Annotated in this window: 54 protein-coding genes and 1 pseudogene (2 of these 55 only partly in view); 12 read left to right on the forward strand and 43 right to left on the reverse strand. The window is 64.1% G+C overall.

What is annotated here, in order from left to right:
* Together ACW9H9_RS01340 and ACW9H9_RS01345 are read right to left on the reverse strand one after the other, a co-directional pair.
* On the reverse strand, positions 1–709 hold the 5' portion of the coding sequence (locus ACW9H9_RS01340; protein ID WP_457341206.1) for a catalase family peroxidase. 350 nt of this gene lie to the left of the window's left edge; only the first 709 of its 1,059 coding nucleotides appear in the window; the start codon lies at positions 707–709; its stop codon lies beyond the left edge, outside the window.
* A gap of 51 nt (positions 710–760) precedes the next feature.
* Entirely contained in the window at positions 761–1,678 is a 918-nt protein-coding gene (locus ACW9H9_RS01345) for an anti-sigma factor family protein (RefSeq protein WP_457341207.1), read from the reverse strand.
* A gap of 437 nt (positions 1,679–2,115) precedes the next feature.
* Between ACW9H9_RS01345 and ACW9H9_RS01350 the strand changes: the two genes are divergently transcribed.
* Positions 2,116–2,667, forward strand: a complete 552-nt coding sequence (locus ACW9H9_RS01350; RefSeq protein WP_457341208.1) for an RNA polymerase sigma factor — start codon at positions 2,116–2,118, stop codon at positions 2,665–2,667.
* A 40-nt stretch (positions 2,668–2,707) separates the two neighbouring features.
* On the opposite strand, the pseudogene ACW9H9_RS01355 reads toward ACW9H9_RS01350, so the two are convergent.
* Positions 2,708–3,746: pseudogene (locus tag ACW9H9_RS01355) on the reverse strand (AraC family transcriptional regulator).
* 215 nt (positions 3,747–3,961) lie between these two features.
* Between ACW9H9_RS01355 and ACW9H9_RS01360 the strand changes: the two are divergent.
* Entirely contained in the window at positions 3,962–4,903 is a 942-nt protein-coding gene (locus ACW9H9_RS01360) for a SphA family protein (RefSeq protein WP_457341209.1), read from the forward strand.
* 12 nt (positions 4,904–4,915) lie between these two features.
* On the opposite strand, the gene ACW9H9_RS01365 is transcribed toward ACW9H9_RS01360, so the two are convergent.
* From ACW9H9_RS01365 to ACW9H9_RS01380, 4 genes are all read right to left on the reverse strand, one after another.
* Entirely contained in the window at positions 4,916–6,124 is a 1,209-nt protein-coding gene (locus ACW9H9_RS01365; protein WP_457341318.1) for a DSD1 family PLP-dependent enzyme, read from the reverse strand.
* Positions 6,125–6,183: 59 nt separating this feature from the next.
* Positions 6,184–7,533, reverse strand: coding sequence for a D-arabinono-1,4-lactone oxidase (locus ACW9H9_RS01370; RefSeq protein WP_457341319.1), 1,350 nt, complete (start codon positions 7,531–7,533; stop codon positions 6,184–6,186).
* A gap of 56 nt (positions 7,534–7,589) precedes the next feature.
* On the reverse strand, positions 7,590–7,958 hold the full coding sequence (locus tag ACW9H9_RS01375) for a c-type cytochrome (RefSeq protein ID WP_457341210.1): 369 nt from the start codon (positions 7,956–7,958) through the stop codon (positions 7,590–7,592).
* Between the two features lie 133 nt (positions 7,959–8,091).
* Complete coding sequence (locus ACW9H9_RS01380; protein ID WP_457341211.1) at positions 8,092–8,934, reverse strand: arylamine N-acetyltransferase family protein; 843 nt, start codon at positions 8,932–8,934, stop codon at positions 8,092–8,094.
* A 159-nt stretch (positions 8,935–9,093) separates the two neighbouring features.
* Here ACW9H9_RS01380 and ACW9H9_RS01385 point away from each other — a divergent pair, with 159 nt between their 5' ends.
* Positions 9,094–9,336, forward strand: a complete 243-nt coding sequence (locus tag ACW9H9_RS01385; RefSeq protein WP_457341212.1) for a DUF6555 family protein — start codon at positions 9,094–9,096, stop codon at positions 9,334–9,336.
* A gap of 27 nt (positions 9,337–9,363) precedes the next feature.
* Here the strand turns inward: ACW9H9_RS01385 and ACW9H9_RS01390 are convergent, their stop codons facing one another.
* From ACW9H9_RS01390 to ACW9H9_RS01440, 11 genes are all read right to left on the reverse strand, one after another.
* A complete protein-coding gene (locus ACW9H9_RS01390; protein WP_457341213.1) occupies positions 9,364–9,537 on the reverse strand; it encodes a hypothetical protein in 174 nt (57 codons plus the stop codon).
* A gap of 69 nt (positions 9,538–9,606) precedes the next feature.
* On the reverse strand, positions 9,607–10,080 hold the full coding sequence (locus tag ACW9H9_RS01395) for an MEKHLA domain-containing protein (RefSeq protein WP_457341214.1): 474 nt from the start codon (positions 10,078–10,080) through the stop codon (positions 9,607–9,609).
* Positions 10,080–11,204, reverse strand: coding sequence for an MFS transporter (locus tag ACW9H9_RS01400; RefSeq protein ID WP_457341215.1), 1,125 nt, complete (start codon positions 11,202–11,204; stop codon positions 10,080–10,082). Before ACW9H9_RS01400 ends, ACW9H9_RS01395 begins: the two co-directional genes overlap by 1 nt.
* 76 nt (positions 11,205–11,280) lie before the next feature.
* A complete protein-coding gene (locus ACW9H9_RS01405) occupies positions 11,281–12,645 on the reverse strand; it encodes an MFS transporter (protein ID WP_457341216.1) in 1,365 nt (454 codons plus the stop codon).
* Positions 12,646–12,750: 105 nt separating this feature from the next.
* Positions 12,751–13,293 (reverse strand): alpha/beta fold hydrolase, encoded by a 543-nt coding sequence (locus tag ACW9H9_RS01410; protein WP_457341217.1) that lies wholly within the window; start codon positions 13,291–13,293, stop codon positions 12,751–12,753.
* Positions 13,294–13,296: 3 nt separating this feature from the next.
* Positions 13,297–14,046: an HvfC/BufC family peptide modification chaperone gene (locus ACW9H9_RS01415; protein ID WP_457341218.1), complete on the reverse strand. Its 750-nt coding sequence runs from the start codon at positions 14,044–14,046 to the stop codon at positions 13,297–13,299.
* On the reverse strand, positions 14,043–14,894 hold the full coding sequence (gene bufB, locus ACW9H9_RS01420) for an MNIO family bufferin maturase (protein ID WP_457341219.1): 852 nt from the start codon (positions 14,892–14,894) through the stop codon (positions 14,043–14,045). The genes ACW9H9_RS01415 and bufB overlap by 4 nt, the downstream gene beginning before the upstream one ends.
* Before the next feature lie 60 nt (positions 14,895–14,954).
* Positions 14,955–15,227, reverse strand: coding sequence for a BufA2 family periplasmic bufferin-type metallophore (bufA2, locus tag ACW9H9_RS01425; RefSeq protein ID WP_457341220.1), 273 nt, complete (start codon positions 15,225–15,227; stop codon positions 14,955–14,957).
* A gap of 38 nt (positions 15,228–15,265) precedes the next feature.
* Positions 15,266–16,033 carry an alpha/beta fold hydrolase gene (locus ACW9H9_RS01430; RefSeq protein WP_457341221.1) on the reverse strand — a complete coding sequence of 256 codons (768 nt, stop codon included), beginning with the start codon at positions 16,031–16,033 and terminating at the stop codon, positions 15,266–15,268.
* A 49-nt stretch (positions 16,034–16,082) separates the two neighbouring features.
* Positions 16,083–16,511: a DoxX family protein gene (locus ACW9H9_RS01435; RefSeq protein ID WP_457341222.1), complete on the reverse strand. Its 429-nt coding sequence runs from the start codon at positions 16,509–16,511 to the stop codon at positions 16,083–16,085.
* Positions 16,508–16,780, reverse strand: a complete 273-nt coding sequence (locus ACW9H9_RS01440; RefSeq protein ID WP_457341223.1) for a BufA1 family periplasmic bufferin-type metallophore — start codon at positions 16,778–16,780, stop codon at positions 16,508–16,510. The genes ACW9H9_RS01435 and ACW9H9_RS01440 overlap by 4 nt, the downstream gene beginning before the upstream one ends.
* Positions 16,781–17,356: 576 nt before the next feature.
* On the opposite strand from ACW9H9_RS01440, the gene ACW9H9_RS01445 reads away from it, so the two are divergent.
* A complete protein-coding gene (locus ACW9H9_RS01445) occupies positions 17,357–20,149 on the forward strand; it encodes an ATP-binding protein (RefSeq protein WP_457341224.1) in 2,793 nt (930 codons plus the stop codon).
* Positions 20,150–20,319: 170 nt separating this feature from the next.
* Positions 20,320–23,847, forward strand: coding sequence for a hypothetical protein (locus ACW9H9_RS01450; RefSeq protein ID WP_457341225.1), 3,528 nt, complete (start codon positions 20,320–20,322; stop codon positions 23,845–23,847).
* Between the two features lie 98 nt (positions 23,848–23,945).
* Here the strand turns inward: ACW9H9_RS01450 and ACW9H9_RS01455 are convergent, their stop codons facing one another.
* Genes ACW9H9_RS01455 through ACW9H9_RS01515 form a run of 13 tightly spaced genes read right to left on the reverse strand, consistent with a single transcriptional unit; the run spans position 23,946 to position 32,783 of the window.
* Entirely contained in the window at positions 23,946–24,992 is a 1,047-nt protein-coding gene (locus ACW9H9_RS01455) for an EscU/YscU/HrcU family type III secretion system export apparatus switch protein (RefSeq protein WP_457341226.1), read from the reverse strand.
* 3 nt (positions 24,993–24,995) lie between these two features.
* Positions 24,996–25,808 carry a type III secretion system export apparatus subunit SctT gene (sctT, locus tag ACW9H9_RS01460; RefSeq protein WP_457341227.1) on the reverse strand — a complete coding sequence of 271 codons (813 nt, stop codon included), beginning with the start codon at positions 25,806–25,808 and terminating at the stop codon, positions 24,996–24,998.
* A gap of 6 nt (positions 25,809–25,814) precedes the next feature.
* The gene (locus ACW9H9_RS01465; RefSeq protein ID WP_457341228.1) at positions 25,815–26,084 is read right to left on the reverse strand and encodes an EscS/YscS/HrcS family type III secretion system export apparatus protein; all 270 of its coding nucleotides are present in this window, start codon (positions 26,082–26,084) and stop codon (positions 25,815–25,817) included.
* Between the two features lie 10 nt (positions 26,085–26,094).
* A complete protein-coding gene (gene sctR, locus ACW9H9_RS01470; RefSeq protein WP_457341229.1) occupies positions 26,095–26,748 on the reverse strand; it encodes a type III secretion system export apparatus subunit SctR in 654 nt (217 codons plus the stop codon).
* Positions 26,745–27,746, reverse strand: coding sequence for a type III secretion system cytoplasmic ring protein SctQ (sctQ, locus tag ACW9H9_RS01475; protein ID WP_457341230.1), 1,002 nt, complete (start codon positions 27,744–27,746; stop codon positions 26,745–26,747). Before sctQ ends, sctR begins: the two co-directional genes overlap by 4 nt.
* A complete protein-coding gene (locus tag ACW9H9_RS01480; protein WP_457341231.1) occupies positions 27,743–28,192 on the reverse strand; it encodes a hypothetical protein in 450 nt (149 codons plus the stop codon). Before ACW9H9_RS01480 ends, sctQ begins: the two co-directional genes overlap by 4 nt.
* Before the next feature lie 16 nt (positions 28,193–28,208).
* The gene (locus ACW9H9_RS01485) at positions 28,209–29,531 is read right to left on the reverse strand and encodes a FliI/YscN family ATPase (protein WP_457341232.1); all 1,323 of its coding nucleotides are present in this window, start codon (positions 29,529–29,531) and stop codon (positions 28,209–28,211) included.
* A complete protein-coding gene (locus ACW9H9_RS01490) occupies positions 29,528–30,106 on the reverse strand; it encodes a FliH/SctL family protein (RefSeq protein WP_457341233.1) in 579 nt (192 codons plus the stop codon). The genes ACW9H9_RS01485 and ACW9H9_RS01490 overlap by 4 nt, the downstream gene beginning before the upstream one ends.
* Positions 30,099–30,716, reverse strand: a complete 618-nt coding sequence (locus ACW9H9_RS01495; RefSeq protein WP_457341234.1) for a type III secretion protein — start codon at positions 30,714–30,716, stop codon at positions 30,099–30,101. Before ACW9H9_RS01495 ends, ACW9H9_RS01490 begins: the two co-directional genes overlap by 8 nt.
* Complete coding sequence (sctJ, locus tag ACW9H9_RS01500) at positions 30,713–31,495, reverse strand: type III secretion system inner membrane ring lipoprotein SctJ (protein ID WP_457341235.1); 783 nt, start codon at positions 31,493–31,495, stop codon at positions 30,713–30,715. The genes ACW9H9_RS01495 and sctJ overlap by 4 nt, the downstream gene beginning before the upstream one ends.
* 4 nt (positions 31,496–31,499) lie before the next feature.
* Entirely contained in the window at positions 31,500–31,949 is a 450-nt protein-coding gene (locus ACW9H9_RS01505; protein ID WP_457341236.1) for a hypothetical protein, read from the reverse strand.
* 9 nt (positions 31,950–31,958) lie between these two features.
* Positions 31,959–32,189 (reverse strand): hypothetical protein, encoded by a 231-nt coding sequence (locus ACW9H9_RS01510; RefSeq protein ID WP_457341237.1) that lies wholly within the window; start codon positions 32,187–32,189, stop codon positions 31,959–31,961.
* A gap of 30 nt (positions 32,190–32,219) precedes the next feature.
* A complete protein-coding gene (locus ACW9H9_RS01515; RefSeq protein ID WP_457341238.1) occupies positions 32,220–32,783 on the reverse strand; it encodes a type III secretion protein in 564 nt (187 codons plus the stop codon).
* Between the two features lie 48 nt (positions 32,784–32,831).
* Between ACW9H9_RS01515 and ACW9H9_RS01520 the strand changes: the two genes are divergently transcribed.
* Entirely contained in the window at positions 32,832–33,596 is a 765-nt protein-coding gene (locus ACW9H9_RS01520; protein WP_457341239.1) for a tetratricopeptide repeat protein, read from the forward strand.
* An 8-nt stretch (positions 33,597–33,604) separates the two neighbouring features.
* Here ACW9H9_RS01520 and ACW9H9_RS01525 read toward each other — a convergent pair whose 3' ends face one another.
* From ACW9H9_RS01525 to ACW9H9_RS01555, 7 genes are all read right to left on the reverse strand, one after another.
* Positions 33,605–33,985, reverse strand: a complete 381-nt coding sequence (locus tag ACW9H9_RS01525; RefSeq protein WP_457341240.1) for a hypothetical protein — start codon at positions 33,983–33,985, stop codon at positions 33,605–33,607.
* 14 nt (positions 33,986–33,999) lie between these two features.
* Positions 34,000–35,280, reverse strand: coding sequence for a type II and III secretion system protein family protein (locus ACW9H9_RS01530; protein WP_457341241.1), 1,281 nt, complete (start codon positions 35,278–35,280; stop codon positions 34,000–34,002).
* Positions 35,277–37,415, reverse strand: a complete 2,139-nt coding sequence (gene sctV, locus ACW9H9_RS01535; protein ID WP_457341242.1) for a type III secretion system export apparatus subunit SctV — start codon at positions 37,413–37,415, stop codon at positions 35,277–35,279. Before sctV ends, ACW9H9_RS01530 begins: the two co-directional genes overlap by 4 nt.
* A complete protein-coding gene (locus ACW9H9_RS01540; protein ID WP_457341243.1) occupies positions 37,412–37,747 on the reverse strand; it encodes a type III secretion protein in 336 nt (111 codons plus the stop codon). The genes sctV and ACW9H9_RS01540 overlap by 4 nt, the downstream gene beginning before the upstream one ends.
* Complete coding sequence (locus ACW9H9_RS01545) at positions 37,747–38,103, reverse strand: hypothetical protein (protein ID WP_457341244.1); 357 nt, start codon at positions 38,101–38,103, stop codon at positions 37,747–37,749. Before ACW9H9_RS01545 ends, ACW9H9_RS01540 begins: the two co-directional genes overlap by 1 nt.
* 27 nt (positions 38,104–38,130) lie before the next feature.
* Complete coding sequence (locus ACW9H9_RS01550) at positions 38,131–39,027, reverse strand: SctD/MshK family protein (RefSeq protein ID WP_457341245.1); 897 nt, start codon at positions 39,025–39,027, stop codon at positions 38,131–38,133.
* Between the two features lie 124 nt (positions 39,028–39,151).
* Complete coding sequence (locus ACW9H9_RS01555) at positions 39,152–39,313, reverse strand: hypothetical protein (protein WP_457341247.1); 162 nt, start codon at positions 39,311–39,313, stop codon at positions 39,152–39,154.
* Positions 39,314–39,889: 576 nt separating this feature from the next.
* On the opposite strand from ACW9H9_RS01555, the gene ACW9H9_RS01560 reads away from it, so the two are divergent.
* The 4 genes from ACW9H9_RS01560 (at position 39,890) to ACW9H9_RS01575 (ending at position 44,725) form a co-directional block, all read left to right on the forward strand.
* Positions 39,890–43,108: a type III effector HrpK domain-containing protein gene (locus ACW9H9_RS01560; RefSeq protein WP_457341248.1), complete on the forward strand. Its 3,219-nt coding sequence runs from the start codon at positions 39,890–39,892 to the stop codon at positions 43,106–43,108.
* A 68-nt stretch (positions 43,109–43,176) separates the two neighbouring features.
* Positions 43,177–43,641 (forward strand): winged helix-turn-helix domain-containing protein, encoded by a 465-nt coding sequence (locus tag ACW9H9_RS01565; protein ID WP_457341249.1) that lies wholly within the window; start codon positions 43,177–43,179, stop codon positions 43,639–43,641.
* Positions 43,642–43,755: 114 nt separating this feature from the next.
* Positions 43,756–44,277: a superoxide dismutase [Cu-Zn] SodC gene (gene sodC, locus ACW9H9_RS01570; protein ID WP_457341250.1), complete on the forward strand. Its 522-nt coding sequence runs from the start codon at positions 43,756–43,758 to the stop codon at positions 44,275–44,277.
* A 100-nt stretch (positions 44,278–44,377) separates the two neighbouring features.
* Complete coding sequence (locus ACW9H9_RS01575; protein ID WP_457341251.1) at positions 44,378–44,725, forward strand: hypothetical protein; 348 nt, start codon at positions 44,378–44,380, stop codon at positions 44,723–44,725.
* A 12-nt stretch (positions 44,726–44,737) separates the two neighbouring features.
* On the opposite strand, the gene ACW9H9_RS01580 is transcribed toward ACW9H9_RS01575, so the two are convergent.
* A complete protein-coding gene (locus ACW9H9_RS01580; RefSeq protein WP_457341252.1) occupies positions 44,738–45,601 on the reverse strand; it encodes a Dyp-type peroxidase in 864 nt (287 codons plus the stop codon).
* Positions 45,602–45,774: 173 nt separating this feature from the next.
* On the opposite strand from ACW9H9_RS01580, the gene ACW9H9_RS01585 reads away from it, so the two are divergent.
* Together ACW9H9_RS01585 and ACW9H9_RS01590 are read left to right on the forward strand one after the other, a co-directional pair.
* Positions 45,775–47,400 carry an NADP-dependent glyceraldehyde-3-phosphate dehydrogenase gene (locus tag ACW9H9_RS01585; RefSeq protein ID WP_457341253.1) on the forward strand — a complete coding sequence of 542 codons (1,626 nt, stop codon included), beginning with the start codon at positions 45,775–45,777 and terminating at the stop codon, positions 47,398–47,400.
* Positions 47,401–47,462: 62 nt separating this feature from the next.
* Complete coding sequence (locus ACW9H9_RS01590) at positions 47,463–48,500, forward strand: FUSC family protein (RefSeq protein ID WP_457341320.1); 1,038 nt, start codon at positions 47,463–47,465, stop codon at positions 48,498–48,500.
* Between the two features lie 65 nt (positions 48,501–48,565).
* Here ACW9H9_RS01590 and ACW9H9_RS01595 read toward each other — a convergent pair whose 3' ends face one another.
* The 4 genes from ACW9H9_RS01595 to ACW9H9_RS01610 all read right to left on the reverse strand — a co-directional run.
* On the reverse strand, positions 48,566–52,441 hold the full coding sequence (locus tag ACW9H9_RS01595; RefSeq protein ID WP_457341254.1) for a hypothetical protein: 3,876 nt from the start codon (positions 52,439–52,441) through the stop codon (positions 48,566–48,568).
* A 310-nt stretch (positions 52,442–52,751) separates the two neighbouring features.
* On the reverse strand, positions 52,752–54,176 hold the full coding sequence (locus ACW9H9_RS01600) for an FAD/NAD(P)-binding protein (protein WP_457341255.1): 1,425 nt from the start codon (positions 54,174–54,176) through the stop codon (positions 52,752–52,754).
* Between the two features lie 81 nt (positions 54,177–54,257).
* Complete coding sequence (locus ACW9H9_RS01605) at positions 54,258–54,980, reverse strand: hypothetical protein (protein ID WP_457341256.1); 723 nt, start codon at positions 54,978–54,980, stop codon at positions 54,258–54,260.
* A gap of 56 nt (positions 54,981–55,036) precedes the next feature.
* A protein-coding gene (locus ACW9H9_RS01610) for an LLM class flavin-dependent oxidoreductase (protein ID WP_457341257.1) crosses the window boundary here: on the reverse strand, positions 55,037–55,943 show its 3' portion. It continues 473 nt past the right edge of the window; the window shows 907 of its 1,380 coding nt (coding positions 474–1,380); its start codon lies beyond the right edge, outside the window; it ends in the stop codon at positions 55,037–55,039.

Genomic DNA, 55,943 nt, shown 5'->3' on the forward strand with positions numbered 1-55,943 from the left:
GCGCATACGCCGTTTCGGGCACCAGGCTCCAGCGCACAAAACGCACCGTGCCCTGCTCGTCGGTCATGCGAAAGGCGTTCACGCTGTAATACGCGGTGTTGTCAAAGCCCGAAGAGCCCGGGTGCGCGGCCAGCCAGCCCTGGAACCGCTTGGTTTCGGGGTGGGCCTGCCTGAAGGCGTACATTTTCGCCTGGTCGGGCCCCGCGCCGCCATACATCGGCACCGACGCCTGCAACTGTTCGTACAGGCCTTGTGGCGTGTTCACCGCAAACACCGGTACCGAGTTCATCGCCGTGTACCAGGATTGGCCGTCGGGGGTGTACAGACTCAGCGCGAGACTGCGGATCATGCTGTGCATATCCGCCTGGCTTGGATCGGGGCCTGCCGCCGAAAGCCGGCCCATCACCGGCACAGTGCCAGGCTTGAAGATGCTGGCCTTGGAGACGGCCACGCCGTTACCACTGCTTTCAAAGTGGCCGCTGACACACAGGCCCTTGGCGTGATTGCGACGAAACCCCGGGCGCACCCGACCGGCCGCCGCTTCCATTTCGTCGACGATTTGTACGGCAGTGGGCGAGGAATTCGATAACGAAGGGAACAGCCCTCCCTCACGGCCGCCCCACAGGAGCACCGCGCTTGTCACAAGGCCAACACACAGCCCCAGCAGGAGTTTTGGACGGTGTTTTTTCAACAAAACGGTTTTTTTCATCAAACAGCCGGCTGTCGGGGCATTGGGATCCAATACCCGACCCAAAAACTGTCATTTTTGAATGCTGGCGATCCAAAGCGGTGCAGCGTTGAGCGTAAACAGCTGCGCAGCACTGTGGTCGGCGACAAGTCGGGCAACGGCGTTGAGATCGACACCTGTGGGCTCGCCGATCAGGGCGTAGCCCATCTCAGACTCACGCCAGGTCACAACGTTCATTTGCGCCACGCTTTGCTGGGCCACGCCCTGGTCCGGCTTGGGCTCTTTCATGATGCACAGGGCCACCGGCGCGCCATTTTCGGGCAGGTAAACCAGCTGGATCAACGCCTTGTTGTTAAAGCGCAACCGTTGCACGCGCTTGAAGGTCAGGCCTGCTGAGCTGAGGTCCGGAACCCGCACGGGCAAGCCGTCTACCTGGCGGATATCGGCCAGGGTGCGGCTGATCACATCCGGCGGCTGAGCGCCGTAGGCCACGGTTTCACGGGTGTAGAGGTGCTGGTACGCCGCCGCTTGCTGAACCCATGGCAAGGCCTGCGCCACCACGGGAGCGGTGGCATCGACACCGGGCTTGAACAGGCCGTTGAACGCACCGATCTGGAGCACCAGCGCGTAGCACGCGGCACCGGCTGCGAAGCTCAAGGCAGGCCACGCAAATTTAGCGCGCACACCATCGAACAAGCGGGCAAAAACGCTGTCTTTTCTTGCAGTCGCGGCAGCAGAGGCAGGCGCCTTTGCAGAAACCGCCGAATGTTGAGCCGCCAACGCCGCAATATTGAGCTTCAGGCTCTCGGGCACCGGAGGCAGTTTCTGCCGGGCAAACGCCTCTTCATACGGCAGGCACGAAGCCATGAGCCGCGAGACACGTTCGGCCAAATCCGGTGAGGCATCTATAAGGCGCTCAAGCTCCTGGTTCTGTTGCGGTGTCAGCTCACCGTCAACATAGGCCATCAGCAGAACATCATCCGCTACCATGGGATCATTACTCCATCTATGTTCATCATTACCACGTTACGTGAAGTCGGCCTTGTGGGCCAAGAGACTGGTTAGCGGGTAGCGCACAGCCATCATATTGATATCAATTGTCACGTTGCAACATATAGAAATACTAAAAAGCAAATTAGAAACACTCTAAAAGACGAGCAGATACTCTAAGACAACACATGGAATTCGAAAATATTCCCACGCTCGCAGAAATATTATATGTTTCATGCTGTATCTGTATAATTCCGGTGAAACGCACAAGAAACGTTGGCCTACTTTGTGCAAAAGCACCAAACATCGCAACACCGCTGTCGCTTCCCAGGACCCTCTGCAACGCAATGGACGCCCAAGACATTGGCATCCGCTACGGCACCGACCTCGTAGCCTGACCGCTTCATTTTAAGCCTCAAGAAATAATAAGAGGAAATATGTCGATCACCGGTGCAGATTTACCCGCACTGCTTCCAGACCTGCTGCCGCGCCTGTGGGCGTTTGCATTGCGGATCTCGGGCGACAAACACGATGCCGAAGACCTAGTGCAGCTAGCCTGCGTGCGGGCGCTGGAGCGTTCCCATCAGTTGCAGCCGGACACCTCGGTGCTGAGCTGGATGTTTTCCATCGTCCACTCCACCTGGATCAACGAACTGCGCTCACGCAAAGTGCGCAGCCGCTCACGCATGGACTGGAACGACGAGTTCCTGGAAACCGTCAGCGACCCCGAAGCGCCCAACCCCGAGTCTGACCTGATGCACCGCCAGATCCTGGAAGCCGTGCAACGCCTGCCCGACGGCCAGCGCGAAGTCATGCTGCTGGTGGGCGTAGAACGATTCAGTTACAAAGAAGCCGCGGAAATGCTCGAATTGCCGATTGGTACGGTGATGAGCCGACTGTCCCGCGCCCGCCAAGCGATCGGCGCACTTTTTGATTCGCCAAAAAGCAAACCTTTGCGCACGCGTTCCGAAGGGTTTTCAGCGTCCTGAGCCCCCTTCGCTGGCAGCCTGAAGGGGACCACCCCAGGGCTCATGCCAGCCCTCCCCCCTCGCCGCGAAATGCGCTGGGGCTCAGTCCCGTCCAACGCTTGAATGCCCGTCTGAAACTGCGTACATCGCTGTAGCCGACTTCCTCGGTAATACGCTCGATGGACAACCCAGGGTTGCCCAACAACCCCATGGTCCGCGCCCGGCGCATCTGCTCCAACACCCCCTCGAACGTCAGCCCGTGCCCGGTCAGGCGTCGGCGCAGCGTGCGGCCACTCATGTTCAAGTCGCGGGCCACCTTCTCCCAGTTGGCTGCCCTGCAAGTCCCGGGAAATCGCCCGCTCGACGGCCTGGATCAGGTCCATCTTCTGATGCAACTGGGCGCTTTCCAGCTCCAGCAACTCCACGGCCTGGCGCAACGCCAACGCATGATGATTGGGCAGTGGCACCGCCAGCCAATGCTCGGCCAGCACCATGCGGTTATGCAGGCAGCCAAAACGCACGTCGGCGCCAAACAGGCGATGGTACTCGGCCACATAGGGCGGTGCGGCGTGCATGAACTCGACCCGCATCGGCCTGAACTCGGCCCCCACCAGCGCGCGGCCATACACCATCAGGCTGGCAAAGAACTCTTCGGCGGCAAACACCTGCACCTGTGCGCACGGCAGCAGGCATTCGACGTCGACAAACACCTCACCCGCCCCCGCCTGCATGCGCGAAGTGGCGATACCGCCCGAGTTGTGCTGATGCCGCTCGCCGATGGCCAACGCATCGCGCAAGGTCTTGCACAGCGAAATCACATGCCCCAGCAGGCCCAGGGTGCCCAATACATTCTGGTCGCCCACCCACAACCCCAGCCCCTGGTCGGGCAAGACCTTGAGGGCACGCTGGATCATCGCCACGGCCTGGCGATAGGAGATACGTTGGGCAGGGTCGTCCAGGTCGGCCAGGGTAAACCCCAGCCCACGACACAGGTGCTCGGCGCTGGTGCCTTTTTGCGCCACCACCTGCCCCAGGGTTTGCAGCAGGAACGGCGAAACCAGCGCCAGTTCGTAGTGCGGATCGACGGCTTTGCTTGGCATGGTGCTCGCGCCCCGACTGAGTGCTTCAGCTCTTGTTTTGGAAACATCCCGACAAGCATAGGCGCTTGCAAGAGACGCAGCGCTCTGAATGAACAGTGTCCGCCAAAGCCCCCCTCCGTGGCCGCCAATACCCTGCCCCCCAGGGCGCGCAAGGCTTATTGCTATAGGTGGCTGCTGCCATGCCCGACACCTAACAATAAAAAGGGAGCCCCGACATGAACCCGACCCGTGCGCTTCACCCCGTACCACTCGCCCTGTTGACCCTTATCAGCCTGCCTGCCCTGGCCACCGAGGGCGGCGTGGACAACATCGGCCCCGGCACCGACGGTTTCTACGTCCTGCCGCTGGATGTGGATCACCTGCCCGACCACATGTTTGCCTTCAACCTGTATTACAACCACTACGAGGCGCGCACCTTCGACATCAGTTCCCTGGGCGGCAAGGTGCCCCAGGTGAAGATCCAGTCTGACGCCATCATCCCGCGCCTGGACTACTTGAGCCCGCTGCGGATCTTCGGCGGGCGCCTGGGCGGCTACATCGCCCAACCGTACCTGCGCCAGCAGGTGTCACTGTTCGGCCTGTCAGACCGGCGCGAAAGCATGGGCGACACCACCGTCGCACCCATCATTTTGTGGGACATGGGCAAACACCTGACCCTGGCCACCGCCGTGGAAATCACCCTGCCCACCGGCGAATACGACGCCTCGCGCCTGGCCAACACCAGCAATAATTTCTACACCTACAAACCCCTGGTGTCGGCCACCTGGCTGCCAGACGAGCGCACTGAGCTCTCGGTGAAGACCACCTACAGCTTCAACAAGGAAAACCCCGACACCCATTACCGCTCGGGGCAGATTTTCCACTTCGACTATTCGGCCAGCTACAAGGTGACCGACACCCTGAGCCTTGGCCTCAACGGCTATTACCTCAAACAGACCACAAACGACAAACAGTACGGCCGCACGGTGGTGAACATTTATGGGGAAGACGTCGATGACGGCGTCAAGGGCCAGGTGTTCGCGATCGGGCCTGCGGTGTATTTCACCTTCTTCAAGTACGCCAGCGCAGAGATCCGCTGGGCCAAGGAGTTCGACGTGAAGAACCGCCCGGAAGGCGACATGCTGTGGGCCAAGCTGACGATTCCATTCGCCCTGTAAGCGCCGCCGTGTTTAGCGGTACACCGGCCAGGTGTCGACAACCTGGCCGCCCCGCACGGCCAACAGGTCGCCGAACTGCAGCAGCACAGACTCGCTCTGGGTGGGGCGCAGGAACACGTGATCGTCCACGCCCAGCCCCACCGCTGGCGAACCGTTGACCATTTCCTGATTGGAGCTGCGCCCGTACAGCGCGTTACTGCCAAGCCCCGAGGGCGACGCGAACTCGGCCATCCAGTTGCCTCCGTAAATGAAAAACGTGGCGCGCAGGTTGATATCCCACCACCACAGCAGGCGCGAAGCGCCCTCGAGCGCGGGCATCGTCACCGGCCCCGTGCGCTTGAGCACCGGCGTTGCGATATACGCCGCTGGCACGTGCTCGCTCAGCGACGGCAAATCGTAGTACACAGGCTTGAGCATTGCGGTGCCCACCGACACCTCGCTGCTCAAGCGCTCCTGCTCGTGGATGCGATAACTGGGGCTGCCCGCCGTGTTGAGGGTCAGGCCGTCCCGCCACATCGGCGCAAAGTGCTGGCGCGTGTAATCCACACAGCCCTGATAGCGCTGCATGACGCGCTCGAACAGCGTCTGTGGCGAGCCCAAAATGCCCGGCACGCCCATGCCCACGAACGGGTCGTAACCCATGAAACCGCTGAACGCCAGGTGCTGCGGGTGCGCGTCAATCAACCTGAGCATCTGCCCCAACACCGAGTTGTCGCTCACGCCGCCACGGTGCAGGCCCACGTCCAACTCGATATTCACGCGCATTTTGGTGCCCAGCCCCTGGGCCAGCGCCAGGTACTGCTGCACGCGTTCGGGCGTGTCCAGCAACCATTGCAGCTGGCGGGACGGGTCGAACGGGCCCTTGTGGGTCTGGTAAAACACCTCGGCCGAGCGCACCGGCAACGGCTTGCCCAGCAAGATGTCGGCCTCTGGAAACACCCTGGCATCGTGGTTGAGAAACGGCTGATGAAACGACATCAACCGCTGCGTGCCAGCGCGCTTGGCGATGTAGGCCAACAGCCCGGGCGACGGCAGAGACTTCTCTACCAACCGCAGGTGTTTGCCGCCGCGCTGCACCGATTGCCTGACCACGTCGATGTTGTGGTCGAGCCGGTCCAGGTCAATCAACATCACCGGGCGCATCGGCCCCTGGGCCTTGAGCATCTCGTTGAGCGTGCGGAAATACGCACTGTACGGGCTGCCCCGGTCGCCGGGCCGCAACAGCAACGCGCCGCCCAGCAGCGCCACCGCGCCGCCGAGCATGAAATGTCTGCGGTTCATCAGGCCACTCCCAGGATGGATGACAGGTGGGCATTGAGGAATTTACCGCCCGGGTCCAGTTCGCGGCGCACCCGCGCGAAGTCGTCCCAGTGCGGATACAACGGCTGCAAGGCCCGGGCGTTCAGGCTGTGTAACTTGCCCCAGTGCGGGCGCCCGGCGTATTTCCAGAAGATCGGCTCGACGGCGGCAAAAAAATTGTGATGGTCCAGCGTGTAGTGCTGGTGCACCGAGATCGAACAGCTGTCGCGGCCTTCAAACATGCTCAGGGGAATGTCATCGGCCTTGACGTAGCGGTACTCGATGGGAAACCAGGTGCGCAGGTCCTTGTCGGTGATCAGTTTGAGGATCTCGCGCAAGCAGGCCGGGCCGTGTTCGGCGGGCACCGAATACTCCATCTCGTTGAACCGTACATTGCGCACGTTGGCGTACACCTGGTACGACTCGGCCACCCGGTCTTCAAAACGTGCAAAAAATCGCAGGCTGTTGAGCAGGTTGCGCCGGGTGCCCGGGAAATCGCTGACGTATTTGTCGAGTTTCTCGATGATCGAGACAAACCCGTTGCCGCCCGCTTCGGCCGGGTCCAGGGACGGGGTGGGCGGGTCAGTGGTTTCGTTCAGCGCAATCGACAGCGCGTAGTCAGAATGGGTGACCACAAGCATTTCCCAATGCTGGTTTTCTCGGGTGTTTTTTTCCACGTCTTCCAACAGCTCTTCGGTTTTGGCGATCCACTGGCGTTCGCGCAGGCGGTACGCCGCGCGGTTTTGCAGGCGAATGCGCGTGGCCACGCCCAGTGCCCCCAAGGACACGCGCGCCGCGTTAAACACCTCGGGGTGGTGACGGGCGTCGCAGTCCAGCACCTGCCCCCCGGCGGTCACCAGTTGCAGGCCGGTGACCGTGCCCGAGTAGGCGGTGAACCCCTTGCCGGTGCCGTGCGTCGAGGTGGCGATGGCCCCGGCCAGGGTCTGGTAGTCGATGTCCGCCATGTTCGGCAGCGCCTGGCCGATGTTTTTCAGCGCATCGCCCATGCGCGACATCGGCGTGCCCGCGCCGAACGTGGCCTGCAAGGTGCTGGGATCGTGGTCCAGCAGGCCGTTGAAAAAGCTCAGGGACAGCAACGTACCGTCCGTGGGCACCAGCGCGCTGAACGAATGCCCGGCGCCCACCGGGCGGACCTTGCCCGGCGCCTGGACAATCGCCTGCGCCAGTTCCTCCAGCGTCTTGGGCGCCAGGCGCGCCAGGGGCAGGCACGCTTGCGCGCCCGACCAGTTGCGCCAGGGAATCAGCCGGGGTACACGCACCAGTTGCGCCAGCACCGGGTGGCTGGCCAGCGCCGTGAAAGCACCGGCCATGGCCGCGCGCTGCAAGAGTTGTCGCCGTGAAAGCGCCATCGCCTACCCCATCGTGTCTAGTGGAAGTGTTGGCCTGACATAAAACTGATCAGCGCCAAAAACTGCTCTTCGGAACACTGCATGCACAGCCCCATGGGCGGCATGCCGTTGTAGCCATTGAGGGTGTGGTCCAGCAGCGTGTTGGCGCCCTGGGCCAGGCGCGGGCTCCACGCCGCGGCATCGCCCGTCAGCGGCGCACCGGCCGCGGGGTTGGCATGGCAGAGCTTGCAACTGGTGTCGTACACCTGGGCCAGTGCCGCGTCGCCCGGCATGGCGTGGGCGGCCGCGGCACGTTCGGGTGCAGGCCGCGCAGTGTCGTCACAGGCCACCAGCAGGCTGGCGATGACCAGCAACAGGCCGATACAACGCAGGGTGATGGGCCCCATAGCCACCTTCGCTCTTGTTGTGGAAACGCGTGATCCACACTAAGGCAGCCGGGGCGCAGCGCTGAGGGTATTGGGGGACACAAAGGGGGGCTTGCGCGGACAGCATGGGCACAGGCCCGCCGCCGCGCCCGTCTCAAGCCTGCTGGCTGTGCTCGACTAATTGCGACAACGCCTCAGGCAACTGGGGATGCTGCGGCAGGCGGATCCCAAAGTCGTCTTGCAGCAACGCCCGCAACTCATCGGCGGTCCCCAGGGTGCGTTTTTCGCTGGGACGATCCAGGTAATGAACCGTGTAGTGGGCGTCTTGCAGGGTCCTGCGGTAGCCGGGCCCGATCAACGCGACCTTCAACTGGCCCACAAAGGAAGACTGGGGAAAGGTGGAGACGTACCAGTTGCCGATCTCGTAATCGATGGCCCCCTGCACCTGCAAGTCGAACACGTACAACCCGCGCCATTCGCCAGCGACCTCGGCCCACAGGGTGTAACTGCCTTCCTTGAGCGTGAGGCGGTAAGGTTCGTGCGCCGTAGGCTGGGCGGCGCGGGTGTCCAGTTGCAACGGGGTGGTGGGCACCATGCCACCAAAGCCCACATCACAGATGTAACGCACGCCTTGCACCGTCACCAGGCTCAGGCGATGGGTACGCCCGGTGTGGGCATCCGGTGGGCCGCCGATGACCACCCGTCCGGTAATGCCCCGGGCGTCAAAGCCCAGTTCCTGCAACAGCGCCAAAAACAGTTGGTTCAACTCGTAGCAATACCCGCCGCGCCCATCGAACAACACCTTGCGCTCCACGCTGGGCAAGTCGATGGGCACCGGCAGGCGCAACAGGCTCGACACGTTTTCAAACGCAAACGTGCAGACATGGCGCAACTGCAAGTCATGCAGGGTCTGCAAGGTGGGCGGCGGTGGCGTGTCGTAGCCCAGGCGTTGCAGGTACAGACGGCTGTGGGCCAGGCGGGGTGAATCTTCAGACATGACGCGATCCTTGAGCATGCGGCGAAGGCGTCACTAATACCTTGAACGCCGCTGTTTGCCAATCACAGTGAAAGCGCCTACAGCCCCTTCGGATATCGCAAACTTTCTGAACCTTTCTGAAGCGTTTTGTATCAACTCAACACAAGACAGGGAGGCATCATGGCAACCGCAACGATCTACACCATTCACTATCAGCTACATGGCGAAGCCAAGACCTTTTTGGTGCGCGCCGAGATCATGAACAACGCCGAGGCATGGCACTGGGCCAGTTGTGACGCGGGCATTGCCCATGTCGGACGCGTAGGCCGCCAGGGCCACGAGCGGGTAAAAAAGACTACCCGCCCCTGGGCGGAAAAGTTCGGTATTACCGAAGTGACCTGGACCGCGCCCAAACGGCATTAGGCCAGAACCGATACACCCGCCCCCCCCTCACAGGGGGCGCGCCTTATCCCGCAAGCGCTCCAAATTTTCCTCTACTTCATCAGCCTGCCGCTCACGCTCGGCCGGGTCATTGGGCCGCAACGCATCGTTGTCGCGCTCCTCTTCGCCGGGGGTGCGCGTGTCAGGGTTGGGCGTGCCGGGTTGCTGCTGGTAACGGTGCATGGTTCACCTCGCTTGGCATGAGTGCTTACAAGCGTTAGAGAAAATGCAGTGAACCATCGTTCAAAAGGATTACAGCACGCCGATCCGTTGTTCGTCGGGCCAAAACAGCGCCGCCTGCCCTGCCCCGTTTTGCAGGTTCCACACCGCACAGGCATGGATCATGAACGGCTGGTTGTCGGCGTCCACGCGCCAACCGCTGCAGTTGTCGGCGATCCCGTTGGCGGCCACATGCTCCATCAACGCTTGTCGCTCGGGGCGGTCCAGCTCCGAGGCGCTCAAGCGCGACGGCATACCGATGAAGGTTTCACGCGGGTACTTGAAGCAGCGCAAGCCGCACTCGTTGACGTAGGTAAAACGCGGGTCGGCTGCACCGTCGTGGGCCAGCAGGCTGTAGGGAGCCTGTTCGTGCAGCCACGCCAGGCGTTGTGCCGGGTCCAGGTGGTCGGGGGCTGGCAGTCCTTTTCCAGTCAAATGCCGGTAGGCATCGTCAAGCAAACGTACGAACTCAAGGTTGGACACACTAAGCCTCACATCGGGGGTCATTAAACAGTCTTGCGCCAGCAGAACACCGCACTGAGCGCGATGGCAGCACCGGCCAGGCCAAAGACCCAGGCCGCCGACGCCACCGGCAGCAACAGGCCCGCCAGCAACGGCCCGAGCCCGGCGCCAATGTCGCGCCATACCGCATTGGAGGCCAGGGCCGAAACCCGCAGGTTACCGGGGTTGCGCTCGGCCACCAAGGTGGTCACCAGCGGCAATTGCAGGGCCCGCAGCACCAGCACCGCCGCCGCGCCGACGATCACCCAGTAACTGCCGAACGCGCCAAGGGCCAGGGCGCTGAGAAAGGAAAACAGCAACAGCATGTGCGTCGCGCCAAAACGCTGCGCAGCCCGGCCGCCCAAGGGGCTCAGGAGCAATTCCGACGCATACCGCAAGGCCATCAGGCCACCGGCGATCAGTACCGCATTTCCGCCCAGAATCTTTTGCGCCTGCAACGACAGGCCAAAGATAAACAACCCGTCCAGCGCCACGCCTTCGATAAAGGACCAGGTTGCCACGCTGTCCGGCAACCGGAAGCGTCGCCCCGGGGTGCCGTGCAGGTCATGCCCGACGCTGGGCAGGCCGCGCGCCATCCACAGGCCCAGCAAGCAGCACCCGGCCAGAATCAGAAAAATCGGACGGGGCCCCACCCACAGCGTCAGCCAACCGCCCAAGGGCAACGCCAGCATCGGCCCCACCGCAATCACCGCCCGCGAACGCCCGGCCCGGCGTGCCGCGCCCACCGGCTCGGCGGTGGCCAGTACCTGGGTCGACAGGTTCAACGCGGCAAAACACAGGCCCCAGATCAACCGCATTACCAGCAAGGCGGCGAACCCGGACAACATCGAGTTGCCCAACGCACACACCGCCGCCGCGCCCGCCGCAATCGAGCAGGTCAGGCGGTCGCCGTTGCGCGCATAGAAGTTGAGTACATGCTTGTAGCCGAAAATCCGCACCAGCCGGTTGGCCGCCAGCAACACCCCGGCCTGGGCCAGGGTGATGCCGAACGCCTGGGACTCCATGGGCAGGATCAGGTAAAGCAATACGTCGCTGGGCAGGCACAGGCCAAGGGTCAGCGCGGCGCGGCGCGAGTTTGAATCAGCACTGCGAGGGACCGGATCGGGCATAAAGCTGAAACATTCTGAATTATTTAGACGGCCACAGTAGCCGCCTACCTTTACGGTTTACAAGACCAACCGCCCATTAAACCCGCTTGTCATAGGGCAACAGGCGCAAACCGCAGGCCACGGCCCCCGCCAGCGCAAACGCGCACCCCAGCCACAAGGCGTATTGAGGGCCACTGCTCAAAGACGCGTGGAAGCACAACGCTACCAGCGCCGCGCCCAGCGTCTGCCCCATCAGCCGCGAGATGGCGACAATCCCGCTGGCGCCGCCGCTGCGCACCAAGGGCGCGCTGGTCATGATGGCCTTGAGGTTGGGCGACTGGAAAAACCCGAACCCGGCGCCGCACAACGCCATGCGCCAACCGATCTCAAACGCCGTGGCGTCATTGCCCAAGGTGGCCATCGCCGCCATCCCCAGGCTTAACAACAACAAACCAACGCCGCACAACAGCGCCAACGACACGCGGTCCGCCAGACGCCCCGCCACCAGCGCCATCACCGCGACCACCGCCGGCCAGGGCGTCATCAGAAAACCGGTTTCCACCTGGCTGTGGCCCAACACCGTTTGCAACATGAACGGCAGCGAGACAAACGCCAGGCCCTGGGTGCAAAAAGCACAAATCGCCGTCAGGGCCGACAAGCTAAACAGCGGCCGCTTGAACAGGTCCACAGCCAACATCGGCGCCGGATGCCCGGCCTGACGCCGGACCAACACCACCCCGCACACCACGGCCAGCGCGATCAACGAGAGCGTCCACGTAGCCTTGGCACCGTGCACCGCCTCGCCCAGGCCAAACACCAGCAAGGCAAACAGGCCGGCACACAGCAGCGCGGCGATCCGCTCGAAGGCATGGCCGGTCATCGGGATCACCGGCAGCGAACGCAGCCCCAGGTACAGGGCCAGCAAACCCAGGGGCACGTTGATCAGGTACAGCCAGTGCCAACTGGCCACCGACAGGATCGCCGATGCGGCCGTGGGGCCCAACGTGAACGCCAGCCCCACCACCAGCGAGTTGTACCCCAGCCCCCGGCCGAGGATGTTGGCCGGGTAGATATGCCGCAACAGCGCAATGTTCACGCTCATGATCGCCGCCGCTCCCAGCCCTTGCAGCACGCGGGCCGCCGTGAGGGTGGGCAGCGACCAGGCCAGCCCGCAAAACAGCGAGGCGAGGATAAACACCAGCAGGCCGCCCAGGAACACCCGGCGATGCCCCACCGCGTCGCTCAACGACGCAAAGGGCAACACCGCCGCGATGGTCGCCAGCTGATAGGCGTTGACCACCCAGATGACCGACGCCGAGTCGGTGCCGATCCCGTCCGCCAGGGTCGGCAGTGCGGTGTTGATAATGGCGGTGTCCAGGGTCGCCATGCCGATCCCCAGGGAAATGGCGATCACCGCCGGCAAGCGAGTATTGAGCGGCAACCCATCGACAGCTGAAGACATGACCCATCCAGACGCAGGACAAAGAACGCTAGATTACGGCCAGCCAGGCTTTTTTTCAGTGCCTGGCGCCTCAACTGTCAATATTTTCATGTTGGCCAAACGACATCAGGTGCGCCAATGGCTGGTTTGCGCCAATAACGCCACCACCCCGGCAAACGCCGCGGGGGGCGGCGTGTTCACCGACACCAGGGCCACGCAGCGGCCCGGCCGAATCGTCGCCGCGGCCGTGGCCGCGCGTCCGCCCAGGCCAAACCCTGCGATCACCGCTTCCGGGATGTGCAGCGCGTTCATCAGGTCCAGCACGTCCTGGCCCAGCACCGCGTCCTGCAAAGGGCCTGCGGTGCTGCTGTCGAGCAGCCGGGTGGCGCCGTGGCCGCGCAAATACGGCACGATCACGCGCAAGCCTTGGGCGGCCAGCGGCGGCACCACGTCGGCAAAGCTCTGGATGTCGCTGTTTTCGCCGTGCAGCAAAATCACCGGGCGGCCCTCCTCCGGGCCTATCTGGTAGTAGCCGATGTCCAGCGTGTCAGTGCTGACCTGGCTGACCGGCCAACCGGACGTGCCCGCAAAGGCCGGCAGCGACAACGCCGCCGCGGTCACCGCCGTGCACAGTAGAAACCGCCGACGATTCAACAAATGATCCAACATGGGTTATGCCTCCTGGATACCGGTGATTAATTCGCTGCCCAGCCAACCGGCCAGCAGCGTGCCTGCTCGCGTCACGCCCTCTTCTTCCCCCAGCCGCGCCACCAGAAACTCGCACAGGCCGGCAAAGCTGCCGTCACCCAGCAGGTGCACCAGCGCGTCCAGTTCCAGGCGGTCCACCTGGCGCAGGCGCGAGGTCAATTGGCGGCGCCACACAATCAGCCCGCCCGGTTGCGCCAGCATCACCGCCTCGGGCGTGGCGGCTTGCTGCCACAGGGCCGACCAGATCGCCTCGGCGTTGGTGGTCAGCACATGGCAGCGCAGCGATGGCGTCAGGCACAGCGTGGCCGTGTCCCAATCCACCGTCGCCAGCGCGTCCAGCGACAGCGGCACGGCGTCGGCGGCCACAAAGGCCTCGTTCAGGGACGACTCGATCCACGCCAGCTCATGCACATCCGGGTTGGCGGGAAACACCTCGCCCAAGGTCTGGTAAAAGCCCTCGGGATAAGCGTCGAGGGTCCAGGCATGGGGCGGGTGCCGGTCGATATGGGTGATCGCGGCGGCCAAAAAAGCCTCGTCGCCCACCCAGCGCCGCAGGTGGGGAAACGCCTGTTCCAGGCACCCCACCAACTGCGCGCGGTAATTGTTCTGGTACACCGCAAGCCCGGCGGACTTGTTGCCCAGCGATTGCGCGGCCTCATCAGACGCGCTCACCAGCCACGTGCGAAAGCTGTGCTGCCATTGCGCAAGGTTCATGAAGCCACCTGCGCACGCGCGTACTCTGCGCTGGCACCCAGCACCCGGGCCATGGACAGCTCTTGCAGCAGGTCTGCCAACGGCGGGATCGCGTCGTCGCGCTCGATCATGGTGGCCACCGGCCCGACCCTCGCCATGACCTTGGCATACAGGTCCCACACCCCGGCGCACACCGGGCTGTCGTGGCTGTCGATCAACAGCTCGCGGCCCTGGCTGTGCCCGGCCAGGTGGATCTGGCGCACGCGCTCGGCGGGAATCCCGTCCAGAAACGCCAGGGCATCGAAGCCATGGTTGCTGGCGCTGACAAACACATTGTTCACGTCCAGCAGCAGCTCGCAGCCGGTGCGCCGGGACATGGCGGCGATAAACTCCCACTCGCTCATCGACGCGCCGTCAAAGGCCAGGTAGCTGGAGGGGTTTTCAAACAGCATCGTGCGGCCCAGTACCGTCTGGGCCTGGTCGATGTTGGCGCAGACCCGGTCCAGCGCCTCTTCGGTATACGGCACTGGCAACAAGTCATGGGAATTGAACCCGCCACTGCGCGACCAGCTCAGGTGGTCGGACACAAACAGCGGCTCGATCTCGTCCACCAGCGATTTGAGGCGGTCCAGGTAGGCCCGGTCCAGGCCTTCGGCGGTGCCGATCGACATTGACACGCCATGCAACGCCACCGGGTGGCGCTCACGGATCTGGCGCAGGATATGCCGGGGCTGGCCGCCTGCGACCATGAAATTCTCGGAGATCACTTCAACGAAATCCACGGCCACCGACGTCTCCAGGAACAACGGGTAGTGCTCCTTGCGCAGCCCCAGGCCGTAGCCCGAGAAACCAGGATTGGATGTGGGCATGCGTGTGCTCCCTTGAATGAATAAATAAAAGGCGAGCCCGTTCAGGGCTCGCCCGGGGTGTTACTTGGGTTCGGTGGTGGTGCCGCCCAGCTTCAGGCACTCGGACGGGGTCTTGACGATCACGCCTTCGCCCTTGCAGCTGTTGAGGCCCTTGCAGTCGTTCTTGGAGGTGGCGCACAGGCTTTCGCCTTTGCAGGTGTTGACGCCGTAGCAGCGACCCGGTTGCTCCGGCTGGTCGGCGGCGCTGGCGGCAGCAGCGAACGAAGCGGACGCCAACGCGATCATGGCGGCGGCAGTGGCAAGGCTGAAACGGGATTTGATAGAAGCGTTCATGGGTGTATCTCCTGGTGTTTGACGTGTGGGGGTTGGGCTTACTTGATGACAGCGGCTGCGTCTTCGATCACTTTCGCGACCGCTTCAGGCTGGGCGATGTAGACCGAGTGGCTGCCTTTGATTTCGGTGACCTTGGAACCGGCGCGCTTGTACATCCAGCGCTGCAGGTCGGGGCTCAAGGCGCGGTCTTCGGTGGACACCACCGCAAAGCTCGGCTTTTTGTGCCAGGCGGCGGCCCACACGGTGGCGCCAAACAGCGCGGTGGTGGCCGGCACTTGGGAGGCCGCCATGAAGTCGGTGCGGTTGGTGGTCAGGTCGGCAGCGAAGTCGGCGTTGTACTTGGTGCGGTCAAAGAACAAGTGGCCGTCGCGGGTCTGCTTGATGTCATTGCTCGGCGCCGGCATGGACGTGAGCAGTTGCAGCATGTTCTCGCCCACTTCCGGTTGCAGGGCCGACACGTACACCAGTGCCTTGACCTTGTCGCGGTCACCGGCAATCGAGATCACGCCGCCGCCGGAGCTCTGGCCCACCAGCACCACGGGGCCCACTTGCTGTTCGAGCACTTCGCGGGCCTCGGCCACGTCGGCGGCCAGGGTTTCATGGCCCTGATGCACCACGGTGACCTTGTAGCCCTTGTGGATCAGGATGTCGTGCACCACACGCCAGCCGGAGCCGTCGACAAACGAGCCGGGCACGATCACCACATTTTTGCCGGCGCCCGGTTGGGCCCGTGGCACCTCGGCGGCCGAGGCCAGTAACGGGGTGGACAGCGCCATGGCGATGGCAAGGGACGAAAGAATACGCATACGGGAACTCTCCACAGGCCCGCAGGCCTGGTCATTGTTGTTTAAAGGGTCAAGCGCGTTTACCGAACAACAGGCGGTCCAGCGACCAGGCCCCGCCACCGTAAGCCAGCAGCGGCAGCAACAGGCCCGCCCAGGTCAGGTGCGTCGGCCAGGCGTCGGGGTACACAAACACCTCGATCACCAGGGTCATGCCCAACAGGGCGGCCGCCGCCGGGCGGGTCAACAGCCCCAGCACCAGCAACATCGGAAACAGATGCTCGGCGTAGGTCGCCAGGTGCGCCGCCCATTCAGGGGGGATCACCGGCAGCGCGTATTCCGAGCGAAACAGCGTGTAAGTCGACGGCTTGAGCTGTAGAAAACCGGTGACTTTGGTGCGACCCGAGAGGAAAAACACCGACGCGACACCGACCCGGGCAACCAACAGCAACAGTGCTTCGGGCAGCACCCGCTCGAGCACCGCGCGGGCCCGGCCGATCATGGTTGTTCCGTCAGGCTGCCAAAGCCTTTAGGGGTTTTGATCTGGATGCAGGTGCCCTTGTCGACCAGGACCCAGGCGTTGCCCTGGTAGTCGGTCTTGGCAGTGCCTGCGCAGGACGTGCCCGCACCGGCGGCGCAGTCGTTGGCCCCGGCGAGGGACACGCCAAAGCATTTTTCCTGGGGCTTGGCATCGTCGGCATGGGCCACGGCGGCGAAGGCACCGAGGGACAGGGCGAGGGTGGCGGCAAGGGCGGCGTAATGGCGCTTCATGGGGTGATCTCCTGGCGTTATCGAAAGTGGCCAGGGCGCCGTTGCGGGTAAGGGTTGCCGGCGCCATCTGGTAGACAGATTTAACGCCTGGCGTGTATCGCGTCTGTGTCGCGTGAGCGCCCAAACTTCATGCCGGTGTATCAGGCGAGCGCTGGTACACAATGTGATACACAGCCAAAAAAACCACGCCAACTCACCGGCGTGGCATTCGGCTTACCGAACGACACAAAAAGAAATATTCGTGTTTCCGAACGGGCTCGCGAACCTGTCCCGCGTGGCAACAAAAATCCCCATGAATTTCATGGGGTTGTTGCCCGGTCTGATAAATGCCAACTGGCATACATTCTGCTTTATCAGATTTTCCAGTAAGAAAATGTTTCAAAATTGAGACCATTTCACCCCCTGGAATCACACCGTCCCTGGCCCATAACAAACATCCATGCCCCACAAGGAGGGCAACCATCCTCGCTGTTTTGATCGACTTCAACTTTCCAAGCCTGCTGAAGCATGTAAGCAACCGACAGGGCGAATGGTCTTAGCGCCAATGAGAAGCCTGACAATAAAAAGGACTAATTGATGAGCTCGAGCAAATACCCGGCACTGTCCGTCATGGACATCGACCCCCACACCCCGGCCCACCCCGACAGCGCGATCGGTTTTGGCCCCTTCCTCTTGCTGGCCCGCCAGCATGTGTTACTGCGCAACGGCGAACCCGTCACCCTCGGTAGCCGCGCCCTGTGCCTGCTGATCGCCCTGGCGACCCGTGCAGGCGAACTGCTGGAAAAGTCCGAACTGATCTCCTTCGCCTGGCCCAAGGTCGTGGTGGAAGAGTGCAACCTGCGCGCCCAGATCGTTGCGCTGCGCCGGGCCCTGGGCGATGACGGCACCTTCAACTACATCGTGACCGTGCCGGGCCGGGGCTACCGGTTCGTGGCGCCGGTCACCCTGCAATCGCCAGGCGAGGAGGTTGTGCCGGTGCCGTTCAAGGTCCAGGCGAGCGGCGTGCAACCCATGCCCGGCACGGTCATTGGCCGCGAACAGCTGGTCGCCAGCCTGGCCGATCAACTGCTCAGCCAGCGCTTTGTGACCCTCACCGGCCCCGGCGGCATCGGCAAGACCACTGTGGCCCTGGCCGTGGCGCACCAGGTGCAGGGCCGCTTTCACCAGGGCATGTGCTTTGTCGACCTGGCCCCGGCCACCAACGGCCAGTGGGTAGCGGGCATGCTCGCCAGCGCGCTGGGCATTCAGACGGTCAGCGACGACCCGCTGCAATGCGTCGCGGCCGTGCTCGCCAACAGCCCGCTGCTGCTGGTACTCGATAACTGCGAGCACGTGTTGCAAGCCACCGCCGACGCGGTCGAAGTGTTGTTGCAGGCCGCGCCGCACTGCTGCGTGCTGACCACCAGCCGCGAACCGCTGCGCGCCGACGGCGAGCGCGTGCACGACCTCGCCCCGTTGCGGGTCCCCCATAAAGATGTGCACTTGACGGCCGAGCAGGCCATGACCTGGTCGGGCATCGAGCTGTTCATCGAGCGGGTCAAGACGCTGGACCCCGACTTCGTGTTCCGCGACGCCGACGTGTCGGCCGTGAGCGCCATTTGCCGCAAGCTCGACAGCAACGCCCTGGCCATCGAAATCGCCGCCGCCCGGGTGCGCACCTTTGGCATCCAGGACCTGGTAGGCCTGCTCGACGGCAGCTTCCGCCTGCAAATGACCGGCCGGCGCACCGCCCTGCCCCGTCATCGCTCACTCAGTGCGACGCTGGACTGGACCTATTCCATGCTCACCGCCAGCGAACAGGCCATGTTGCGCCAGTTGGCGGTCTTTACCGGGTCGTTCACCCTTGAGGCCGTCAAGGCGATGACCGTCACACGCGACGCCTTGCCGTTGCTCGAAAGCCTGATGGACAAGTCGCTGCTGATCACCGCCCAATCCCAACCGCTCAAGCGTTACCGCCTGCTGGAAACCACCCGCGCCTACGCCCTGGAAAAACTCGCGGAGCAAGGCGAGTCCGACACCACCCGTGAACACCACGCGCGCTACGCACTGGGCGTGGTGCAAGAGGCCGGCCAGACGCTGGACAGCCTCACGCCGGAAGCCTGGGTGGCGCTCTACGGCCCGGAAATCAACACCCTGCGCGCCGCGCTTGAATGGGCGTTTTCGGCGTCTGGCCAGCCGTCCACCGGCATCGAACTGACCCTGGGCGGCGTGCCGCTGTGGTTGCGCCTGTCGTTGGTGAGCGAATGCCGCGCCTGGGTAGACAAGGGCCTGGCCAGCACCACCGAACTGACGCTGCGCCAACGCATGCTGCTGCAAACCGCCCGGGCCAGCGCGCTGATGCTCACCTACGGCACCGGCGGCCCCTTGCGCGAAGCCTGGCGCCAGGTGCGCGAAGACGCCCGTGAGCTGGGCGATGCCGAGCACAAGCTGCGCGCCCTGTGGGGCCTGTGGAGCGACCGGTGCAGCTGCAACCAGTACGTGGAAGCGCTGGAATTGGCCGAGCGCTACATCAGCCTGAGCCACAGCGCCAACCAGCAGTTGCTGGGTAAACGCATGCGCGCCGTGGCGTTGTTTCACATGGGCGACTTGCCCGGGGCCCGGCTCAATATCGACGAGGCCTTGGGCGCACCCTGCGCACCACGCTCGCACATCATCGACGTGCACTTCGACCAGCGCATCGCCGCGCGTGGCCTCAAGGCCCAGGTCCAACTGCTCGAAGGCGACGTGGACGCGGCGCAGCGCCTGATGGGCCAATGCGTGGACGCCGCCATCATCCTCGACCACCCCGCCACCCTCTGGTACACCCTGTGCCTGGGCGCGATTCCCCTGGCGCTGTTGACCTCCAACCTGCCCAAGGCCCGTTATTACCTGGGCCTGCTGCAAGACAGCACCACCCTGCAAGACCTGCACATCTGGCGGCAATTTCGCCTGTGCTTTGAAAGCGTCCTGTTGATCCGCCAGGGCTCGCCCGAAGAAGGCGTGCCGCTGCTGGGCGAAGCGCTGCACCCGCTGCACGGCCAGGGCGACAGCCAGTTGTACAGCCTGTTGCGCTGCGAATATGCGCTGGGCCTGGCGCGCCTGGGCCTGGAAAAACTCGCCCTGGAAGTGCTGGAAGACACCCTGCAACTGGCCATCGGGCGGCATGAGCGCTGGTTCCTGCCACAGGTGCTGCGAATCAAGGCACAAGTGATCCTGCGCCAGGCCCACTACGGCTCGGTAGACCAGGCCAAAGTGCTGCTGCGCCAGGCCTGGGTGGACGCCCAATTGATGGGCGCGCACTTCTGGCGCGCACAGATCGCCGCCGACCTTGCACGGTTGCAAGAGCCTAAAATGCGCATCGCCACACTGCCGCGCTTGCACCACCGCTGAGCCCTGCGCCCGCCCGTGGGAGAGCAATCGCGCTCCCGCTGGCGGGCGTTATGAGCGCGTCATTTCACGCCTGTGAAAGCTTGTGAGATGTTGTCAAAAAAGCCGTTTTCACTGCCTGCCAGCCCCTACTATCCAGTCCTCGTGCGCCCCCATCTACATGGACTGAACCGATGATCAACCGCCCCGAAAAAGCCGCGACGCCCCGCGTCGATCAACCCAAGGCCCCCGAACGCATTTTTGACGCTGTGCTCGACAAGGCCAGGACCCTGGCCGCCTCGGCCTCGGGCGGCAAGACCTTCAAACCCAAAGTACTCGCCGCCAAGCCTGGCGAGGGCCCGCAAAAGCCCGTCGACTTCAAGCCCGACGACTACAAGGCCGTCACCGCCCTGCCCGCCAAGCTGGACATCGACACCCTCAAGGTGGTGTCCGAGGACAAGGACGCCGGGGTGATTTATTTCGAGCAGGACGGCAACAAACTCAAGATCACCCGCCAAGGTGCAGAAGACGTCCAGGCGGGCTTCGACACCCTCAAAGGCATGCACTTCGGCCACGCCGTGGCACCGGTCAACCAGGGCGGCCCCGATGAAGGCACGCCGCTGTTTGACCTGCTGCACACGCTGGCCGAAACCCAGGGCACCCCGGCGGGCAAGGCCATCCTTGAAAGCCTGCGCAACCCCGACCAGCAACTGCTGCGCGAAGACAGCGACAGCGTGCGCCTGGCCAATATCAAGTCCGTGGGCAAGGCTGAAGACCGCGTGATCAAGGTCGCCCTGGAAAACGGCAAGACCCTGGTCATTTCCGACACTCTCACCCCCCAGGCCTTCGCCACCTTCACCCAGGCCGGCATCACCAAAGAGGCCCTGGCCGACGGCAAGGCCAAGGGCTTTGAAGAAGTCACCCGGCTGCCGGGCGACCTGGACTTCAGCCAGCTCAAGGTGGTGGCCGAAGACACCGGCGCCGGGGTGATTCTGTTCGAACACCAAGGCCACAAATACATGATCGCCCAGTCCGAAGCCAACCAGCCGCAACCGGGCGACGACCTCGTCAACCCCAACCCGAATGCCGGCGGCACCTTCTACAACTTCCTGCACGCCGTGCACGCCAGCGAAGGCAGCCAGGCGTTCGACTACATCAAGAACGCCCAGTCCCTGCCCGGCCAGGAACTGCTGCGCAAAGACGAGGCCAGCCTCAAGCTGAGCGACATCAGCAAGGTCGACACGCCAATGGACGGCATCGTCGTGGTCAACCAGGCCGACGGTAAAGTGCTGGTGGTGTCCAAAGACATCACTCCCCAAGCCTTCGCCGCCTACACCACCCAGGGCCAGACCCTGGCGGGCATCGAAAAGGCCAAGGGCGACGGCTACACCCTGGCGGGCCCCGACGCCTACCTGGGCTCTACCGAAGACATCATGAGCGTCGGCGGCGCTGGCGATTACGGCCCCGGGCTGATCGCGTTCACCCAACGCAAACCCGGGGGCGGCGAAGAGAAAATCGTGGTGGCCGAAGACACCAACCCGCAAATGTTCGGCCAGATCTCCAGCTACCGCACTGACATCGCCGCGCAGACCACCGACATCGACAAACTGCGTGCCGACAACGGCCTGCCGCCGCTCAAGGACGTCTCGGTGGACAACCTGGCCACCACCGAAAAAGACGAAAGCGGCAACCCGTTGTCGGTGCAGGACCTGTCCATGAAAACCCTGGTGGACAGCTACCGCGCCGGGGTCAAGGACGGCAGCATCGCCAAGGACGACCCACGCGCCAAGTTCCTGCGTGCGGTGGAAGCCCGCAGCATGGCCGACAACGGCATGTCGATCATTCCCGAGCATGGGTTTGGCAACCAGGGCATCGCCACCACGCCCATCGACGTCACCTCGCGGGACGTGCGCGACAACATCTTCGACACCAAGGCCATCGACCAGACCATCAACGACCTGCTGGGCGACTCGACCATTCAGCACGACATCAAGGCCAACCATGATGCGGCGTTGGGCAAGGTCGACGGCGGCCAGGCCAAGGTCGATGAAACCCGCCAGAAACTGGTCGACAGCACCTCGTCCGAGAACTTCACCAAGTACATCAAGTCGCTACAAGACAGCGGCAAGACCGAGCTGGCCACCCAGGAGATCCAGACCGCCTACAGCGCGCTGGCCGACATCGACCCGGCCAAGGCCGACAACTTCCTGCAAAACCTGCAGATCGACGGTTACACCGACGCCGTTGAAAAGCTGATGGACGACCCGAGCAAAATCTCCGACGACAACACCGCCCTGGCCACGACCGACAACACCCTGGCGATTCTGTCGATGCTCAAGGGCGGCGCCGACGGCCTGCCGCGCCAGGCGCTGGGGGTGTACTCCAAGTTCGTCGACCAGTTGCTCAAGGACAAAAACGCCGCCGCCGACTTTGGCAAGGCGATGATTTCCCTGGGCGACACCTGGCAGAAAAACGGCGTGATCAGCTTCAGCGACATCGAGCACGCGGTGAGCAAGGAGATCATGCCCAACCTGAGCGAGGAGAACCGCAGCGCGTTCACCAAGAACCTCAACTTCCTCAAGGACAATGGCGTGCTCGGCTCGGTGGGCGGCGCCATCGGCATGGGCCGCATCGTCTACCAACTGGCAGGCCAGGGCGGCAAGTTGGCGGACACGCCCATGAAGCGCCTGGGCATCGCCAACGACTTCCTCGGCTTTTTGGGCACCGGCTCGCACTTCGCCACGCTGGGCCTTAAGGTCTACGACAAATTGCGCGGCACCAACGCCTACAAACTGATGGGCTTCGACCGCTCCCTGCCCGACCTGTGGGCCAAGCCCGGCGAGGGCTACCACGCCCTGCCCAAAGACGCCGAAGCGGTGCAAAAGAAGTACTTCGACATCGTCGACCAGGCCATGGACGACGGCAAGGACGTGGGCAAGGTGCTCAACAGCGGCGGCTGGAGCGATGAAGGCGCGAAGAAGGTGCAAGAGGGCATAGAGAAAGGCATCGCCAGCCGTGGCGGTGTGGCCGGTGCAGGCTTTGGGGCCAAGTTCGCCAGCAGCGCGATCAAAGTCATCGGCATGGCCACCGACGTGGCGGGTGGGGTGATCAGCGTGGTCCAGGCCGCCTTCACCCTGCGCGACGGCGTGCGCGAAAAAGACCCGGTAAAAATTGCCTCCGGCTCGCTGTCCATGGCGGGCGGCGTCAGCAGCCTGGTGGCCGCAGGCGGTGGCGTGCTCAGCACCCTGGGCGTCACCGGCCGTATCATCCCGTTCCTGGGGCCGGTGGGCTTTCTGATCTCCGGGGCGCTGTCGTTTGTCGGCGCGATCCTGAGCACCGTGCAGTCGCACAAACTGCACAAGATCTCGATGCAGAACTGGAACCAGATCCAGGACTTCAAACAAGACGGCCTGCTCAAGCCCAACGGCGACGAAGCCTATGTGTGGCTGCAAACCTACCTGTCCGACTGGGGCCAGCGCGACGCACCGCAAGACCAGAGCATCTTCGACTTTCGCAAGGAAGAATGGGACGCGCGCTCCAGCATCCGTGGTGGCGACCACCGCCGCGACCATCCGGACTACATCGGCGACGGCAACAACCGCAACTCCGAAGACTACAAATACTCACTCAAGCCTTCGCAGTGGACCAACGACAACCACGACATCATCTGGCGCGTGGGCGACGGCTACGGCGGCCCCTACCACGATGTCGACAACAGCTGAGTACACGTCCCAATAGTGAGCGGGCTGCTTTGCAGCCCCCTCAACAACACCGCGATTTGCCGTGCACCCTCCCCCTCCCGGTTGACGAACACCGTGCGTCAGATCAACCGCGCCGCCACCAGCCAGTCCGCCACCGCTTGGAACGCCGCATCCGGCACCGGGTCCCCCGGCACGGTTTTGCGGGCGATGGTGTCGGCCAACGCTTTGTCCGGCGCCTGGGGCAGCCCCAGGTCGTAGGCTTCTTGCAGCATCGCCAACGCGTCCTCGGGCGCCGCGCGGCAGACCACCACCGGCACCGGGGTTTCGCCGCGCACGTAGCGTACGCCGATCACCCAGCCGTCGGTGGTGCCGATGGTCATCGAGGCCCGGGCCAGGCCCAGTTTGGTGGCCAGCGCCTGCATCTCGTTACGCTGGCGCCGCCGTTCGCTCTTGATCAGCGGGTCGCCGTCGATGTCCTTGCGTTCGCGCTTGGTTTCGCTGCGGGTCATTTTCATGTCGCGGCCAAACAGCCAGCGCTGCATCAACACGTCCACCCCGCCGACTAAAATGAACGCGGCCAGCACGGTCAACACCAACGGTTTGAGCACCAGGAAAAACGTCGACTCGATGCACCCCGCTCCACAGCGCGACGACTCCATCAGCGCCTGCAACGCATGGCGCCCCACCACGTAAAACGCCACCGCCAGCACATGCACCTTGACCAGGCCCTTGATGAACTCCACCAGGTTGCGCAGCGCAAAAATCTTCTTCGCCCCCTCCGCCGGGTTGATGCGCTTGAACTCCGGCTTGATCGGGTCCACCGAAAACACAAACCCGCGCATGGTGATGATGTTGGTCAAGATCACCACCCCGGTGGTCACGGCCATCACCGGCAACGTGATGCTGATCAGCAGCTGTTCGGCATGCCCAAGCACCCGTGGCCACACCGTGGCAAACGGTTCGATGTAGATCTGCGCGGTGAGGTCCAGCAGCGCCGTCACCTGGGCCTGGGCACGCGGGGCGAGGATGGAAATGCACAGCGTGCAAAACAGGATCACCATGCCCGACACCAGGTCCTGGCTCTTGGCGACCTGGCCCTTTTTGCGCGCGTCCTTGAGCTTTTTGTCCGTGGCGGGCTGGGACTTCTCTTCGCTGGTATCGGCCATGGCTTACTCCACGCCCGCCAGGGTCTTGAGCAGCTCGACGGTGCCGCGAAATTCCGCCAGTTGGTCGAGCATCACCGGGATCAAAAAGCCGATGTAGATCACCATCAAAATCGAGAAAAACAGGTTTTTCACCGGCAACGACAAATCAAAGATGTGCAGGTTCGGCGCCATCCGCGACAGGTACGCCAGCATCAGGTCGGTGACCAGCAACGCAATGATCAGCGGCGACACCATCAGCACGCCCACCCGCATGATCTGGTCCAGGATCGACAGCACCGCCAGCAGCGCCGAGTCGGCAAACACCGGGGTGAACGAGGTCACCGGCCACAACTGATAGCTGTGGTAATAGCCGTCGACCATCAGGATAAAACCCCCGGACATGAAGAACAGCGTGATCAACATCACCGTGAGCAACGTGGACATCACACTCGATTCCCCGGTGGAGAGCGGGTCCACCAGCTGCGCCATGGTCGAGCCGCGTTGCAGGTCGATCAACTCCCCCGCCACCTCTGCGGCCCAGAACGGAATGCCAAACAGCAACCCGATAAGGATGCCGATCAGAAACTCCTTGATCAGCAACCCGGCGATAAACAGGCTGCCGTGCTCGGGCATCGAGGTGAGCGCGCCAAACACCGGCAGGAACATCGGCACCGAAATGGCCACGGCCACGCAGCCGCGGATCATGCCGGTAAGGCCCAAACGGTTGAACGCCGGGGTGATCACCACCACGCCCATGGCGCGGCAGGCGGCCAGCGAGGCCGAGCTGATCACCGGGTAGGCGACTTCCAGAAACTGTGCGGTCAGGCTGGCATCCATGGGCGGTCAGCGCGTCCACAACGGGAAGTTGTCGAGCACCTGGCTGCCCAGTTCGCCCACCTGCCCGGCCAGCACCGGCCCCAGGAACACGATGGTCAGCAACACCGCCACCAGCTTCACCACCTGGGGCAGGGTCTGGTCCTGGATCTGGGTCAGCGCCTGGAACAGGCCCACGCTCAACCCCACCAGAATTGCCACGCCCAGCGCCGGGGCAGAGAGCATCAGCACGGTCATCAGTGCCTGTTTCATCAATGACAGAAAAACATCCTGGCCCATCGCGCGTGCCTCAGCCGTAACTCAGAATCAAACCGTGCATCAGGCGCGACCAGCCGCTCAACGACACGAATAAAAAGATCTTCAGCGGAATCGATATCAGGTTGGGCGACACCATCGACATGCCCATCGCCATCAGCACGTTGGACACCAGCAAGTCCACCACCAGAAACGGGATGTACAGCAAGAACCCGATCTCGAACGCACGGGTCAACTCCGAGCTGACAAACGCCGGGATCAGCACCACCAGGTCGTCGTCACGCAGGTCGGCGCGAGCCTCCGGCGACCAGATTGTCTCGGTGGCCTGCACGAAAAAGCCGCGTTCGGATTCGTTGGCAAACCGTGCCAGGTGCGCTTGCAATGGCGGGCGCAGGGCATCGCCCAGGTCCTTGAGCTGCTCGACATGTTCGATGTTCAAGTCGCGCCCCTCCACCTGGCGGTACATGTCGCCGATCAAGGGCGTGGTGACGTACACCGACAGGATCAGCGCAATGCCGTACAGCACCATGTTCGGCGGCGTCTGCTGCACGCCCAGGGCGTTGCGGATCAGGAACAGCACCACGGAGATCTTCATGAAACCGGTGAGCGTCACCACCGCCAAGGGGATCAACCCGATGGTTGCCACCACCAGGATGATCTCGATCAGATTGGGCTGGTAACCGGTCATGGGGTGGCGAAACTCAGCAGGCGCACACCCAGGCCGTCACCGATTTTCACCAGTTGGCCCTGGCCCACGCGGCGGCCGTTGACCAGCAGGTCGACGCCGTCCACGGTCGGGGTATTGAGTTGCAGCAGGCTACCGGCGCCCAGCTTGCGCAATTGCGCCAGGGTCAGTTCCAGGTTGCCCACCTGGCACACCAGCGTGAGGGGCAAGTCATCCAGCGCGGCGGCGGCATCAACGTCTGTCATGGTGTTCTCCAGTTCCAAAGGGGGCACTTTCATTTCTTCCAGCAGCCGTAGCGCCGCACCGTCGCGCTGGCAGCGCGCCTGCAAGCGGCCGCCCAGCTCCAGCAATAACCCGGCACCGGCTTCCAGCATCAGCACGTCGCCCGGCTGCAAGCTGCGCAACTCGCCCAGGCTCAGCCACTGGCGCCCGGCAACCACCGCCAGGGTCTGGCGCAGCGCGGGCAGCGGGTCGGGCTCCAGCGCCACGTGCTGGGTCAACAGTTGCGCCACCGACACGGCGGCAGCTTCGCTCAGGTCCAGCTGTGCAGGCATCGCGGGCAGCGCGTCGAACTGCAACGCCAGGGCCAGGTGCACCGCGTAGGGCGCGGTGTCTTGGGCAATGTCCAGCACCTGCACGGGCTGGCCCAACAGCTGTTCCAACGGCTCGATCAGGTCCAGCAGCGCCAGTTCCAGCAACAAGGCGCGCGGCAGGGCCGGCAACTGCTGGGCGTCAAACGACAGCGCCAGAGACGCCAGCACCTGCTCGAGCGCCTGGGCCTGCAGCCGCAAGCGCGCCGGCGCCTGGCCGAGCGACAGCAAGACATCACACGGCGCGGCCAGCGCAGGCACATCGGCGGCCCAGCGCACGCTCAACGCCTGCCCGGCACAGCGGCCCTGCCAGGGCCGACGGCGCCGGTGCAGCTGGTTATGCAACGCCAGCAGCGTCGGGTCGTAGCAGTCCAGTGACGGCGCCAGGGAGCCGGCAAGGGCGACAATCATGGGGCTACACCGTGTTCTTCGCGCAGCTCACCCGCCCGGCGCTCGTGGCTTTCGCGGCCCTCCAGCAGGCTTTGCCAGGCATCGGACTGGCGCTGGCGGTTCAGGCGTTCCTGGCGAAACAGTTCGCGCTCACGCTCCTGGCTTTGCAGGGTGATGGAGACTTGCGTCACGTCCTCTTCCAGCGCCATCGCGTCATCGGACAACCCGCGCAAGCGGTCCTGCGCCGCCTGCCAGCTGGCCACCGACAGCCCGTCGCTCAACGCCGCGTAGATTTCGCCCGCCTCCAGCGCCACGGCCTCACGGTGCAGGCGCAGTTGCTCCTTGGCGTCGGTCAATACGCCGTGGGTCTGTGCGCAGCGCTGCTGCTGGGCGGCCAGTTGGCTGGCGGCGCGCTGTTCACGCAGCACCCGCAGGGTTTGCAAGGTGCGCAGTTGTTCGGTCTTCATCAGATCATCTCCATCGTCATGCCAGCACTTGCCGCATGCGGATCAATGTGTGTTCAAGGGAACTGGGTTCATCGGCGTTCTGGCGCAAAAAGGCCTCGATGGCGCCGTGGCGTTGGATCGCCTCGTCGGCCAGCGGGTCGCTGCCGGCGGAGTACTCCCCCACGCGAATCAGCATTTCGATTTCGCCGTAGCGCGCCATCAGCTCGCGGATGCGCTGGGCCAGGCGCTTGTGTTCCTCACCGGCGACGTGGTCCATCAGGCGGCTGCGGCTGCGCAACACATCCACCGCCGGGAAGTAGTTGCGCTGGGCCAGTTCGGCGCTCAGGACGATGTGCCCGTCAAGAATCGAACGGGCTTCCTCGGCCACCGGGTCGCTGGCGGCATCGCCTTCGGTGAGCACGGTGTACAGCGCGGTGATGCTGCCCTTGGGCCCCGGGCCTGCGCGCTCCAGCAGGCGCGGCAGGGTCGAGAAAAACGACGGCGGATACCCGCGCCGGGTCGGCGGCTCGCCCACGGCCAGGCCGATTTCGCGCTGGGCGCGGGCAAACCGGGTGAGGCTGTCCATCAGCAGCAACACGTTGCGGCCCTGGTCGCGGTGGTATTCGGCCAGGGTGGTGGCGACAAACGCCGCCCGCACCCGCTCGGCCGCCGGGCGATCGGAGGTGGCCACCACCGCCACCGTGCGGGCGCGGGCCTTGGCGTCCAGTTGCACGTCCAGCAGCTCGCGCACTTCGCGGCCGCGCTCGCCGATCAGGCCGATCACAATCACGTCCGCCTCGCTGTTGCGGATGATGCTTGCCAACAGCGACGACTTGCCCACGCCCGGCTCACCAAAGATGCCCATGCGCTGGCCGCTGGCCAGGGTCAACAGGCCGTCGATAGAGCGCACCCCCAGCGCCATGGAGCGCTCGATCAATTGCCGGGAAAACGGCGCGGGCGGCTCGGCGTGCAGCGGGTAATGCTGCATGGCCAGGGTCGGCGGCACGCCGTCGCCGTCAAGAAACTCGCCCAGGGGGGTGATGACCCGGCCCAGTTGCGCATCGCCCACGGCCACGCCCAGGCTTTCGCCGGTGGCGGTGATTTGGGTGCGGGTCGACAAGCCTTCCATGGAGCCGATGGGCGACAGGATCGCCTCGTCGCCATCAAAACCGATCACTTCGGCGCTCAGGCCGCGCCCGCTCACCGGGTCGCTCAATTGGCACAGTTCACCAATGCTGGCACCGGCCACACTGGCCCGCAGCAACACCCCGCGAATGCTCAGCACAGTGCCGTGCATGGGGCGCAAGCGGGCCTGGGCCAGGCGCTCGGTCAGGCGTGGCAGCAACTGCTCAAGGCTCATGCCACACCTTCTTCGGCGAACGGCAACAAGGCCCGGCGCAACGTTTGCAGTTGCGCCTCAAGGCCCAGCTCCACGGAACCTGCTGGGCTGCTCAAACGGGCCTGGCCGACGCCCAGTTGCACGTCGCCTTCCACGCTGATGCCGTCATTGCGCAGGCGTTGGCGCAAGGCGCTGACTTCGGCGGGCGGCACCCACAGGGTCAGGGCCTGGCCCTGGCGAAAACCACTCAGGGCCTGGCGTGTGCAGCGCAGCACGCGGTCGGTGGTGTCCAGCTCGCCGAGCACTTCACGCACGATGCCCAGGGCCAGGTCGGCCAGTGACGCTTCAAGCCCGGCCAGGTAGTGCTGCACCTGGGTCTGGGTGTCTGCCAGCAACTGCGCCACTTGGCCTGCGCCCTCCTGGCGGGCGCTTTCAAACCCCTCGGCGCGGGCGGCTTGCAGCCATTGGTCGCTGTCGGCCTTGATCTGTTCGGCCTGGGCCTTGGCGGCTTGCAAAAAGGCAAACCCTTCGGTCCACAGCGCCGCCTCCTCGGCGCGCAAAATGCGCGCGGTGGGACGGGTCGGCAATTCACGCATGGGGGACGTCCTCGGCCAGTAAATGGGCGGCAACGGTCTGCACGATTTCCAGGTCACGCGGCAACCGGCTGCTGTAGCCCCGGGGCGCGTTGAAGCGCAGTTGCAACCAGCCGCGCAAGGGCAGCGGCTGGGCGTGCAACCAGGCGGCAACACAGGTGAGGCCGTCGCGGTCGATGGCCTCGATCAACTCGGCAGGCTCACGCAGCAGGTCGGCCGCGCCGCCCAGTTGGCGGTGCGCCAGCGCCACGCTGAACACGTCGCTGCCCAGCCCTTCGCGCAGTGCGTTGACCACCTCGCGGCGGATCTCCCGGCTCAAGGTCGCGCCATGCCAGATCGCCCCGCACACCCTGGGCAGGCGGGCAAATTGCGCGGGGCTGAGCAGCAGCACCGGCAAGTCGTCGGGCGACGGCGCCAGCAGGCGACCCAATGGCGCCAACTGGTGATGGGCAATCAGCAAGTGCTCCAGGCGCCGCTGAAAACGCGGCTGGGCCTGCATCGCTTGCAGCGCCTGGTCCGGCAACCCTTCGGCAAAACACGCGCCCAGGCTGTGCAGGCCCACGAACTGCAACGGCTCGGCGATCAGCGCCTGCCAACGTTCAGACAGGCTCATTCAGCCTCCTTGAGCACATACAAGGCCTTGGACTGGCGACGCGCCCATTGCTGGCGGGCCAATACGCCGCACGCGCCGAGGGCGATCAGCAACAGGCCGCCGAACAGCAAGCGGGCCTGGTTGAGGTTGTCTTCGAGTACCCACACCCCCAAAAAGCGCGCCAGGCGCGGTTGCGCCGGGTTCTGGCTGATGGACACGGCGGCCTTGATGGCCGTCACCGAGACGCCTTCGTAGCTCAGGCCGGAAATGCCGTTGGCCACCAGGGTCTTGATCTGCGGGATCAGGGTGTTGATGTCGGTGCCCGGGTCATACCGCACCAGCACCGAGGCCGATGACGGCGAGATCACCCGCTTGAGCAGGTCGTTGTCCGGCAACACCACGTGCACGCGGGCCGACACGATGCCGTCGATTTGCGACACCGAGTGCGACAGCTCCTCGCTCAGCGCATAGACCATCTGCGCCCGCTCCTGCACCGGCGAAGACACCAGGCCGTTACCCTTGAACACCTCGCCCATGTTGGAAAAGGTCTGCTGGGGCAGGCCGGCGTTGTCGAGCAGGGTCATGGCTTCGGCAAAGCGCTGTTCGTCGACCACCACCTTGAGCTGCCCGTTGTCCTGCACCTTGCGCGAGGCGGGGATGCCGTCGCGTTGCAGCACGGCGACCATGGCGTTGGCTTCGCGCTCGCTGAGGTTGGTGTAAAGGTCCATGTCGCAGGCTTGCAGGAGGCAGGCCAGCAGGCTGATCAGCAGCAGGCGCAGGGCACGGTTTGGGCTTGGCATGGCGTTATTGACCCTTGAGCAGCGTGTTGGCGGAACCGGAGATCTGCGTGGCACCGCGCACCACCATCTGGGTTTCGATGGAGTAGTCGAACATCTTGCCCAGCGAGTGCACGATCTGGTCGACCTGTTGCTCGCCGACCTTCTTGGCGCCGCCCGCGCTCGCAGGCTCGCCAGCCGGCGGCGCCGCGCCGCGCAGGTCAGCGGCGGCCACCTGGGGCGGCGCCGACGGGTTGTTGGTGAGCAAATCGGCGCGCTCGGTAAACGTGCGCGAACGGTCGATGAAACTGTTCAGGCGCTCCATCAGGCCCGAGCCGATCTGGTGCGGGCTTGCGCCTTCGGGCATGCCCTTGGCCGTGTTGGCCATGTGCTCGAACAGGTTTTGCGAGGCCCCGGCGGGCCCCGCGCCAGCGGACGGCGGCAAGGCCGTGGCGCCAGCGGCGAGACTGATGGTCATGGCGGCTCCTTATTCCTCGTCGTCGTCGGACAAGGCGTCGTTCAGGATTTCCTGCATCTTGGGCATGATGATGAATTGGCCACCGATCATGACCGCGTTCTGCACCAGCGCCGTGTTGAAGTCGGCGTCGCTGGTGTCACTGGGTTCATTGGCCTTGGCGTTATCCACGGCGGCATTGAACTTGGCCTCCGGGGTGGCGCCACCCGGCGCGAGGTTGCTGTCTACGGCGGTTACGGACATGGTGCTGCTCCTTTGCTGGGATGGGATCGATCAAGGACTCTCGGTACTCACCTGGGCACCCCGGAACACCCGCACGCCGCGCTCGCGCGCCACCACGGGAGCCGCCTTGGGCTGCAGGTGATCCACATGCTGCTGGACCAGCGCCAGGTACGGCGGCGGCCCGGACACAAACACTTCATCGCCTTCAGGGCCATTGCGCATGGACAGCTGCTGGCCAAACACGTCCAGCCCGCTGAGATAGCCTTGCAACTGGTCCAGGTTCAGGGCGTTGGCCTTGAACAGTTTGGTGCTGATTTCGTCGCTGGCATTGAGGTACAGCAGCGTGCCGTCGAAGTACCAGGTGAGCCCGTTGGTGCTGCACAGGGTTTGCAGAAATTCCCCGGCCGTGGCGGCCCGCACGGTGCTGCGGGCCTTGCCGCGCACTTTGTCGGAGAGCACCACCGGCAGGTCCAGGTTGTGGCCGAACTCTTCGAGTGCGCTGCGGATGTCCTGGTCCACCAATACGTAGGCGTAGGGTTTGGCGAACCACTCGGGCTCGTCATCGGCAGTGGCCCTGGGCGCATTGAGCAACACCGAGAGGCATAGGAGTGCCATGCAAAATATGCTTACATGGCGGGCGCCCCTGCCTGACGAGTTGTGACGATGACCAAACAATTTTTGCTGGCGGCCAGCCTGGTGCTGGCTGCCTGTTCCAGTAAACCTGCGACGGATACCGATCGCTCCCTGCAACTGGCCAACGACCTGAGCAAACGCGGCGACTACGCCAGCGCGGCGGCGCTCTACGAGCGGGCAGCCCAGCAACCCGGCGCAGGCATCGACCTGTGGCTCAAGCTGGGTCAGGCACGCCTGGCCGCCAACGATGCGGTCAGCGCCGAACGCGCCTTCCAGCAAGCGCTGGACCTGGACGCGAAAAACCCCGACGCCCTGCTCGGCCTGGGCACCGCCCAATTGCGCCTGGGCAAGACCGCACGCGCCATCAACGCGCTGACTCAAGCCGCCGACCAGGGCCACCAACCCGTCGCCTACACGCGCCTGGGCATTGCCCAGGTGCTCAACGGCCAGGCCCGCGCCGCACAAACCGCCTTTGCCAAAAGCCTGAGCCTGCAACCCGACGACCTCGACAGCCGCTGCAACCTCGCGCTGGCCTACGCCTTGGGCGGGCAGGCGCAGCAGGCGCTGGACACCATCGCCCCGCTCGCCCAGTCCCCGCGCGCCCTGCCCCGGCACCAGCGCAACGAACTGCTGATCATGGTGCTGGCCGGTTACGAGCAACGCATCTCGAACCTGGCCCTGGACGACATCCCCGCCGCCGAGCGCGAGCGCCTGATCGGCGAAGCCAAACGCATCAAGGCGATTGCCGATCCGGTGGCCCAGGCCAAGGAGCTGGGGCTGGTCGACACCCATTGAGCGACGGCTCATTGACCACCTCCGGGGGCGCCGGCCTTGGCTTCTTGCTGGGCCTGGCGACGTTGCAACTGCTCGCGGTCAAACCCTTCGATATACACCTGCGCCGCCCGCCCGACCGGGGCGGCCATGGCCGGGCCAGTGGCGCGGCCTTGGACCAGGTCCTGGCGCTGCTCCACCATCTGCATCAGGTTCAAGTTGTTGGCACAGCCCAAGGCCAAGGTCGGTTTAAAGTCCCCGTCCAGCCCGATCTCGTCCTTGGCCGCCGGCTGCTGGCACTGGCTCGGCACCCCGCTGCCCTGAAACTCGGACGAGTAATACACCGGGTCCAGATGAGTCTTGCAGCCCATCAACAACACCGGTAACAGCACCAAAACGCGCGAAGTCTTCATGGCGGGCTCCGTGATCAATTCATGTAAAAGCCGAACGCGCCGCCACTGCGCGGCCCCGTCGCCGCCGCCGTCGCAGGTTGAGCGTCCAGCGGCGTGGCCAGCGTGCGGCTGCGCACCGGCTCCACCAGGTACGGCGTGATCAAGATCACCAGCTCCGTCTCGTTGCGCTGAAAACGCTTGGAGCGAAACAGGTTGCCCAGCACCGGCAGGTCGCCCAGCAACGGCAGCTTTTCAATGTCCTGGCTGCTCTCGCGCTGGAACAGACCGGCGATCGCGAAGGTCTGCCCGCTGCCCACTTCAACCCGGGTGTCGGCGCGGCGCACGCTAAAGGACGGCACATGGAAATTGCCGAAATCCACGGTGCCGCCACTGACCACGCTGCTCACTTCGGGGCGCACCTGCAGGGCGATCCGGCCGCTGGGCAGCAGGGTCGGGGTAAACAGCAGCGACACGCCGAAGGACTTGTATTCGATGCCCACCAGGTCGCGGTTGACCGGCACCGGGATCGCCACTTCGCCGCCCGCCAGAAAGCTTGCGGTCTGCCCGGTCATCGCGGTGATGTTGGGCTCGGCCAGCACCTGCAAAATTCCGTTGGCTTGCAGTGCGTCCAGCATGCCGTCGATGTTCACATTGCCCGACCCGGCCCCCGCCGCCGCCAGCCCGCCGGTGGTCGCCGCCGCCAGCGGGCCGCCGGTGATCAGGCCAAACGAAAAGGTGCCGTTGTTGAACATGGCGTTCCAGTTGACCCCGTAATGCAGCAGCTCCGAACGCGACACTTCGGCAAAGCGCACACGCAGGTTCACTTGCGCGGCACCGGCGTATTCGGTGGTGTTGACCGCGCTCTGAAAGCCCTGGCCCTGGGCATTGAGCAAGGCATTCAAGTCGGTGGCCTCGCCCACGCTGCGCACGGTGCCCTGGGCAATCAAGCGGTTACCGGCGCCGCTGACCTGCGCGGTGCTGCCGGGGTGCAATTGCTGCATGGGCGCGGTCACCGCCTGGGTTGCACTGCTGACCGCCAGGTTGAGGCTGGCGACCTGTTTGCCGTCGCTGCCCAGCGCGATCAGGCTGGTGTTGCCCGGCGCCTTGCCAAAGATGTAAATCGTGCCCGGGGACACCACCTGCAAATCGGCGATGCCGGGCTCTGCCACCAGCACCGATTCCACGGGCGCCGCAAAGTGCAGGATGCGCCCTTCGCCCGACGCCAGGTTGATCGCGCCCTGGGCGCCATTGGCAATGTCCTGGGCCACGCACACAGACGACACCCACACCAGCAACAACAGAACAAAACGGATCATGAGGCAGACGCCAGGGAAGTGACGGAAGCCGCGCCAACCGCGCGACGGTTCGAGATATCGGTGAGGCTGATGGTGACCAGCGCTTGCAGGTTGTACTCGGTGGCCAGCTCGCGAAACGACAGCACTGCCAGCTCCAGCTCACCGCGCATCACCAGGCGGCGCAGGGTGCGACGCAGTTCGGGATGCACCAGCAACACCGCGCTGTTGGCTTCGCGGATTTTGTCGCAGGCACTGCGCAGTTGGGTGAGCAAGGCGCGGTTGACCTCTTCGGGGATGGCGTCGCGGTTGGGTTCTTGACGGCGCAGGGAGGCGCGCAACTGGTCTTCCAGCCCCGGCGCCAGCACCAGCGCGCCGATCACCCGGTTGCGGTCGGCGTATTGATGGCTGATCTGGCGCGCCAGGGCCGCCCGCAGGTGCTCGGCCAGGCGGCTGGCGTCGGTTTCACGTGCGCCCCACTCCACCATGGCTTCCAGCAAGGCGCGCTGGTTGCGGATCGACACGCCTTCGGCCACCAACAGGCGCAGGGTTTCGGCCACCCGCTGCAACGGCACCAGGCGCAGGGCTTCCTTGACCAGTTCGCCGTAGCTGGCTTCGGTGCGCTCCAGCAACAGGCGGGTTTCCTGGATACCCAGAAAGTCGGCCGCGTAACGGCGCAGGCTGCGCTCCAGCACGCCGCGCAGGACTTCGTCAGGCAGCAAAAACCCAATGCCAGCGTTGCGCAGGGTGTCTTCGTGCTGGCGTTCGATCCAGTGGGCGGCGCGGCTGTTGAGCGGCGAATCGGCTTGCAGCGTGGCGATGTCCAGCAACTGCACGTGCACCGGATCGTCCTGCAACAGCAGGTAGCCCACCGGCATTTCGCCTTCGCTCACCGGCACGCCTTCAAGCGACACGCGGTAGCTGCCCGCCCCGGCTTTTACATCCCGGTAGACCCCGGGCACCGACACGTCCACGCCCAATTCGCTACGCAGGTCGTGGCTCAGGGCTTCGATGCGTTGGCTCAACAACTGGCGTGGCGCGCTCTGCGCCAGGTCGCTGCCCAAGGTCAGCAGCACGCGGGTGTCGGGGACCACGTCGTAGTCTTGCTCGTCCTGCGTTTGCACCACCGGCTCCAGCGGTTCGACCAGCACAGGCGCCTCGACCGGATCGGTGCGGGTATGACGCCGGTACATAAAAAACGCGCCCGTGCCGAACACCAGCGACAGGCCCAGAAACACCCAGGTCGGAAACCCCGGCAACAGGCTGACGCCAATCATGATCAGCGCGGTCAACCCCAAGGCCCGGTAGCTGGCCCCCAGTTGCTTGAGGATTTCACTGCCCAGGTCGCCCGCTTCCCCGTCGCTGTTGACGCGGGTGACCACCGTACCGGCCGCCACCGAAATCAGCAGCGCCGGGATCTGCGCGATCAAGCCGTCACCCACGGTCAGCAGCGAGTAGGTGTGCACCGCCGTGCCAAACGGCATGTCGCGCTCGACCATGCCGATCAGCATGCCGCCCAACAGGTTCACGGCCAGGATCACCAGGCCTGCGATGGCGTCGCCTTTGACGAATTTCATGGCGCCGTCCATCGCACCAAACATCTGGCTTTCGCGCTCCAGCCGCGAGCGGCGGCGACGGGCTTCGGCCTGGTCGATGTCGCCGTTGCGCAAGTCGTTGTCGATGCTCATCTGCTTGCCGGGCATAGCGTCCAGGGTGAAACGCGCCGCCACCTCGGCGACCCGCTCGGCGCCCTTGGTGATGACCACGAACTGCGCCACGGTGATGATCAGAAACACCACCATGCCCACCACCACTTGCCCGGCGATCACAAAGTCGCCGAACGCCTTGACGATGTGACCGGCGTCCCCGTGCAGCAGGATCAAGCGGGTGGTGGTAATGGACAGGGACAGACGAAACAGGGTGCTGAGCAGAATCAGCGGCGGCAGCGCCGAGAACTCCACCGAATGGCCGATGTAGAACGCGACGATCAGGATCAGGATGCTCAGCGCGATGTTGAGGCCGATCAGCGAGTCCACCAGGTAGGTGGGCAACGGGATGATCATCATCACAATCGCCATCAGCATGAAGGCGACGATGATCACGTCAGTGCGCTTGGCGGCGACGCGCGCCATGGCGTTGAGGCGCTGGTTGAGCGTCATGCGGCCACCCTGCGCGCGGCCAGGTAGCGCTTGAAGCACTGGCGGGCCTCGTCCTTGAAGTCGCCGTACCACAGGGCGCGGGCCCGCAGCAGCAACAAGCTGGCGGACTCGCCTTCCAGCGCCACCAGCCGGTCCAGCGCCGACAGCGCACGGCCAGCATCACCGCTGTCGGTGAACGCCAGCACCAGGGAGCGCAACAGGGCGCCGTCCTCGGGCGCCACGCTGGCGGCGATCAACAACATCACCAGGGCCCGCTGGGCCTGGCCGTTGCGCCGATACAGCTCGCCAACCCCCTTGAGCAGTTGCACCGCGTCGTCGTTATCGCGTGACATCAAGCCTGTACCTCCGCGCGTTGCTGTTCGAGGTTGCGGCGCATCTCGATCTCCTCGCTTATCAGGTCATGGGCCAGCGCCTTGATCTCGGGCTCGGCCTCAAGGGTTGGCAAAATGTGCTGCATCACATGCTCCAGCAGCTCCAGCGAACGGGCGCTGCCAAACAGCAACGAATCGACACCGGCGGCACTGGTCAGCGCTTCCAGGTCGCTGCGCAGGGAGCTTTTGGACTGGACCTTGCGCGTCTTGAGCACCGCCTCGAAGGCGGTGGCCTGGCGTGAACTGACCGGGCGAATTGCCTCGACCGGGGCGCTGCGCACATCACTTTGGATCAACGGACGGGGTTCGACTTTCATCCCGGGGCCTTAGCTAAAAAAGCGCAGTCATAAGGTAAACGTGAAGTGTTCGTCGCCACGGGCGAGGACCACTTGATTGTTCTCGATGCGTTCAAGCACCCAGTTGTCCGCCAGCGCTGCCCCGGGGTACAGGCGTTTGCCGCTGTCGTTGATCACGTACGGATGAGTGCCGAACCACACCGCCTGGAAACGCACCCGTGGCCGGGCCGCTTCGGCGCGCACCGCCACGCGGGGGTTAAGGACGATCTGCTGGCCGTAACGCTGGTCGAAGGCTTGTTGCAGGGCGACCCACTGCTCTTTTTGTGCGGACTCGAACGTGCCGACGGCATTGAGTTGGCCGTCCACATCGTTGACTTTCACGCCTTCCAATCTGGCCGCCAGCAGTTGCTGTTCGAGCCAGGCCTTGGCCTGTGCGCGGGACGGTTTGGGCGACGGGCTGACTGCCACCGCCGCCACGGCCTGGGCAGGCGCCGGGTCGTGGCGAAAGGCCAACGCACACGTGCCCACAAACAGCAGCGCGCCCGCCACGGCCCAGGGCAGGTAGCGGTGCCTGGCGGCTGGGGCTTTTTCAACCGCGCCCGGTACGGCCAGGCTCACGCCTGCGTTGCCGATGCGCAGTTGCAACGGCAGGCGCGTGCGGTGGCCGCTGCCTTGGGGCACGTGGATTTCACCGGCAGGCGTGCCGGTAATCACCACATCGCCCCCCAGGGCCTCTACCGCCACAAAGCCTGCGTCGAATCGCAGGCGCAGGTGCAGGTCGGCGATGCCGGGGTCGCTCAGTAACAGGTCGGCCGCGAGCGCGGCGCCAAGGGTATAGACCGGTTGGTCGAGCATCAGGGAACTGCCCTGGTGCAAACCGTGGGTCACAATCAGGGTCGGCACGCCGTTGGCGGCGGGCAGACCTACGCAAATCAAAGCTGTCATGGCTGGGCTTACCCCCTTGAGAATCACAGGGCGCAACCACGCCTGTGCCGATCAGCAACGGTGCAACGGGGTACTGCTTAAGAGGCAGGTATACGGGCGGCGCCGGCGCCGCCCGTATGGCAAATCAGTTCTGCGGACGCTGTTTGGTGGCGTCGAGCTCTGCTTTTTTCGCGGTGCTGATTTCGGTGATCTTGGCCGACTTTTCGATGGCCATGTTGAAGGTTGCTTCCATCTTCGCGATTGCGTCGTCGGCGCCGCCCGAACTTACTGGTGGAGTAGTAGCCATGTTCAATCTCCTTGCATCGATAGGGAAGTTATCCAGTTGCACGTCAGCACACTGAAGGTATGCAAACCGACTCAAACTCTCAGCGTCAGACAGTGAGTCGCCGTCGGTTTGCATGGGACCCATACTACTCACGATCAAAATTCGTTTGCTGTGAAAGCTTGTGAAACGTTTAGACGGACGGTTGTGAAAAATTCGGCTCAACCTGGCGTTGAGCCAAACTCACCTCCTGAACGTCACGGAACTTTCGCCGAAAAAACCCGACAGGCTACAGCCCAATGATTACGGGCCTCTTGGATTAAAAGCGCGGAGATGAAGGCCCGTTCAGGCCGATAAAAACCCGCCGAGGTGGGCTGAGCACACGACGTTTGTCGGAAATAACGCGGGCAACTTCACATTTCTGGCTCATAGCACTTCGCCCAACTTTATAGATATTTCAATTTGTAACAAAAGCGACTTAATCATCGCGTTTTATATCTCGGCGCAGGCGTGCGCGCTGCCACCTTTTGAACTTGCGCACGCCGCTACTTAGTGCCCTTGCACTAACAATTTGGATATAAGACAACTTCCAGGTGCTCTATGACTGCGATCCCGAATGGCCTTGATCCTGCTGAAAAGACAGGGACGGACGGCTCCCGGAAAAAATTCGAAACCGCACTGTTCACCGCCGTCGACCGCCCCGCTTTCGACCCTTCGACGATTCGCGGGCCGTCGATTCCACTGCCCTACCAGAACGTGCAGGCGCCGGTGAACAACACCATCACCTACACGCCGCTGGGCAGCGACAAACCGGTCACCCTCAAGCAGATCGACAACCCCCGCCTGTTCGAGCAACTGGTGGACCAGTACAACAGCCAGCAGAACGACGCCAGCTTCGAAAAAAACCTGGCCGACAGCAAAAGCGCCGGTTACACCGAAGCCGACGCCAGCACCGTGGCGCCGGGCCTGGGCAACTACAAATTCATCAGCAGCACCACCGAGCTGGGCCCTGGGCTGATGCGCTACGAGACGTTTTCTGGCGAAAAAATCGTGGTCAGCCAGAAGGAAACGCCACAGCTGTTCGCCCAGGTCAGCGGTGACTCGACCAAGATCTTCGCGATCAACGCAAGCCAGGCCGAAGGCTACCGCCTGGCTGGCCCCGACGAGACGTTCGACCCGTCCGCCGCCATCGGCCCGCCAGAAGAAGTCGGCCCGGGGCTGATTCGCTACACCGCGGCGTCCGGCGACAAGGTGATCGTGTCCCAGGATGAAACCCCGGCGCTGTATGACCAGATCGTCAAATTGCAGGCCGGTGCCGCCGGAGCACCCGGCGCCGTGGACACCTCCTGGATCGACAACGCCTCCTTTGGCGTGTCTGGCGCCAAGGACTGGGACACCATCACTGGCAACACCAGCGGCACGCCCACCAAGGAAGAACTGGACCTGAACCGGCCACGCGCCGCCGCCCAGTTGCTCTCGCAAAACTGGGATGCGTGGGGTTTGCACGGTGCACCGATCGACTTCGCCAACCCGCCCAGCACCCTGCCGCCCGAGGCCCAGGCCGTGCTCAAGTTCGTGGCCAGCAGCCCCAATTTCGGCGCAGCGCTGGACACCGGCGGGCGCGGCAAGGCCGATCGGGTGATCACCCATGCGGACGTGGACCACTTCATCAGCAACACCAACAGCGACCTGGGCGCGGCGTCCAAGTCCTATGGCAGTTTCCTGGGCAACAACCCGGGTGACCTGGCAAAGGCCAACGCCAAGTCCGCCGCCATTTTGATGGCCAACGAAAGCCTGGTCGCCGGTGCAGGCCCGGCCATGCTGCCGGGTGCCACAAACCAGCGCAGCAACGACGGGATGTTCCGCGCCGATAACTTGCAGGCCCTGGGCAGCGACTCGGCGTTGAGTTCCGAGCTGACCGGCGCGGCGGCCATGTGGTCCAAGCCAGGGATGTTCCGCGCCCTGGAAACCGGCGGCGATAACCCGGCCACCGGCAAGTCGGACGGCATCGGCACCCGCGACAACATCGGCGCGTGGCTGGAAAAACAAGCCCCCAAAAGCGACAGCGACACCCTGACCTTCCTGGACAGCGCCGCCACCCGTGACGCGGTGGCGGGCGTTGACACCTCGGGGCTCACCGCCGACGTGCTGGCCAACCCGCAGAACTACACCGGCGAGCAAAAGGCCGCGGTGCTGGTGCAACTGACCGACGCGCAAACCCGCCTGTTGGTCAGCGACTACGTGCCCAACGAAGGCTTGATGGACAAGTACACCTCGCCCAACTGGGGCCTGAACCCCAACGAGGACAAGATCAAGGCGCAGTTGCAGAGCGCGATCGAAACGCTGTCGGCCGACCCCGACGTGCAAGGTTTCCTGCAAAACAATCGCGGCCCGGCGCTGGCAGACATTGTCGACAGCGACCCGACAATCAAAGTCGCGATGCAGAACTACAACGGCAACGACATCGAGTCGGGCAAAAACCTCACCGACAATCTCAATGCCAAGGACGCCAACGGCAAGCCGATCGACATGGGCGTGGGCCTGCAAAACGCGGCCAACGACGCGACCATCGTCAACCTGGCCCTGGGCGGCAACGGCCATGTCGACCTCACGGCCCTTGCCGACAAGGCCGGGCAAAGCGACGCGATCCAGCAGTACTACAAAAACGAGCTGGTCACCGGCAAAGCCTTCACCGACGCGGTGGCCGGTGGCATGGACCCCACCGTGGCGGCCAACAGTTTCGCGGCCAGTACCGCCTCGGCCCAGGCGTTCCTGGGCGACAAGGCGTCTGCCGATGACGCGGCGACGTTGCAGGTCAACTTCAACGAAGCGCTGGGCGACACCCTGCTCGGTAGCGCCAGTACCGACACGCTCAACGTCACGCTGGGCGATGGCAACGGCAATTTCGACGAAGCCAAGGTGACGGCGGCCATCAACGATGCCGCGCAAAAAGACCCCGAGATGTTTGTCACGGCCGACGGCGGCAAGATCGACCCGGCGCAGGTGGTGTCCATGCTGCGTTCGGTGTGGGACATCGGGCGCCAGGGCGACAAGATCGCCGACGCCCTGCCCAAGGCCATCGAGGGCATGAAGTTTGGCGATGTGAGCCCGGCGTTCAAGCAAGGCCTGTTGCACATTGGCAGCGCCGTGTTGATGAGCGGCGTGCTGATCGCGCGTTCGGCCAGCGGCAGTACCACGCCGGTGGCCGATGCCAACCGGGTGTCCGCCGGGTTGCAGTTCACCGGCCTGTTGCTGGAGGGCGGCACCAAGTACGCCAAGGAAGCCGGGTACGGCGTGACCTGGGTCAACCGCCCGGATGGCGGCACCATCGGTGACTTCCCCGGCAAGATCCCAGTGGGCAAGGGCCCGCTGTCACCCCAGCAGATCGCCAATATCGGCGTGGCCGGTAAGGTCATCGGTTCGGCCGGCGGCATTATCGGTGGCGTGCTCGGCGTGATCAGCGGCGTGGACTCGCTGAAAAAAGGCGATTACCTCACCGGCAGTTTCTCGGTCGCCACCGGCGTACTCGGCACCGGCGCGGCCGTGGCCGGCCTGGTGGAAGCCGGGGCCGGGCTCTACGGCGCCTCGGAAGTGGGCGCCGTGGCGGGCACCTTGAGCGGCATTTTGGGCGGCGCCGCCGCGATTCTGGGCGGAATCGGCAGCGCGTTCCTGCCTTTCGCCCTGGCCGACGCCCACGGCAAGGCGCAAGACGCGTTCTACGGGCAACTGGCGCCGATCCTCAAGCAGTACGGCCTGACCGGCGGCCCCGAAATGCCGGGCGACTACCCGGCAGACCCGATTCCCCCCATTAACACTTGAACCCCCATGAACCTTGCGCGACAGGGAGACACGCAAGGTTTTGTTCCACACCGCACAAAGGTATTCACATGACGTACTCACAACGCAGCTCCCTTGAACGCGAAGCGTCCCTTGAGATCCATTTCGGCCCTTATCAGCTGCTGCCCAAACGTCATCTGCTGCTCAAACACGGCGAACCCGTCAGCCTGGGCAACCGCGCCCTGACGCTGCTGATCGCCCTGGCCTCGCGCCCCGGCGAACTGCTGGAAAAAACCGAATTGCTCGACATCGGCTGGCCACGGCTGGTGGTGGAAGAATGCAACCTGCGCACGCAGATCAAGACCCTCCGCCGGGCCTTGGGGGATGACGACGCCTCCTACATCGCCACGGCGGCGGGCCAGGGTTATCGCTTTGTCGCGCCGACCTGGGTCGAACGTGCGCCGGTCCAGCCTGCGCCACGCCCCGTGGTGCTGGGGGTCTACAGCTGCCGACGGTGCATGAGTGTGGAGCGGGCGCCGTCGTCGTCGGTGGCCATGGAGATGCTCAACGGCTGAGCCTCGGGGTTTATTCCGCTGGAAAAATTTGTTTTTCCGGCGGAATTATTTGAACGGCCGGGCTGTTGTATTTCCTGACACTGCCCAACACCCATAACTATCAGGAACCCTCCCATGTCTCGTATCCACTGGCTCAGCCTTGTCAGTCTCCTCGCCATCGGCAGCGCCCAGGCGGCGTCCTTGCAAGTACCGGTCAACCTGGTGAGTGCCGACGGCGCCCCGCAGCCGATTGGCACCGTGACGGTCAGCGAGTCGGCCTATGGCCTGATCTTCACCCCAGACCTCAAATCCCTGCCCATGGGCATCCACGGCTTTCATATCCATGAAAACGGCAGCTGCGAGGCCGGTGTGAAAGACGGCGTGAAAGTCGCGGCCCTGGCCGCTGGCGGTCACTTCGACCCGGAAAAAACCGGCAAGCACCTGGGCCCTTACGCCGACGGTCACCTGGGCGACCTGCCTGCGCTGTACGTGAACATGGACGGCACCTCCACCAACCCGGTGCTGGCGCCGCGCCTTAAAACCATCGCCCAGATCAAGGGCCACGCCCTGATGCTGCATGCCGGCGGCGACAACCACTCCGACATGCCCAAGCCTCTGGGCGGTGGTGGTGATCGCGTGGCCTGTGGCGTGATCTAATACCTGCGTTTTTACACAAAAAAGGCCGGTCATTCGCGTGACCGGCCTTTTGTCGCCTTCTCGACACCTTCTCAGAAACCCTGCCCCCGTTGGACACCGTATGAAACTGCCCCTGATCTGCGCCGCCACAGCCCTGCTCCTGACGGGTTGCGTCCAGTACGACTGGTACAAAGACAACACCACCCGCGAGCAAAAGGACCGACAAGTGCTCAGCTGCAGCGCCGACGCGATTCGCGCCGTGCCGCCCAGCTACGTGGTCACCAGCGAGTCATCGCAAACCACCGGCGACAATTGCAGCCCGTATGTGCAGAACAAGTGCGGCAAGCGCGCACACAGCTACACCAACACCACCTACAACTCCACCGACCTCAATGAAAACGCCCGGCAAGTGGTGATCAAAGACTGCATGTACAAGATGGGCTACCGCCAGATCGAGATTCACCGCTAGGGGGGCTAGCGCTTAGCGAGGCAACGCGCTGAGGTCCAGGTGCCCGTCCTTGAGCGACGGGCACCAGTAATAGCCGCCGGTCAGTGGCGTGCTGATGCGGTACAGGCCGTCGACGATGCCGTCTTCCAGGCCGCTCATGCGCCGCAGCTGCGCTTCGAACGCGTCGAACGAATGGCCAAAGGCAAGGAACATCAGCCCGGCCTGGCCGTTCTCGGCCCACGGCATGGAGCGGCGTACCACAAAGGCCTCGGGGCTGAAGCTTTCCTGGGCGGTGCGCTTGACGTGGGCCGACTCGGGCGCGTCGTCCAGTTCTTCGTTGTCGCCATGGCGGCGGCCGATGATGTGGTCGCGCTCCTGGGGCGCCAATGCGGCAAAGCCGTCCAGGTCGTGCTGCCATTGCTGGATCGCGGCAAAGCTTGCACCCCCTTCGACAATGGCCGCCTCGACGGCAGCGTCGTCGTGGGGGTTTTCGGTGCCGTCTTCGTAGTCGGTCAGGTCAAAACCGGTCTTGTAGCGAAACCCTTCGGTCATTTGCACCAGGCTGAACGCCGGGGCCAGGGCCTTTTCAAAGGCGCGACTGCGCAGCAGCAACTCGCCTCGGTCCACGCCGTGCAACCACACCCACAGCGCGTGCTGGGTCGACGGGTTATTGGCCCCCGGCCCGCTGATGGAAGGGAACGGGCGCAGCCCGTCAATGTGCGCGCCGAGGGCCTGAACCAACGGTTCACCCAAGCCCACCACCACCGCCGAATCCGTCAGGTGCACCAGCGCGTCGAGTGCAGCGGGCACGGCGTCCACGCTCTGCACGGCAAAAAACAGATGGCGTGCCTGCAACGGCACCGGTGCGGCAAGAATGCCCGGTTGGTAGTGACTCATGTGAACTCCTTCAAGAAAGGCGCGCAGTTTACCCGGCGAGCGCCCGGTTGTGCGCAAGGTTTTCCAGGCGGTGCTCGGCCCAGCCCAGGCACTGATGTGTCTGGCCCTTGCCACGCGGGCCTTGGATGGGTGACTCTCTAGACACGTTTTGCAATCAATCTTGGGGTAGCCACATGACCACCGACAACCTGCTTGCCGACCTGTTTCCTGCTGCCGCCGATGTGCCCGAACAGTGGCGGCTTGCAGCGCCCATTGAACAGCGGGACTACCTGGTGAACGGCCAATTGCGGCAGTGGCACGGCCCCCTGGCCCAAGTGCGCAGCCCGGTGCAATTGCACGGGCCCAGTGGTGATACGCCGGTGATCATCGGCAGCACGCCGCTGCTGGACGCCGACACCGCCCTGACCGCGCTGGACGCCGCCGTGGCCGCCTACGACCGCGGCCAGGGCGAATGGCCCACGATGCGCGTGGCCGATCGTATCCAGCACGTCGAAGCGTTTTTGCGGCGCATGCGTGAACAGCGCGACGCGGTGGTCAAGCTGCTGATGTGGGAGATCGGCAAAAACCTCAAGGACTCGCAGAAAGAGTTCGATCGCACGTGCGACTACATCACCGACACCATCAATGCCCTGAAAGAACTCGACCGCCGCTCCAGCCGTTTCGAGCTGGAGCAGGATACCCTCGGCCAGATCCGCCGCGTGCCGCTGGGTGTGGCGCTGTGCATGGGGCCTTACAACTACCCGTTGAACGAGACATTCACCACGCTGATCCCGGCATTGATCATGGGTAACACCGTGGTGTTCAAGCCAGCCAAGCTTGGGGTGCTGCTGATTCGCCCGCTGTTGGAAGCGTTCCGCGACAGCTTCCCGGCCGGGGTGATCAACGTGATCTACGGCAGCGGCCGCGAAACCGTCAGCGCGCTGATGGCCAGCGGCAAGATCGATATCTTTGCGTTTATCGGCACCAACAAGGCCGCCAGCGACCTGAAAAAATTGCACCCGCGCCCGCACCGCCTGCGCGCAGCCTTGGGCCTGGATGCCAAGAACCCGGGGATCGTGCTGCCCGAGGTCGACCTGGACAACGCGGTGAATGAAGCGCTGACCGGGTCGCTGTCGTTCAATGGCCAGCGCTGCACGGCGTTGAAAATCCTGTTTGTGCATGAGGCGGTGGTCGAGCGCTTCATCGAAAAATTCAACAGCAAGCTGACCACCTTGAAGCCCGGCATGCCCTGGGAAGACGGCGTGTCGCTGACGCCACTGCCAGAGGCAGGCAAGGTGGATTACCTCAACGGGCTCGTCGCCGACGCGGCCACGCAAGGCGCGCGGGTGGTGAACGCCCACGGCGGCGTGAGCCGGGGTTCGTTCTTTTACCCGGCGGTGCTGTACCCGGTGAACCCGCAGATGCGCGTGTACCACGAGGAGCAGTTCGGGCCGGTGGTGCCGATCGTGCCGTACCGCGACCTGGAGACGGTGATCGACTACGTGCTGGAATCGGACTTTGGCCAGCAGTTGAGTATTTTCGGCACCGACCCGGCCCAGGTCGGGCGGCTGGTGGACACCTTTGCCAACCAGGTGGGCCGCATCAATATCAACGCCCAGTGCCAGCGCGGGCCGGACACGTTTCCGTTCAACGGGCGCAAGAACTCGGCCGAGGGCACGCTGTCGGTACAGGATGCGTTGCGCGTGTTTTCGATTCGCACGCTGGTGGCGACCAAGTTCCAGGAGAGCAACAAGGCCCTGGTCAGCGACATCCTGCGCCAACGCGAGTCGAGCTTTTTGACCACCGATTACATTTTCTAAAAACCCCGAAAGTGTCACAGCCCCCCCTGTGGCACTTTTCCCTGACGGTTATTTTTATCGCGATGAACCTGCCCCCTCTAGCCCGCCGCCTGCTACGCCCCCTGCTCGACCCGTATCGCCGCTATCGCCACGCCAAACTGATCCACGCCGTGCGCGTGTCCATCGGCCTGCTGGCCACCATTTTGCTCACCACCGGCATCAACCTGCCCCACGGTGAGTGGGCGTCGGTGACGATGCTGGTGGTGATCGGCGGTTTGCAGCACCACGGCAATATCGGCAAAAAGGCCATGGAGCGCGCCTATGGCACGCTGATCGGCGCCAGCGTCGGGTTGTTGCTGGTGGTGCAGGAGGCGTATATGGGCCAGCCGCTGCTCACGTATCTGTTGATGTCGGTGGTGTGCGGCTTCTTTTCGTACCACGCCATCGGCAAGGGCGGGTACACCGCGCTGCTGTCGGCGATCACCGTGTTCATTGTGGCGGGCCACGGTGACAACCCGCTGTCGGACGGGCTGTGGCGCACCGTCGATATCTTGATCGGCATCGCCCTGGCGCTGGCGTTTTCGTTCGCGCTGCCGCTGTATGCCGTGTACTCCTGGCGCTACAACCTGGCCAGCGCCTTGCGCGACTGCGCGCAGATCCACAGCCGGATCATCAGCGGCCAGTCGGTGACCGACGATGAACACCTCAAGCTGCTCAACCGCTTGAACGCAGCGATGCTGCAACTGCGCTCGTTGATGCCGTCGGTGTCCAAGGAAGTGCGCGTGTCCATGACCGAACTGGATGCCATCCAGCGGCACTTGCGCCTGTGCATCAGCACCTTGGAGATTTTGGGCAACACCCGCCCGGACCCCAAGGACGAGCCAGCCATGGCCCACTTGCAGCTGGCCCTGAAAGCCGAACACCGTCAGATTCGGGTGCAATTGATCGGTATGGCGCGGGCGTTGAAGTCGGGGGCTACCGATCGACTGGCGCGGCCCGGTCATTTGCCCACGGCCCCGGCGTTGCCTGACGGGTATTGGCTGCTGACCCGCCAGTTGGCCGACAACATCACCGCCATGCGTGAGCGCCTGGCCAAGAGCGCCGGACGCTGGAACCTCTGAAAAAAACAGGGGGCCGCGTCTCACCGCGGCCCCCTGCCTGTTTCGCCTCGCCATGCAGCGCCCTGCTAGCGCAAGCCGACACCGTTGAAGTGCTCACCCACCACACTGTCCTTGCCGGTGCCCACCTCCCCCGTGTTGAGGTTCACCGCGTAGTAATAGTTGGTGAAGAACGACGAGTGGGAGAACGTCGAGGTCCAGTAGAGGGCAACGCCCATCGGCCAGCGGTTGCCGTACGCTGCGTGTATCGCGCGGGCCTCGTCCAGGTTTGGCAGGCGGCTACCCGCATTGGCAGCCGCCGCCCGGACGTTGCCAAACGTGCTCCGGCCCAGGCCGACACAGCGCACCACGTTGCTCACCACCACCGAGTAACTGCGCGTCTGGGCAGGCACTGACGAATCCCGGACCGTGATCACCGCCGAGCCGTTACCCCGGCTTTGCACCAACCCCGAGTTGCTGGTAACCGAGGCCACGTTGCCGTTGGACGACGAGTAGGTATAGGGGGCGGTCCCCCCGGTCGCCCCATATTGAACCTGGTTGCCCGAGCCAAAGGCCGGCAGGACTTGCGGGTAACCGTCGAGCAGGTAAGTCAACCGGTTCAGGTAGACCGTCTGGGCATTGAACACGAGCGCCGTGGTATGCCGGATCACATAGCGCGTGGTCGGGAATGCCACCGCCTGCGTCTTGTCGGGGTGCTTGACGAAGTTGACGTGCGGGGTCACGGTCACCGTGCCGTTGTTGGGCACAGACAGCAGCCACGTACGCAGTACCGCGATATTGGCAAACCCGTTGGCCGCCTCGCTTGGCGTGACCTCGTGCGCCACCAGCAGGTTGAGGGCCGTCACCCCGGGGCTGGACAAGGTGATCCAGGCGAACTGGCCTGCCCGGCTGAACGGCCACTTGACCATCGTCAATACAGCGTTGCCGCTCAGGCTGGCCGGGTTGATCGTGCCACCATCGCCCACCCCGTTGATCAGGCCCTTGGGCAAGCTGGCCTGCGGGATCGCCAACACCGTCACGCTTTGCACCTCGGATGAGCCACTGCCCCCGCGGCCCAGCACCGTTTCGTACTGCAGTTGAATGGTGGTGTTGATGCTCACCGCCACAATGTCATTGGAGATATTGAAGGTGACCGTGCCGCCATCCAGGCCGGGCAAGGTGTCGACTTCCAGTGCGGTGCCATCGGGCAGGAGCCAGTACAGGGTGATTTGGTCCACGCCGCCCTGGTTCATGTTCGGGTAGGACACCAGCACCTGGCATTTGTTTTCGACCGTCACCGGGCTTATGACCACCACTGGCCCGGTGGGGGGCGTGGCGTATTTGATTTCCGGGTGCGGGAACACGTTCACTTCCGACTGCACCATGTGGTGGCGCGTCTCGAACCACACGACGTCGCTCAGGTTGTTGCTGTGGTTGAACGTCACCCCGAACTCGATCCGCATATCGGTCCAGTCCTTGAGGCGGCGCAGCCGTGCGACGGGCGCATAGGGTGCAGGCCCGTTGAGCAGTTCGGTGTCGGCGACCTCGCGGCCTGCGTAGGTTTCTTCTTCATAGACGGTGTCGTCGTCAAAGGTCCCGGCGTAGCGCAGCCACATGCGCTGCCCCAACGCCACGTACAGCCAGGGCGCGACGCGGGTGCGGGCCAGGTCGTCCAGTTTAGGGATCTCCAGAATCGCGCTCTTGCCAATGCCGTCGATTTCCGCGCCCGGCAGGTGGCTCAAGGTCTTCAGGTACAGGTAGAGCACGGGCGACGGTGTAGGGAAGCCATTGCGGATCACGCGGTAGGAGACTTCGAGGCCACGCCCCAACGGGTGGATGTTAAAGCCGATCACCTCGGGCGGGACCACGCAATCGACATGGCCGACGCCACTGACCGCGTCCTCGACCGCAAAATACGTACCGGCACCGTCCAGCCCACGGAAACACACCTCGACTTTATCGCCGGTCTTGGGCGTGTCATAACGCACCCGCACCGTGGCCCCGCTGAGCGCCACCAGGGCCGGGTCCAGTTCGTCCGGCTCGGTGGTGGCTTGCAGCACCTCGGGAATGGCCAAGGCTCCCAGGGCACGGCCCACGGTAAACACCGCTTCTTCGGACTGTTGCGCCACGCCGAAGCGGATCCGCACGTAGCTGACGCGAAGGGTGCCGTCCAGGTTGTCCAGGAACAGTTGCTTGGGAATATCGGTCAGCAAGGGGTTGGTCGCCACGGCCAGCACATACTCTTCGATCCGCACGCCGGTGACCGAGCCCACGTACTGGATGATCACCTCGTCGCCGGTCCTGAATTCTGCACGCGACTCCAGGGTGCCCACGCTGCCCAACGTATCCGGGTCGATATTGTGGGTGTTATCGGCTTCCTGGATGTGCGGCGGGCTCAGGTCGCGGGGCGGGCGGCCCACTTGGATGTAGCGGCGCTCCGACTCGCGGATGTTGGCAAGCCCGGTGACGCGGTAATACACCCGCGTCTTGGCGAGCCCCTCGAAGCGGGCGTATTCGGAGGTGATGAAGTCGCGCAGGCGCGGGTGCCCGCCTGCGGCGCGGTTGCTGAAAACCCGCTCGATGGTGCCGTCCAGGTATTCGCCCAGGATATTGACTTGCAGCTCGTCGCCGGTGTTGCCGGGCGGTTGGTAGTCCGGCATCCGCACCGTGATGTACGGCAGGTCCGGGGCCACGAACGGGCCGTGGGCCTGGTCCACATCGGGCTTGGGCAACGCATAGCGAATACCGGCGATGGCCACCGTGATGGACCTGGACGGCAACAGGCCACGTTCACGGCGGTAGTACACCGTCAACGTGCTCTGGATCAACGAGCGCACGAAGGCGTTGGGGATCGGGAAGTCGTTGTAGCTGCGCAGGATCGCTTCCTGGCGCAGGTTCAAGGTCAGGAGTTCGCCATCCACCGTGGTGCCTTCGATCGTCATCAGAATGAAGTCGCCGGTGATGAAGTTAGGGTCATTGTTGGCCAGAAAGACCGAGGCGGTGGCCGGAAAACCATGCAGTTCATCGGCATCCAGGATCAGGGTTTGCGGGTCGGCCTCCACCACTTCAGGTTCGCGCAGCAGGGTCTTGTCCAGGTCCACATTGACCGGGATCGGCTTGCTCCAGCGGTGATAAGGGCCGGACTCGTCGAGCACTTCGTCGAACAAATAGAACTGCACAACAAAGTGACCACTGCCCGCCGCCGCGAGAAAGACTGAGTCAATGGTAAACGTCACGTCGTGGCCAACCTGCAGGTCGGTGATCGGCGGCAGCTCGAAGCGGTGAGGCCCCCAGTAAAACATCACCAGGTCATTGAGCCGCATGTTGACCCAGGGCTTGATCGTGACCTTGACACCGCCTGCGGCCACCACCGCATCGACAAAGGTATGGGACAGCGAAAACACCAACCCGGGGTGGTAAGACCCTTCGGGCGGCCCATCGCCCCCGGGCAAGGTGTTGAGGATCAGAATGCGCTCGGGCGGCGAGGTGCTGATGGCGCCGGTGCCCACCCGCCGGACTTCGCCGTACACGCCGTCGACGAAGTGCAACAGCAGGGTCGAACGGGGAATGGTCAGGTAGAACCGGTCATCATTTTGCGTGGCGGTGGTGACCACGTCGCTGGCCATTTCGATGCCGTTCATCATGATCTTGAATTCATCACCGGCGTTGCACTCGAACCAGCGCTCAAAGATGTACATCAACCCGTCTTCAATATGGCGACGACCCAGGCCGTACACGGCCCCGACCACCGGCACCACTCGTTGCGGCGACGGGTAAGGCGAGTCCAGGTCTTCGACCCGCGCGGGTGATTGCGCATCGGCCGGGGCCGCGGCTTTTTTTACGGTGCTTTTTTTGCGAGCCACCGCGCGCGCAGGCGACGCTACACTGGCCTCTTCGACGGCCGAGGCGCTGCTTGCGGTGGAGGGCGTGACATCTTTGAGGGTACTGGCAGATTTGCTCGGCATCGTCGTTCTCCTGGGCGTGCGGGGGTTAAGTACGCACCTGGCCCCATCAGATACCCGCCCCTCGAGAGCGTCTGCTGTGAGAAATGACAGTCCCGACGAATGGACAATCCCAGCAGCGCTTTGCAGATTTTTGACATCAAAAGAAATACAGTTTTCTCTTACATTTTTTTCACGTTTTATTCACATCCTCAGTCGTAGTGTGGGGCCTCATCCGTTGCAAACGTTGTAGATCAAGCCCGCCGCCCCAGCGGGCTTTTTTTTGCCTGTGATTTTGTGCCGGTAAAGGCGCGGTGCCAAAGGGTGCGCGCCGTTAGTCGGCGCGTGCCAGTTGGGTGGCCAATGCCTTGGCCTGAAGCGCCACGTCGGTGACCGCCGTGCTCTCCCACCACACCCCTCGCAGCGGCGGGCCCATGGCGAACAGGCGCGAGCTGACGGCGCCCTGGGCGTCCAGCACCGCGCCCGACGGGTGGGCGGCAATGCCCAGCGCCAGCGGCCCGGGCTGGATCAACCCGCGTGCCAGCAGTTGCTGCGGCAACGGTCGGGCCACGCGGCGCCAGTCGTATTCGATGCCGCTGGAGTTGATCAACGCAGCGCCAGACACCTGGGTGACGGCCTGCTGGCCACGAGGGCGCAAACCAATCGTCACCTTGCCATCGCCTGCTGGCACCAGCCCCTTGAACGACGCCGCCTGGATGCGCAGGCGCCCTTCCCCGTGCAAGCGCGCCACCAGTTCGGCGCTCAGCGGCGGTGAGCGGTGGTGATGGCTTTCCCACCAGGGCCGCACATGGCGCACGAACTGGCGTTTCTCGCGTTCACTGGCCTGGCTCCACAAACGCCCGATGTGCACCCGAACGGTGTCCAGCGGCGCTTGCCAGTCGATGCCTTGCGCCAGCGCCAGGCGGCATTGGCGACGCAATTCGCGCAGCAATTGCAGCGGGCTGCGCAGACTTAGGTCGTCGGCCAGGAAGTCTACCCAAGCCGGGGGTTGGCGGCGCACGTGGGGCAGCAGCCCGTGACGGGAGAACACTTGGATGGGGCCGCGGTGGCCGGCCTGCTCAAGCGACACCACGGCATCGACCATGGTCAGGCCGGAGCCGATGATCAGCACGGTGGCGTGCGGGTCGAGCTGGGTCATGGCGTGCACGTCCCACGGGTCGACAGCAGCGGCGTTCAGGCCGCTGGACTCGGTCTGGGGCGTGCGCGCCGCCGGGAACATGCCGGTGGCCAAGACCGCAAAGGTGCCGCGCAGTTGCTGGCCGTCGCTCAAGGTCAGCAACGCGCTGGCAGGTTCGACCTGCAGGTCGACCACTTCGGCGCGCACGTGCTCTACGGTCGACTGCGAGGAGGCCCGCGCCTCAGCCAGGCGCTGCTGCGCATACAGGCCAAAAATGCCGCGGGGCGGGAAGAGTTCGCTGACCGGCACGGGTTGTTCGGCCGATTGCGGCCAGCCGCCTGCGGCGATGTAGTCGGTGAGCCACTGCGTGAGGTCGTTGGCATTGTCGGGGTCGACGCTCATGCGGGCGGCGTTGCCGTTGAGAGTGTGGCCCAGTTCCACGGCGCTGTAGGCCTCGCCACGGCCCAGCTCGGCGCGGGGCTCGATCACCAGGATCTTGCGCGGGCCCGCCAGGCGCAGCAGTTGCACGGCGAGCATCGTACCGCTCAGGCCGCCGCCGATGATCAGCACATCGGCTGTGCGAATGGCGCTCGTCGCCTGTTCGCGTTCAGTGTCACTCATGAAAAGATGCCCTTACTGTTTAACCAGAGAGATGTCGCGCCGGTGATCGCCGCCAGTATCCAGTACATGGCACGGGGCCGCCTAGCGCGATGTTAACGTTCGTGCGAGTGAAAGCAGCCAGTCATGAATCACCACACCGTGCTCGCCCGGTGGCCCCAGCGCCAGGCTCTGGCCAGTGCCCAGCCACTGCTGCAACACGGCGGCCAACGCGCCTGGCCCGCCCGTGCCCTGCGTGCTCCACAGCGCGGGCTTGTCCAACGCCTGCCACCAATGGCCCAGGCGCTGCGCCGGGCCGAGTAACTGGTCAAAGGCCAGCACGTTTGCAGGCGGCGCTTCCTGCTCGCTGAACAACCACCGTGGCGCCACGCTGCTGGCGTGCAGCGCCCGCCAGGCCGCCAGTGCCTGCGCGCCGGGCACATAGGCGTGGCTGGGGCGGATGCGCCACAGCTGTTGATGCAGCGGCGCGGCAGGCAGGTCGTCGGCCAGGGTCAGGACCTGCCCGCCCAAGGCCTGCGCCGCCAGCGCCAGCAGCAACATGTGCGGTTCAAAAGCACCGCTGAGCACCAAGCGCGACTGCCCGCCGAACCCCCACTGGCGCAAACCGTCGGCAACACGCTCCACATCCCGCAGGGCATCGATCCAGCGCCAGGCATGCCATTGGCCATCACGCATGTGGCGCAGCGCATTGCGCAGCGGGGTGACCCGCGCCCAGTGCTGCAATTGCATCAAGGCCAGGGGCAAACCTGTGACCTGTTCGGCGGGCCACGCCACTGCTGTCAATCGTTTGGGACCGTGCACGCGCATAGGGGTTGCTCCTATTGGTCAAATCAGCGTGCGGCGGTCCGCTGGCCGGAGAGGCGTCAGAGGCTGGTGGCCTTGAGGTCGCGGTAACTGGCGCCCGGGTGGTTGGGGGCAAGCCGTGGGCCTTCACCAAAGAGTTTTTCGCGCAGCGTGCCCGGGGCGTATTCGGTTTTGTAGACGCCGCGCTTTTGCAGCTCAGGCACCAGCCAGTCCACGGCGTCGATGAAGGTTTCGTGGGTCAGCGCGTAGGCCAGGTTGAAGCCGTCCACGTCGGTGTCTTCGACCCACTCTTGCAACAGGTCGGCCACGGTCTGCGGGCCGCCCACAAACAGCGGGCCAAACCCGCCGATGCCCACCCACTCAGCCAGCTCCCGGGGCGTCCAGACCTTGTTGGGGTCGGCGGTGGAAAACGCTTCGACCGCCGACTGGATGGCGTTGGTGTGCACATGCTTGAGCGGCTCGTCGGGGTCGAACTGGCTGAAGTCGATGCCGGTCCAGCCAGAGATCAACGCCATGGCGCCTTCGTAGCTGACGTAGGACTTGTAGTCCTCGAACTTGGCCTGGGCCTTGGCGTCGGTTTCGTCGACGATGACCGTTTGCAGGTTGAAGATCAGCACTTTTGCCGGATCACGCCCCGCTTCGGCCGCGCGGCGGCGGATGTCGGCGACGGTTTTCTTGAGCAGCACCTTGGACGGCGCCGCGACGAATACGCACTCGGCCTGTTCGGCGGCAAATTGTTTGCCACGGCTGGAGGCACCCGCCTGGTAAAGCACTGGCGTGCGCTGCGGCGAGGGTTCGCACAAATGAATGCCCGGCACCTGGAAGTGTGTGCCCACATGGCGGATCTCGTGAATCTTGCTCGGGTCGCTGAACACCCCGCGCTCACGGTCGCGCAGCACGGCGCCCTCCTCCCAGCTGCCTTCCCAGAGCTTGTAGCAGACCTGCAGGTATTCCTCGGCGTAGTCG

The organism is Pseudomonas sp. SDO5215_S409 (assembly GCF_054071325.1).

Coding starts and splice junctions, on each gene's coding strand:
- ACW9H9_RS01345 (WP_457341207.1), bottom strand. CDS start 1,678: ATGGTAGCGGATGATGTTCTGCTGATGGCCTATGTTGACGGTGAGCTG.
- ACW9H9_RS01350 (WP_457341208.1), top strand. CDS start 2,116: ATGTCGATCACCGGTGCAGATTTACCCGCACTGCTTCCAGACCTGCTG.
- ACW9H9_RS01360 (WP_457341209.1), top strand. CDS start 3,962: ATGAACCCGACCCGTGCGCTTCACCCCGTACCACTCGCCCTGTTGACC.
- ACW9H9_RS01370 (WP_457341319.1), bottom strand. CDS start 7,533: ATGGCCGGTGCTTTCACGGCGCTGGCCAGCCACCCGGTGCTGGCGCAA.
- ACW9H9_RS01375 (WP_457341210.1), bottom strand. CDS start 7,958: ATGGGGCCCATCACCCTGCGTTGTATCGGCCTGTTGCTGGTCATCGCC.
- ACW9H9_RS01380 (WP_457341211.1), bottom strand. CDS start 8,934: ATGTCTGAAGATTCACCCCGCCTGGCCCACAGCCGTCTGTACCTGCAA.
- ACW9H9_RS01385 (WP_457341212.1), top strand. CDS start 9,094: ATGGCAACCGCAACGATCTACACCATTCACTATCAGCTACATGGCGAA.
- ACW9H9_RS01390 (WP_457341213.1), bottom strand. CDS start 9,537: ATGCACCGTTACCAGCAGCAACCCGGCACGCCCAACCCTGACACGCGC.
- ACW9H9_RS01395 (WP_457341214.1), bottom strand. CDS start 10,080: ATGACCCCCGATGTGAGGCTTAGTGTGTCCAACCTTGAGTTCGTACGT.
- ACW9H9_RS01400 (WP_457341215.1), bottom strand. CDS start 11,204: ATGCCCGATCCGGTCCCTCGCAGTGCTGATTCAAACTCGCGCCGCGCC.
- ACW9H9_RS01405 (WP_457341216.1), bottom strand. CDS start 12,645: ATGTCTTCAGCTGTCGATGGGTTGCCGCTCAATACTCGCTTGCCGGCG.
- ACW9H9_RS01410 (WP_457341217.1), bottom strand. CDS start 13,293: ATGTTGGATCATTTGTTGAATCGTCGGCGGTTTCTACTGTGCACGGCG.
- ACW9H9_RS01415 (WP_457341218.1), bottom strand. CDS start 14,046: ATGAACCTTGCGCAATGGCAGCACAGCTTTCGCACGTGGCTGGTGAGC.
- bufB (WP_457341219.1), bottom strand. CDS start 14,894: ATGCCCACATCCAATCCTGGTTTCTCGGGCTACGGCCTGGGGCTGCGC.
- bufA2 (WP_457341220.1), bottom strand. CDS start 15,227: ATGAACGCTTCTATCAAATCCCGTTTCAGCCTTGCCACTGCCGCCGCC.
- ACW9H9_RS01430 (WP_457341221.1), bottom strand. CDS start 16,033: ATGCGTATTCTTTCGTCCCTTGCCATCGCCATGGCGCTGTCCACCCCG.
- ACW9H9_RS01435 (WP_457341222.1), bottom strand. CDS start 16,511: ATGATCGGCCGGGCCCGCGCGGTGCTCGAGCGGGTGCTGCCCGAAGCA.
- ACW9H9_RS01440 (WP_457341223.1), bottom strand. CDS start 16,780: ATGAAGCGCCATTACGCCGCCCTTGCCGCCACCCTCGCCCTGTCCCTC.
- ACW9H9_RS01445 (WP_457341224.1), top strand. CDS start 17,357: ATGAGCTCGAGCAAATACCCGGCACTGTCCGTCATGGACATCGACCCC.
- ACW9H9_RS01450 (WP_457341225.1), top strand. CDS start 20,320: ATGATCAACCGCCCCGAAAAAGCCGCGACGCCCCGCGTCGATCAACCC.
- ACW9H9_RS01455 (WP_457341226.1), bottom strand. CDS start 24,992: ATGGCCGATACCAGCGAAGAGAAGTCCCAGCCCGCCACGGACAAAAAG.
- sctT (WP_457341227.1), bottom strand. CDS start 25,808: ATGGATGCCAGCCTGACCGCACAGTTTCTGGAAGTCGCCTACCCGGTG.
- ACW9H9_RS01465 (WP_457341228.1), bottom strand. CDS start 26,084: ATGGGCCAGGATGTTTTTCTGTCATTGATGAAACAGGCACTGATGACC.
- sctR (WP_457341229.1), bottom strand. CDS start 26,748: ATGACCGGTTACCAGCCCAATCTGATCGAGATCATCCTGGTGGTGGCA.
- sctQ (WP_457341230.1), bottom strand. CDS start 27,746: ATGATTGTCGCCCTTGCCGGCTCCCTGGCGCCGTCACTGGACTGCTAC.
- ACW9H9_RS01480 (WP_457341231.1), bottom strand. CDS start 28,192: ATGAAGACCGAACAACTGCGCACCTTGCAAACCCTGCGGGTGCTGCGT.
- ACW9H9_RS01485 (WP_457341232.1), bottom strand. CDS start 29,531: ATGAGCCTTGAGCAGTTGCTGCCACGCCTGACCGAGCGCCTGGCCCAG.
- ACW9H9_RS01490 (WP_457341233.1), bottom strand. CDS start 30,106: ATGCGTGAATTGCCGACCCGTCCCACCGCGCGCATTTTGCGCGCCGAG.
- ACW9H9_RS01495 (WP_457341234.1), bottom strand. CDS start 30,716: ATGAGCCTGTCTGAACGTTGGCAGGCGCTGATCGCCGAGCCGTTGCAG.
- sctJ (WP_457341235.1), bottom strand. CDS start 31,495: ATGCCAAGCCCAAACCGTGCCCTGCGCCTGCTGCTGATCAGCCTGCTG.
- ACW9H9_RS01505 (WP_457341236.1), bottom strand. CDS start 31,949: ATGACCATCAGTCTCGCCGCTGGCGCCACGGCCTTGCCGCCGTCCGCT.
- ACW9H9_RS01510 (WP_457341237.1), bottom strand. CDS start 32,189: ATGTCCGTAACCGCCGTAGACAGCAACCTCGCGCCGGGTGGCGCCACC.
- ACW9H9_RS01515 (WP_457341238.1), bottom strand. CDS start 32,783: ATGGCACTCCTATGCCTCTCGGTGTTGCTCAATGCGCCCAGGGCCACT.
- ACW9H9_RS01520 (WP_457341239.1), top strand. CDS start 32,832: ATGACCAAACAATTTTTGCTGGCGGCCAGCCTGGTGCTGGCTGCCTGT.
- ACW9H9_RS01525 (WP_457341240.1), bottom strand. CDS start 33,985: ATGAAGACTTCGCGCGTTTTGGTGCTGTTACCGGTGTTGTTGATGGGC.
- ACW9H9_RS01530 (WP_457341241.1), bottom strand. CDS start 35,280: ATGATCCGTTTTGTTCTGTTGTTGCTGGTGTGGGTGTCGTCTGTGTGC.
- sctV (WP_457341242.1), bottom strand. CDS start 37,415: ATGACGCTCAACCAGCGCCTCAACGCCATGGCGCGCGTCGCCGCCAAG.
- ACW9H9_RS01540 (WP_457341243.1), bottom strand. CDS start 37,747: ATGTCACGCGATAACGACGACGCGGTGCAACTGCTCAAGGGGGTTGGC.
- ACW9H9_RS01545 (WP_457341244.1), bottom strand. CDS start 38,103: ATGAAAGTCGAACCCCGTCCGTTGATCCAAAGTGATGTGCGCAGCGCC.
- ACW9H9_RS01550 (WP_457341245.1), bottom strand. CDS start 39,027: ATGACAGCTTTGATTTGCGTAGGTCTGCCCGCCGCCAACGGCGTGCCG.
- ACW9H9_RS01555 (WP_457341247.1), bottom strand. CDS start 39,313: ATGGCTACTACTCCACCAGTAAGTTCGGGCGGCGCCGACGACGCAATC.
- ACW9H9_RS01560 (WP_457341248.1), top strand. CDS start 39,890: ATGACTGCGATCCCGAATGGCCTTGATCCTGCTGAAAAGACAGGGACG.
- ACW9H9_RS01565 (WP_457341249.1), top strand. CDS start 43,177: ATGACGTACTCACAACGCAGCTCCCTTGAACGCGAAGCGTCCCTTGAG.
- sodC (WP_457341250.1), top strand. CDS start 43,756: ATGTCTCGTATCCACTGGCTCAGCCTTGTCAGTCTCCTCGCCATCGGC.
- ACW9H9_RS01575 (WP_457341251.1), top strand. CDS start 44,378: ATGAAACTGCCCCTGATCTGCGCCGCCACAGCCCTGCTCCTGACGGGT.
- ACW9H9_RS01580 (WP_457341252.1), bottom strand. CDS start 45,601: ATGAGTCACTACCAACCGGGCATTCTTGCCGCACCGGTGCCGTTGCAG.
- ACW9H9_RS01585 (WP_457341253.1), top strand. CDS start 45,775: ATGACCACCGACAACCTGCTTGCCGACCTGTTTCCTGCTGCCGCCGAT.
- ACW9H9_RS01590 (WP_457341320.1), top strand. CDS start 47,463: ATGAACCTGCCCCCTCTAGCCCGCCGCCTGCTACGCCCCCTGCTCGAC.
- ACW9H9_RS01595 (WP_457341254.1), bottom strand. CDS start 52,441: ATGCCGAGCAAATCTGCCAGTACCCTCAAAGATGTCACGCCCTCCACC.
- ACW9H9_RS01600 (WP_457341255.1), bottom strand. CDS start 54,176: ATGAGTGACACTGAACGCGAACAGGCGACGAGCGCCATTCGCACAGCC.
- ACW9H9_RS01605 (WP_457341256.1), bottom strand. CDS start 54,980: ATGCGCGTGCACGGTCCCAAACGATTGACAGCAGTGGCGTGGCCCGCC.